The 57671-nt window shown below is 39.7% G+C and carries 49 protein-coding genes (2 of these 49 running past the window's edge); 32 read left to right on the top strand and 17 right to left on the bottom strand.

Annotated elements, in window-relative coordinates; all coding sequences use genetic code 11:
• Positions 1-1059: the 5' portion of a glutaminyl-peptide cyclotransferase gene (locus B3P16_RS22435; protein WP_204990756.1), read on the bottom strand. It extends 51 nt beyond the left edge of the window; 1059 of the gene's 1110 nt are visible here — the first part of the coding sequence; its start codon is at positions 1057-1059; its stop codon lies beyond the left edge, outside the window.
• A 199-nt stretch (positions 1060-1258) separates the two neighbouring features.
• On the opposite strand from B3P16_RS22435, the gene B3P16_RS22430 reads away from it, so the two are divergent.
• Entirely contained in the window at positions 1259-2023 is a 765-nt protein-coding gene (locus B3P16_RS22430) for a DUF72 domain-containing protein (RefSeq protein ID WP_286844399.1), read from the top strand.
• 13 nt (positions 2024-2036) lie between these two features.
• Here B3P16_RS22430 and B3P16_RS22425 read toward each other — a convergent pair whose 3' ends face one another.
• From B3P16_RS22425 to B3P16_RS22395, 7 genes are all read right to left on the bottom strand, one after another.
• Positions 2037-2369 (bottom strand): hypothetical protein, encoded by a 333-nt coding sequence (locus B3P16_RS22425; protein ID WP_112374357.1) that lies wholly within the window; start codon positions 2367-2369, stop codon positions 2037-2039.
• A gap of 11 nt (positions 2370-2380) precedes the next feature.
• Complete coding sequence (locus B3P16_RS22420) at positions 2381-2701, bottom strand: hypothetical protein (RefSeq protein WP_070569365.1); 321 nt, start codon at positions 2699-2701, stop codon at positions 2381-2383.
• 32 nt (positions 2702-2733) lie between these two features.
• The gene (locus B3P16_RS22415; RefSeq protein ID WP_286844398.1) at positions 2734-3048 is read right to left on the bottom strand and encodes a hypothetical protein; all 315 of its coding nucleotides are present in this window, start codon (positions 3046-3048) and stop codon (positions 2734-2736) included.
• A gap of 331 nt (positions 3049-3379) precedes the next feature.
• Entirely contained in the window at positions 3380-3790 is a 411-nt protein-coding gene (locus tag B3P16_RS22410; protein ID WP_286844396.1) for an L-dopachrome tautomerase-related protein, read from the bottom strand.
• A 2-nt stretch (positions 3791-3792) separates the two neighbouring features.
• Positions 3793-4437: an L-dopachrome tautomerase-related protein gene (locus tag B3P16_RS22405; protein ID WP_286844394.1), complete on the bottom strand. Its 645-nt coding sequence runs from the start codon at positions 4435-4437 to the stop codon at positions 3793-3795.
• Positions 4438-4753: 316 nt separating this feature from the next.
• Positions 4754-5407: an alpha/beta fold hydrolase gene (locus tag B3P16_RS22400; RefSeq protein ID WP_286844393.1), complete on the bottom strand. Its 654-nt coding sequence runs from the start codon at positions 5405-5407 to the stop codon at positions 4754-4756.
• A gap of 163 nt (positions 5408-5570) precedes the next feature.
• Positions 5571-6635, bottom strand: a complete 1065-nt coding sequence (locus B3P16_RS22395; protein ID WP_286844391.1) for an NADH:flavin oxidoreductase — start codon at positions 6633-6635, stop codon at positions 5571-5573.
• A 112-nt stretch (positions 6636-6747) separates the two neighbouring features.
• Between B3P16_RS22395 and B3P16_RS22390 the strand changes: the two genes are divergently transcribed.
• The 7 genes from B3P16_RS22390 (at position 6748) to B3P16_RS22360 (ending at position 16688) form a co-directional block, all read left to right on the top strand.
• Positions 6748-7095, top strand: a complete 348-nt coding sequence (locus tag B3P16_RS22390; RefSeq protein ID WP_201639446.1) for a winged helix-turn-helix transcriptional regulator — start codon at positions 6748-6750, stop codon at positions 7093-7095.
• 175 nt (positions 7096-7270) lie between these two features.
• On the top strand, positions 7271-7864 hold the full coding sequence (locus tag B3P16_RS22385; RefSeq protein WP_112374354.1) for an RNA polymerase sigma factor: 594 nt from the start codon (positions 7271-7273) through the stop codon (positions 7862-7864).
• Positions 7865-7960: 96 nt separating this feature from the next.
• Entirely contained in the window at positions 7961-9100 is a 1140-nt protein-coding gene (locus B3P16_RS22380; RefSeq protein ID WP_286844389.1) for a FecR family protein, read from the top strand.
• Between the two features lie 94 nt (positions 9101-9194).
• The gene (locus B3P16_RS22375) at positions 9195-12803 is read left to right on the top strand and encodes a SusC/RagA family TonB-linked outer membrane protein (RefSeq protein ID WP_286844387.1); all 3609 of its coding nucleotides are present in this window, start codon (positions 9195-9197) and stop codon (positions 12801-12803) included.
• A 12-nt stretch (positions 12804-12815) separates the two neighbouring features.
• The gene (locus B3P16_RS22370) at positions 12816-14264 is read left to right on the top strand and encodes a RagB/SusD family nutrient uptake outer membrane protein (RefSeq protein ID WP_070569390.1); all 1449 of its coding nucleotides are present in this window, start codon (positions 12816-12818) and stop codon (positions 14262-14264) included.
• 76 nt (positions 14265-14340) lie between these two features.
• Positions 14341-15531 (top strand): thioredoxin family protein, encoded by a 1191-nt coding sequence (locus B3P16_RS22365; protein WP_201639442.1) that lies wholly within the window; start codon positions 14341-14343, stop codon positions 15529-15531.
• Positions 15532-15539: 8 nt separating this feature from the next.
• Positions 15540-16688, top strand: coding sequence for a peroxiredoxin family protein (locus tag B3P16_RS22360; RefSeq protein ID WP_286801480.1), 1149 nt, complete (start codon positions 15540-15542; stop codon positions 16686-16688).
• A 391-nt stretch (positions 16689-17079) separates the two neighbouring features.
• Here B3P16_RS22360 and B3P16_RS22355 read toward each other — a convergent pair whose 3' ends face one another.
• From B3P16_RS22355 to B3P16_RS22335, 5 genes are all read right to left on the bottom strand, one after another.
• The gene (locus B3P16_RS22355) at positions 17080-17613 is read right to left on the bottom strand and encodes an NADPH-dependent FMN reductase (RefSeq protein ID WP_286844386.1); all 534 of its coding nucleotides are present in this window, start codon (positions 17611-17613) and stop codon (positions 17080-17082) included.
• 558 nt (positions 17614-18171) lie between these two features.
• The gene (locus B3P16_RS22350; RefSeq protein ID WP_286801481.1) at positions 18172-18705 is read right to left on the bottom strand and encodes a GNAT family N-acetyltransferase; all 534 of its coding nucleotides are present in this window, start codon (positions 18703-18705) and stop codon (positions 18172-18174) included.
• A gap of 68 nt (positions 18706-18773) precedes the next feature.
• Complete coding sequence (locus B3P16_RS22345; protein ID WP_286844384.1) at positions 18774-19343, bottom strand: hypothetical protein; 570 nt, start codon at positions 19341-19343, stop codon at positions 18774-18776.
• A 20-nt stretch (positions 19344-19363) separates the two neighbouring features.
• Entirely contained in the window at positions 19364-19762 is a 399-nt protein-coding gene (locus B3P16_RS22340) for a hypothetical protein (protein WP_286754332.1), read from the bottom strand.
• Between the two features lie 197 nt (positions 19763-19959).
• Positions 19960-20610: a hypothetical protein gene (locus B3P16_RS22335; protein WP_286844382.1), complete on the bottom strand. Its 651-nt coding sequence runs from the start codon at positions 20608-20610 to the stop codon at positions 19960-19962.
• Between the two features lie 343 nt (positions 20611-20953).
• Here B3P16_RS22335 and B3P16_RS22330 point away from each other — a divergent pair, with 343 nt between their 5' ends.
• From B3P16_RS22330 to B3P16_RS22305, 6 genes are all read left to right on the top strand, one after another.
• Positions 20954-22459 carry a sensor histidine kinase gene (locus tag B3P16_RS22330; RefSeq protein WP_286844381.1) on the top strand — a complete coding sequence of 502 codons (1506 nt, stop codon included), beginning with the start codon at positions 20954-20956 and terminating at the stop codon, positions 22457-22459.
• Positions 22460-22546: 87 nt separating this feature from the next.
• Positions 22547-24043 carry a TlpA family protein disulfide reductase gene (locus tag B3P16_RS22325; RefSeq protein WP_286844380.1) on the top strand — a complete coding sequence of 499 codons (1497 nt, stop codon included), beginning with the start codon at positions 22547-22549 and terminating at the stop codon, positions 24041-24043.
• Between the two features lie 5 nt (positions 24044-24048).
• Positions 24049-24723, top strand: a complete 675-nt coding sequence (locus B3P16_RS22320; protein WP_286844378.1) for a LytR/AlgR family response regulator transcription factor — start codon at positions 24049-24051, stop codon at positions 24721-24723.
• Between the two features lie 263 nt (positions 24724-24986).
• Positions 24987-25700, top strand: coding sequence for an RNA ligase family protein (locus tag B3P16_RS22315; protein WP_286801491.1), 714 nt, complete (start codon positions 24987-24989; stop codon positions 25698-25700).
• Positions 25643-26794, top strand: coding sequence for an AAA family ATPase (locus tag B3P16_RS22310; protein WP_286844376.1), 1152 nt, complete (start codon positions 25643-25645; stop codon positions 26792-26794). The genes B3P16_RS22315 and B3P16_RS22310 overlap by 58 nt, the downstream gene beginning before the upstream one ends.
• A gap of 394 nt (positions 26795-27188) precedes the next feature.
• Complete coding sequence (locus tag B3P16_RS22305) at positions 27189-27761, top strand: Crp/Fnr family transcriptional regulator (RefSeq protein WP_286844374.1); 573 nt, start codon at positions 27189-27191, stop codon at positions 27759-27761.
• Between the two features lie 32 nt (positions 27762-27793).
• Here the strand turns inward: B3P16_RS22305 and B3P16_RS22300 are convergent, their stop codons facing one another.
• A complete protein-coding gene (locus B3P16_RS22300) occupies positions 27794-28279 on the bottom strand; it encodes a hypothetical protein (RefSeq protein WP_070569433.1) in 486 nt (161 codons plus the stop codon).
• Positions 28280-29308: 1029 nt separating this feature from the next.
• On the opposite strand from B3P16_RS22300, the gene B3P16_RS22295 reads away from it, so the two are divergent.
• From B3P16_RS22295 to B3P16_RS22275, 5 genes are all read left to right on the top strand, one after another.
• Positions 29309-32476 (top strand): SusC/RagA family TonB-linked outer membrane protein, encoded by a 3168-nt coding sequence (locus B3P16_RS22295; protein ID WP_286844373.1) that lies wholly within the window; start codon positions 29309-29311, stop codon positions 32474-32476.
• 10 nt (positions 32477-32486) lie between these two features.
• The gene (locus B3P16_RS22290; protein ID WP_286844372.1) at positions 32487-34364 is read left to right on the top strand and encodes a RagB/SusD family nutrient uptake outer membrane protein; all 1878 of its coding nucleotides are present in this window, start codon (positions 32487-32489) and stop codon (positions 34362-34364) included.
• A 247-nt stretch (positions 34365-34611) separates the two neighbouring features.
• A complete protein-coding gene (locus B3P16_RS22285) occupies positions 34612-36003 on the top strand; it encodes a 3-keto-disaccharide hydrolase (protein ID WP_286844371.1) in 1392 nt (463 codons plus the stop codon).
• Between the two features lie 11 nt (positions 36004-36014).
• Positions 36015-37430 carry a Gfo/Idh/MocA family protein gene (locus tag B3P16_RS22280; RefSeq protein ID WP_286844370.1) on the top strand — a complete coding sequence of 472 codons (1416 nt, stop codon included), beginning with the start codon at positions 36015-36017 and terminating at the stop codon, positions 37428-37430.
• A 472-nt stretch (positions 37431-37902) separates the two neighbouring features.
• On the top strand, positions 37903-38379 hold the full coding sequence (locus B3P16_RS22275; protein ID WP_231585329.1) for a DinB family protein: 477 nt from the start codon (positions 37903-37905) through the stop codon (positions 38377-38379).
• 29 nt (positions 38380-38408) lie between these two features.
• Here B3P16_RS22275 and B3P16_RS22270 read toward each other — a convergent pair whose 3' ends face one another.
• The gene (locus B3P16_RS22270) at positions 38409-38771 is read right to left on the bottom strand and encodes a winged helix-turn-helix transcriptional regulator (RefSeq protein ID WP_046676349.1); all 363 of its coding nucleotides are present in this window, start codon (positions 38769-38771) and stop codon (positions 38409-38411) included.
• Positions 38772-38925: 154 nt separating this feature from the next.
• On the opposite strand from B3P16_RS22270, the gene B3P16_RS22265 reads away from it, so the two are divergent.
• Positions 38926-39456 (top strand): NAD(P)H-dependent oxidoreductase, encoded by a 531-nt coding sequence (locus B3P16_RS22265; protein ID WP_286844368.1) that lies wholly within the window; start codon positions 38926-38928, stop codon positions 39454-39456.
• Positions 39457-39571: 115 nt separating this feature from the next.
• Here the strand turns inward: B3P16_RS22265 and B3P16_RS22260 are convergent, their stop codons facing one another.
• Both B3P16_RS22260 and B3P16_RS22255 read right to left on the bottom strand, forming a co-directional pair.
• Positions 39572-40327 (bottom strand): SDR family oxidoreductase, encoded by a 756-nt coding sequence (locus B3P16_RS22260; RefSeq protein WP_070569450.1) that lies wholly within the window; start codon positions 40325-40327, stop codon positions 39572-39574.
• 50 nt (positions 40328-40377) lie between these two features.
• Positions 40378-40767, bottom strand: coding sequence for a helix-turn-helix domain-containing protein (locus B3P16_RS22255; protein WP_046675721.1), 390 nt, complete (start codon positions 40765-40767; stop codon positions 40378-40380).
• Positions 40768-41003: 236 nt separating this feature from the next.
• Here B3P16_RS22255 and B3P16_RS22250 point away from each other — a divergent pair, with 236 nt between their 5' ends.
• The 12 genes from B3P16_RS22250 to B3P16_RS22195 all read left to right on the top strand — a co-directional run.
• Positions 41004-41684, top strand: coding sequence for a response regulator transcription factor (locus B3P16_RS22250; RefSeq protein ID WP_046675722.1), 681 nt, complete (start codon positions 41004-41006; stop codon positions 41682-41684).
• Positions 41685-41686: 2 nt separating this feature from the next.
• The gene (locus B3P16_RS22245) at positions 41687-43033 is read left to right on the top strand and encodes a sensor histidine kinase (protein WP_286801510.1); all 1347 of its coding nucleotides are present in this window, start codon (positions 41687-41689) and stop codon (positions 43031-43033) included.
• 90 nt (positions 43034-43123) lie between these two features.
• Positions 43124-44395: a TolC family protein gene (locus B3P16_RS22240; RefSeq protein WP_286801512.1), complete on the top strand. Its 1272-nt coding sequence runs from the start codon at positions 43124-43126 to the stop codon at positions 44393-44395.
• Positions 44395-45501 (top strand): efflux RND transporter periplasmic adaptor subunit, encoded by a 1107-nt coding sequence (locus B3P16_RS22235; protein ID WP_070569459.1) that lies wholly within the window; start codon positions 44395-44397, stop codon positions 45499-45501. Before B3P16_RS22240 ends, B3P16_RS22235 begins: the two co-directional genes overlap by 1 nt.
• A gap of 1 nt (position 45502) precedes the next feature.
• On the top strand, positions 45503-48598 hold the full coding sequence (locus B3P16_RS22230; RefSeq protein WP_286844367.1) for an efflux RND transporter permease subunit: 3096 nt from the start codon (positions 45503-45505) through the stop codon (positions 48596-48598).
• A 402-nt stretch (positions 48599-49000) separates the two neighbouring features.
• Complete coding sequence (locus tag B3P16_RS22225) at positions 49001-49900, top strand: dihydrodipicolinate synthase family protein (RefSeq protein WP_070569465.1); 900 nt, start codon at positions 49001-49003, stop codon at positions 49898-49900.
• A 169-nt stretch (positions 49901-50069) separates the two neighbouring features.
• Complete coding sequence (locus B3P16_RS22220; protein ID WP_286844365.1) at positions 50070-51527, top strand: aldehyde dehydrogenase (NADP(+)); 1458 nt, start codon at positions 50070-50072, stop codon at positions 51525-51527.
• 38 nt (positions 51528-51565) lie between these two features.
• The gene (locus tag B3P16_RS22215) at positions 51566-52564 is read left to right on the top strand and encodes a 4-hydroxyproline epimerase (RefSeq protein ID WP_286844363.1); all 999 of its coding nucleotides are present in this window, start codon (positions 51566-51568) and stop codon (positions 52562-52564) included.
• Between the two features lie 23 nt (positions 52565-52587).
• A complete protein-coding gene (locus tag B3P16_RS22210) occupies positions 52588-53850 on the top strand; it encodes an NAD(P)/FAD-dependent oxidoreductase (protein ID WP_286844362.1) in 1263 nt (420 codons plus the stop codon).
• Positions 53851-53881: 31 nt separating this feature from the next.
• A complete protein-coding gene (locus B3P16_RS22205; protein WP_197084133.1) occupies positions 53882-55654 on the top strand; it encodes a DUF885 family protein in 1773 nt (590 codons plus the stop codon).
• Between the two features lie 6 nt (positions 55655-55660).
• Positions 55661-57085 (top strand): APC family permease, encoded by a 1425-nt coding sequence (locus B3P16_RS22200; RefSeq protein WP_115047950.1) that lies wholly within the window; start codon positions 55661-55663, stop codon positions 57083-57085.
• Positions 57072-57671, top strand: partial view of a S9 family peptidase gene (locus B3P16_RS22195; protein WP_286844360.1) — the beginning only. Its footprint extends 1632 nt past the window's final position; 600 of the gene's 2232 nt are visible here — the first part of the coding sequence; it begins with the start codon at positions 57072-57074; its stop codon lies off the right edge, out of view. The genes B3P16_RS22200 and B3P16_RS22195 overlap by 14 nt, the downstream gene beginning before the upstream one ends.

Genomic DNA, 57671 nt, shown 5'->3' with positions numbered 1-57671 from the left:
AAAGAAGGTGTTTGATCTTTTATTGTAAGCGATACCATTTAATACATCTAAATCCACATGCTGTGTTACATGCTCACGTAATTTGGATAGATCGACTAAAGCCTCCACTGTACCTGTTTTAGGGTCTATTCGTCCAATGACATCCTCCATAAAGAAATTTGCATAGATTTTCCCTTTTACCCATTCCATTTCATTGATTTGATCCACCATGGCCGTGTTCGTTGCTGCGCGGATATAATCCACTTTTGAGAAATCATTTGGATTAAGTGTATAGATATAATCAGAACCATTCGACATGAATAAGTTTTTACCGTCAGAAGTTAAGCCCCAACCTTCCATTGGCTGAAAGTAAGGAAGTGTCTTAATAACAGAAAGACTGTTTATATCGTAGAGGTAGGCTAGATTGTTTTTATAGGTTAATTGATATAATTTTCCATTTAGGACGGTAGCACCTTCGCCAAAAATTGAATCATCCAATTCATTTTTTTTGATGGGCTGACCCGTTTTAGGATTAACAATACGGATACTCGATTTCCCCTTATTTCCACTTGGACCAACCCCATTCCCAGTACTTTCGATCAAATTATCACCGTAAAACTCCAGTCCTTGTGTGAAAGCTTTGGCATCATGTGGATAAATATTCACAATGCTATAACTTAGCAAAAGCGGAGGGTTAGAGGCGAATAGATCGATGTTGACCGAATTTTCTTCTCGCTTTCCATTACTAAATACGACAGCTTTAATAATTTGCTTACCAAATTTCTCCTGTTTTAATGAATAATTGAAGGGCTCATTTCCGACGACCTGGCCAATCTTTTTATCGTTTATAGCGTAAATAACAGAGTCTATTTTGGATGTGTTTTTGCTATACATCTTTAATATCAGATCCTCACCCCGCGTATAGTGCTGTTTAATATTGTCAAAGGTAAATGTCGGATTTTCATCAGCATGTTCGGACTGGGAACTTAAAGTTGTATTGGTATTGTTGCTTTTATTTCCGGTACAACTGCCCAAAATGGCGCCAATAATGAAACAAATGAGGTACGATTTTTTTTGCATTGATATAGTGTGCTTGATTAATTATCCACTAATAAACTAGAAAACAAGTTGCTTAAAAATAGCTGTTGCTGTACTACTTGTTTCTCAAACTTAGATAAATTGTTTTTTATATGCAATTCAATTGCAGACCAATACAAAGGATAATTAGTCTATGAAAGAAAAAATGAACCATTGCATGCTGCTCGATTGTTATAAGGGTATGGAAAAATCATATTTTACTGGAACGAGCGGTATCCTTTTACCTTACAAGAATAAAAGTTATTATCCTGAGGAGTTACAGGATAAAAGTCGATTGGCTGTATACAGTTTACTATTTAACTCATTGGAAGTAAACAGTTCTTTTTATAAAATTCCCAGAGAAGAAACAGTCAGAAGATGGTCCGAAGAGACGACCGATGATTTTCGTTTCACCTTTAAACTATGGAAGGGAATTACGCATCAAAAAGAACTTAAGTTTGATCCACAGGATGTCGCTAGATTTCTATCTGTTATTGACGCTATCGGCCAAAAGAAAGGGTGCTTGCTCATACAATTACCACCATCTTTTAAATTTGCTTCTATTGGAATGCTTGTTGAACTGCTGGATTTTATTGCCCAGGATAAGAGAAGTGAAAAATGGCAGGTATGTGTAGAATTTAGGGACCTTTCCTGGTATAGAGAAGAAACTTTCGAACTTTTAAAATCCTATGAAATGCATCTGGTTATTCATGATAAGGATATGCAAGGTATGCGTCTTCAATATGCGGATGCAAAGATAATCTATATGCGCTTTCATGGCCCAAATGGTGACTATAAGGGAAGCTATCCGGACAGCCTATTGTTGGAATACAGTACCTATATTAACGAATGGATTGCAGCGGGAAAAGAAGTCTATACTTATTTTAATAATACAATAGGAGCGGCACTTCCTAATCTAAAGACATTAGCCTCGTATATCACTGCGAACAAAATATTTCCTGCTTAAAAGGTGTCTTTTTTTAAAGTACACTGCCACGGATATATTCATTTCCCATATAGCCGTCCCAGCCTTCATGTTCACGCATAATCCGCTGATAAGCAGTGGTCAATGCTTGAGTTTTCGTAAATAAGGGAATACCTCTCCGGATACAGTCGTGATCAGCGTAAGTCCCAGCATTATCGTGCCATTGTAGCCAAGCAAGTAATTCTTGTCTTTTCATCAGCATTAATCTATCGAATAGTGTCTTATCTTTTAAGTTCATGAGCTGATAACGCCAATCTGTGCGATGCGATTCCATAGCTAGAATTTTTGGAAGCTGATGCGCTATGATCTGTTTAATAAAAGACTCCATAATCTGAAATTTTAGTTGTTAAAGATGAGTTGTGCGTGTGTATTCGAAAAGGCATTGTATCTTCTTTTCATGTGGATGCGCAGGATTTCTTTATGGATATACGCGACAGCCTTTAATTTGGAAAGCTGCTGCACGCCATTTTCAATACATTTACGATCGGTATAGTTTCCTTTTGGATCATGCCATTGTAGCCAATCAAGGAGTATTTCTCTTTCTAGATTCTCGAGTCTCTGATGTAAGCCGATTAATTCACTTTCCCGGAGTTGTTCGCGCCAGTCAGACCAGATCGGACCTGACACCATCCCTCGCTTCTCTTTGAATTTATTTTCCATATTTTACGTCGAATTTGAAGATCTAAAATTTGTTAGATGACTAGCTTACTGATAATAGCATTGCCAAGTTTACTTTTCATAAATAACTCAATTTGTTTCAGCAATTCTGGATTTACTTCGGGGACTCTTTCTAAATCTCGTATAAACCACTTCTGAATGACAGGTGTTTGTTTGGAACGTTGGTCAAATTTAACCACTTCAGCCCGTGATGATTTTCCAGCCGGATCGTAGTATGACCATAGTACAATGAAAATCGTATTTGGATCCTCATCGGAATAGGGGGTATGAAAGCGAACGATGTCACCTACGTGTAAATCCTTATTGTCATATGCTGCGCTGTGTTCCATAAAAGCATTGTCTAAAACTGATATTCAAATATACTAAAAATATTAGTATAAAAAAGTTTTTGCTAAAAATTTTATACTTCATCTAACAGGCTGTTGTTTTTTTATAGTTGGAGGCATGTCTTAGTGATTTGTGCTTTTACTTCGATTTTATTGTTTTTATGAATCTGAATTTCAGTTCCTTTTCTTGTGGGTAGAAAAGATGGACAAATATAAAGGGGAACTATTCGAAGGGAATTTTGTGAAGGCTGCGCATAGAATAATATCTAGGTGAAAAGTAGATGTGTCAGCGCGAGTTTTATGCTTAAGAATTTCACTTGTTGTAACATTTTTTTCAAAATTTCGGTAATTTGACCTTAAAGACATAATATGGCAACTCTACCTTGTCAGCTCCCTTATTCCATTGCGGGTCTTTAAAGAGCTGTGCACAAGAGAAATAGAGGTATCCATCTCCGCTGATACCCATAGAATCGGGCCATAGTATTCGGGAGTCCCTTACCAGGGTATTCACATTTCCCTCAGGATTTAAATATTTAATACTATAATCTATTGACGATGTGAGATAAATATTTCCATCAATGTCTGCTAGTAAGCCATGCGTGATTCCGACTTCTCCTTTGTCTTCCACTTTTGCCTCCAATTCTTGATCCGTCAGCCCTGCGTCGGCTAAAAATTCTGTTGCAATACAGTACAAATGGGTCTGATTGATCGCTTTGAAATATAAATATTTAAAGTCGTGACTCAATGCTATGCCTTCACGTTGGAAGAAAAAGGCTTTCCATTTTCACTACGCATTTCAATACCATTATAGCTTAATAATACATCAGGATCAGCCAGCGTAAAACGGCTTCCAGTTAAAGCCTTTCTAGTCAGTCCAGTTTTAAGGTCTAAAATAATGATGGCCGCTTGGCCGGGATCGGAGAGATAGGCTAAATTTCGCTTGTGATCAATACGCATATCATTTAGACCTGATTTGGTTTTATCAAGGTCGTCGAAACGATAAATATGTTCAATTTGATTTGTATTTGTATTGATTTTTAATAATTTAAACTGGCCTTGATTTGATTTTTCATCTTTGCCAAAAATTGATCCAGCAGCAGATGGTTTAGAATCCAATACCCAGAGATTGTCCTCGGTATCGACAAATATATCCTGAACATTTACAAAGTGGGAATTCTCTTTTCCTTCTAAATTCCATTCTTCATTTGGATAAGGAACAGGTTTTCCATTGATGATTTCAGTAAGTGCATACTGATAATTTTTAGCTTGTTTTGGGAAGGAAACAAATAATCGATTGTTGGAGCTAGCGCTCACACCGATCGGACGGTACGGGCCTAAAGCTGCTGCGACCTCCAATTTCGGGGCTGTAGTATCATTAACTTGTGCCAGCATAGTGAGAAAAAAGATGTGACAGAATAAAAAACTTAATATGAGCCGTGTTCGCATATTCTTGTTATAATTTAACCTTACTATATTACTTTGGACTGGTCCCATTAAGCAATAAACAGCGATTTTTTAGTTACGTAGAGACCGCGCTCTCATAGAAGAACCTTCTATTCTCAATTATTGTTTGTCCTTTTCTTCAAATAATACTTTTTTGCACTGCTCAGCATATCGTGTGTTTCATGTCGATACGAATCCGCTTGGATTTAATTTTCTGAGCGACTAGAAAAGTTGGGATTGGTCTCGGTGATTAAAAGGAGGTGATTTACAAGCAGATTTCTTGCAAGAGCTTTTCAATTTCCTGGGCATGGGTGACCGTCATAAAATGTCCCGCACCCCTAATGATAAAGTTGGGCTTTACATTTTTGATGGGGATAATATGATCTCTACTACCATGTATATGAATTAAATTGTCCGGAACCGAATTGTTTTTCCATTGCAGAATTTGATGTATTGCCCAGTTCATAAAGATGGGGTCTGTATCGTATAAAATCTGTTTTAGCAAGCGGGAATCTTCTTTGTTACGTATGCCAAAAAAGTAATCTGATAGAAAACAATGGAACTTTAGTAACGGACTAGGAACCAGTTTGTTGATTTTGAGTCTGCCTGCTAAGCGATACAGTTTGGGTAATTCATGCCGTCCTTTGGCTGAAGCAAGCAGAATAATTTGTTTTGTTTCGATAATCTTGGCAATTTCTATTGCAAGCATTCCTCCAAAGGAAAGCCCAACGAGGATGGGGTTCTTTGCAGTAATTTTAGTCGATATTCTTTTTGCATAAATAGACAGTGGTTCATTGGGGCTTGGTGTAATCCAATCTAGATAGGTTAGATCAAGCGAGCCAAAGTCTATTTTGCTGAATACACGTTGATCTACACCCAATCCGCTGATGACATATATTTTGGTTGCGGTGATTTTCATTTAATCAAGTGTCTGTATCCATTTGCGGAGACAAGGTGCTGAATTATCGCTACAAAACAGGGGCAAAAATTGATTCGAAAATCAATTTTTGCCCCTGTTTATACTATTGAATAACGTAAATATTAAATAACGTAATTTTAATCCACCTAATCGCTCGAGCTTACTAAGATAAGCTCGCCAAACTCTTCGCTTCAAAAGTCGATAATTCGTTGTATTTTTCGGCTTGCACTTTTTTCACCCAATTCGGATCTTGCAAGATCGCCCTGCCTACAGCTACAAGGTCAAAATCGCCACGTTCGTAACGATGAACCAGTTCATCCAGTGAAGCGGGAGAGGACTTGAACTCCGAATTTGTAAATACATCGCCAAAATCTTTGTCAAGACCTACGGATCCAACCGTGATTGTGGGTTGTCCTGAAATTTTTTTGAGCCATCCAGCGAAATTTAAGTCGCTACCTTCAAATTCCGGCTCCCAATAACGACGTTGGCTTCCATGAAAAATGTCGACACCGGCATCTGTCAATGGTAGGATCCAGTCTTCCATCGCTGCGGGGGTGGGAGCAAGCTTGGCTGTGTAGTCTTGCTGCTTCCATTGTGATAGACGTAGAATGATTACAAAATCAGGTCCAACCGCTTTTCGCATTGCTTTGACGACCTCAACCGCAAATTTAGAGCGCTCCTTAATTGTTTTTCCACCAAATTCGTCTGTTCTGTGGTTCATTCCTTCCCAGAAAAATTGGTCGATCAGATAGCCATGGGCGCCATGGATTTCAAAAGCATCAAAACCGAGGTCTTTTGCAGATTTAGCAGCGTCAGCGTAAGCTTGTATCGTGGCCTCTATATCCGCTAATGTCATTGTATCTGGGCTTTCAAACGCAGCGGGCGGAGTCCATTGCATAGGAGTATAACCAACATGCCATAGTTGAGGGGCTATTTTTCCGCCTTTTTCGTGCACTGCATCCACGATATTTTTCCAGCCGGCCAGTGCTTGGTCACCGTAAAAGTTTGGGATATCCTTTAAATTCTTTGATGAAGGTCGTTCGATAACGGTACCTTCCGTCAAAATTAAACCGACATCTCCCGCGGCACGACGCTCGTAATATCCCGCTACAGCGCTGTCGGGAATTCCATCCGTCGAAAATGCTCTCGTCATTGGCGCCATTACAAAGCGGTTTTTGAGTGTTAGATTTTTGTACTCAAATGGATTAAAAAGTGTTTGTATGCTCATTTTTCTCGTTTTAAATCGTGAATCTTCACAAATATATTTTAAATAGTATATATTTGTAACTATTATTAGTATAAACTAGTTACCTTCGCGTAACTATTTTGAATATATTCAAATGAAAAGGACTGAATTTAAAAGTTGTTCCTGTGCCATGCAGCGTTCCATGGCAATTTTAGGTACCCGGTGGAAGCCTGTGATTATCTATACTTTGCGCGATCGAAAAGCCCGATTTGGTCAATTGGATGCGCTCATCGAACATATTTCTCGAAAGGTTTTGACCAGTTCATTAAAAGAATTGGAAGAGGATGGCGTTATTTTGAGAGAAGAGTACAAGGAGCTCCCACCACGCGTAGAGTACTCTTTGACAGAAAAGGGCAAGGCTTTAATACCTATTATGTGCCAATTGGCAAAATGGAATGAAGCCTACTATGAAGAGTCTGTATCACCAGAATTGATCGCGTAGAAATTATAATCTAAATACATCGATCTTGCTTCGCTTTTACGCTATCGCTGCCGAATGGAATAGTATTGTGTCAACCGGTTTGGCCTGTCCGTTTTCTATTGCTTGCCAGCGCGGGACTGTTGATCACAATAAATGAAATTTTCATATTTATTTAAAATTTAAGTAATATTGAATTGTGAAAAACAAGGTAAACCAAGAATTTAGCAAGCAAGATTTTTTAAAATCTTTTCGGGAGGGCAGAAGGGATGGTTTACAGTTTCTGTACAAAACTTTCTATAGTCCAATGTGCTATTTTTTAGAAAAGATGAATCTTGATAAAGGTACCATCGAAGAAATCGTGCAGGATGTATTCTTAAAGCTTTGGGAGCGCCGGATAGATTTTGATCATGTTGAATCAATCCGAGGTTTTCTCTACACAAGTTGTAGAAACGCCGCTTTAAACAGGATCCAACAAGAAAATAGAATTCAACAAAAAACCAATTTTTATACGTCACAGGTCGATCTGGTCGATTTACCGATCAGCCATCAAATGATCTATTTGGAGACGCTTCGAACGATCCATGATGCCATTGATACCCTGCCTGAGCAATGTAAGCAAGTGATGCGTAAGTTGATTGTTGAAGATTTAAGCCCACAGGAAGCAGCGATCTCCTTAGGACTAACCACTAGTACGATTTACAATCAAAAGAAAAGGGGAATTGAACTTTTGAGATTAAGACTCAAGCCTGACCAGTTTTTTTGCCTACTTTTGCTTTTACTCTATTATTAGAAAATTTATACTTCTGATACATAGGTTTTTGTGAAAATATCTACCACCTCTTTAGAGAAACGAAATCAAAATATTGTTTTAAGTATATAGAGCAATATGGAGCAAATACCCCAACATATCATTTATTTACTGAGCAAATCCAAGCTGGAAGGATTGCGCGATGACGAAAAATTACAGTTGGACTTATGGCGGTCCGAAACTGATGCAAATAAGGGGCTATGTGATCTGATTGACAACAAAGATCAAATGCAAGCGGATTTAGACGGGATAGCCCGTTATGATTGGGAGGAATCATTTGCCCTCTTTGAACAAGATTACCTCAATACCTCATACACTAAACCTTTTTATAAACGTATGTTGTCCTATGGTATCGCCGCGGCGTTGATTGGATTACTCGTGTTGTTTTTTATACATAATCTTTCGGATACGGTCTATCAGGAGACTCCGGATAAAGATATTCAACCCGCTCAAATGACAGGGGTAGTACGTCTAGGAAATGGAAATTCAATTTCGATGGCTCCAGCAGATACTTTATTATCGTTTGTATCACCCGTTAAAAATAAAGCGGCACAAGTGAATAATTTATTCGCTGCGACACCCAAGGGTGGGAAAATGACCATGCTATTACCTGATGGAACCAAAGTATGGATGAATGCCAAAACGCAGTTGGATTATTATGAAGTAGATAGTATGCGGGAGGTTCGTTTGGTGGGGGAGGCTTATTTTGAAGTTGCCAAAAAATATTTACCATGGGAAGGTGAGGTTCCAAAACTGAAACCTTTCGTGGTACAAGCAGGGAAGATCAATATCTCCGTATTGGGGACACATTTTTATGTGAAATCAACCAAGAATATAGAAGACTTTAAAACGACATTATACGAAGGTAAAGTTAGGGTTCGACAGGGCGACAGGCAGATTATACTGTTGCCAGGGGAAGAATCGTATATCAAACTCGGTCAAATTGAACGACGAATAATTGATCTTGACGCGCGCAATGCATTGAAAGACGGATATTTCGTGTTCAATTCGGAGACTTTAGGGGGTATTATGGATGAGTTAGCGTCTTGGTATAATGTAGATGTCGTCTATCTCGATAACCAAATAAAATCGGAAAAATTTGAAGCGATGTTGTCTCGTAACAGCAGTCTGAAAGATATCATCAACGTACTGGAGAGTACCGGGAAAATTAAGTTTAAATTTAAAGGAAAGACCATTTATGTAGACAAAACAACCTAAATGAAAAGACGAAACCCTAAACGCTTGCAACATTTAGGGCTTCAGATCAAGTAATTCTAACTGTAACAGAATTTTAATTCTTAACCTAAAACAAATGTATAAAAATTATGCACAACTTGGTCGTGCCCTATACGATCAAACGCAACAAATGAAAAACAGCGATCGCCCAGATATTTGGGGTAGGCCGCAATGGAGGGGAAACATTATGCGCATATCGCTTACAACCATACTAATGTCTTGTTGTCTGCTTCATGTTGGAGCTAAAACGTATGGACAGGACGTATCGATACAGGAGAAATCAGTGTCGTTGAGAAAGGTTTTTTCAGAGATCAATAAGCAGACTGGCTATTCTTATGTATGGGCGGCCACAACTATTGATCCAGATACAAAGGTTAACTTAACCGTTAAAAAAGAATCGTTGGGAAATGCTCTTGGGAAGTTATTGGACGATTTGGATCTCGATTTTGAGATCAAGGGGAAGATTATTGTCGTACACGAAAAATCTCAACAGACTCAACGATCGATCACTAATCAGTTAATGACGGTAAAAGGTTTTATTGTCGATTATAACAACAGACCACTTCAAGGTGCAACGATTCGTGTAAAAGGTGTTCCAAAAGGAACCGTTACAGATCAGCATGGTCATTTTGAAATTAATGGCGTTAGTTTAAATAGCTTTTTGGACATTACCATGGTCGGATTTGCTCCACTTACGATTGCAGCTAAGTCCGATTTGGCTACGATTACCTTAAGAGCCTTGGATGAGCAATTGCAGGAAGTGAACATTACGGTCAATACAGGATACCAAAAAATAAGCAAAGAAAGAGCAGCAGGCTCAATTGCTCAGGTGACAGCCAAAGACATGGAAGGACGGCTTCAACCTAATTTATTGGACCGGATCGATGGATTGTTGCCCGGGCTAAATTTGGTGCGAAATACTTCAAGTCCACAGAATTCGAAAAATAACCTGGGTATCGAGGTTCGTGGACGCTCCACCATCAACGCACAGGCTGCTCCGCTAATCGTTGTTGACGGTATGCCTTTTGAAGGTGACTTAACAGCTATTAATCCCAATGATATTGCTTCCATAACCGTTTTGAAAGATGCTTCGGCAGCCTCCATTTATGGCGTTCGTTCCTCTAACGGTGTTATTGTTATTGCGACAAAAATAGGCTCCACAGGCAAAACAAAGATTGATTATAGCAATACGCTTTCTTTTAGAGGACTTCCAAGCCGTAGCTACCTCAATCAGATGAGTAGCGCTGAACTGGTCAACTTTCAAAAGGAAATGTTTAATTACCGTTCGGGAGATTATGCAGTTATTGACCCGAGAAAAGCGATGAACGACGTTTATCGAATTTTGTACGATCGCAAAGGTGGAGTAATTTCGGAAGAAGAGATGGAAAAGCGGCTGGATGTATATCGAAATCGTGATCGCTTTAGTCAAATGGATAAATTTCTGAATACGACCCGATTCGATCAGCAGCATAATCTCGCTATTTCGGGCGGATCCGATCGTTATACATACCATTATTCCCTCAATTATACGCAGCCGGGAGATTACAATAAGGGACGGGCGACAAACAAGGAGCTGGGATTTAGTCTGAAAAATAATTTTAAGTTTACCGACTGGTTTAGTTTACGCGCAAATGTATTGGGGAAAAACCAAAATAGAGAGGGTGATATTGGCTTCAATTTCTACGATAACTATATGGGAGGCAAAGCATCCTATTATCTGCTTGAAAATGAGGATGGTTCTCCAGCGCAATGGTATAGTTCAAAATCTCAGTTTGAGATTGATCGCTTGAATGCGCTGGGACTGGAAGATGAGATCTACATTCCTTTAAAGCATGTAGCAGCGATCCACGAAAAGTTCTATAATAAATACCTTAACTTAAATTTTGCTGCAAATTTTAAGATTATCAAAGGACTGGACTTCGATCTGTCCTATCAAAGTGAACGGACCGAAGGGTATAATGGCACATTGAATAGGAAAAATGCCCAATCGGTTGTAGGTATGGTGAATGACGCTACCCAAATCGGAAAGGACGGGGCAATCAAGCGCAATATTCCGCAAGGGGGACAATTTGCTGAACAACGTAATGATGTCAATAGCTATACCTTACGTGGCCAATTTAATTATCAAAATAATATTCAGGGAAAACATGAAATTGTCGCAATCGCCGGTGCTGAACGTAGACAGATCAATAACCGATATACGAATATTTACAAGTATGGTTACGATGAAAATAGCCTAGTCTTCAAAGGAATTAATGAAGAGCTTTTTGGTATTCAGATCCAAAACACACAGGCGCTTTTTAATAGCTATACTATTTCGAAAAAAGAGACTGGATTTAAGGATCTAGTCGATAGATTTGTTTCCTTCTATGCCAATGGATCTTATACCTATGATCGTAAGTTGACTTTGAGTGGAAGCATCCGGATGGATCAATCTAATTTGTTTGGAACAAATATCAAAAATCAATACAAACCTCTTTGGTCCATAGGCGCTTTATATCATCTGCCAAGAATTGATTGGGAACCATTAGATCGTTGGTCGGTACGTGCGACTTATGGTGTAAATGGAAATGTCCCAAAGGATAATGGACCATATTTGATTTCGAGGGTGAATAACAATCTGAACTACTTTAACGGTGAAATGCAAGCCTACATTGATTCTCCGCCTAATCCATTGTTGCGATGGGAGCGAACAAAAGTATTCAATGTTGGTTTTGATTTCTCACTATTTAAAGATAGACTTACAGCTACTCTTGATATCTACAATAAGAAAACTTCTGATTTATTGGGGAATACGCCGTTGGATCCAACTTTGGGATGGGATATGGTGTTGCTTAATTATGCTGATATGCAGAATAGCGGGATCGAGTTGGGGCTGAATGGTAAGGTGATTCAACGTGAAAACTTCAGCTGGAACAGCACAGTGAATTTTAGTTACAACAAAAATAAGATTACCAATCTATATGTTGAACAGAATACCCCATACTATTACTATTATGCTCCCCAAAATCGGGTTGGAATCCCAATGGGTAGTTTATATAGCATAGATTATGCGGGATTAAATGATAAGGGACGACCTTTGGCACGAAAGGCTGATGGTAGTCTGGTCGAGACCACGCAAAAATTGACTGTCGATGATTTAATCTATGAAGGTACGACAGTACCTCCCTACACTGTTTCTTTCAGAAATGGATTTAAGTATAAAGATTTGACGCTTTCCTTTATGTTTATTTTCAATGGTGGCCATGTGATGCGGGGAGTTCATCCAGAGTTCTTGAGTAAATACGCGGAGCTTAACTACAATAATAACTTCGACAAATTATGGTTGAACTATTGGAAGAACCCAGGTGATGAAAGTAACCCTGATATTGCTCCCGCATTTGTTTCTGCTGCTTCAGGCAATATTTCCGATATTTTCAATGCTGCACATAAATTTGTTCAGAAGGCTGACTATATTAAATTGCGCGATATTTCATTATCCTACAACCTTCCTGCACAATGGATTGCACCGACAAATCTTTCTTATGTGCGTCTAACAGGACAGGTATTGAATGCATGGCGTTGGGTCGCTAACAAGGATAATCTTGATCCCGAGGTTTGGGCTGGGTATAGTACGGTAACGAGTTCAAGTAGAGGGATACAAGCACCAATAATTTACAATTTAGGTGTATCTGTAGGATTTTAATAAGAAAATATCATGAGAAAAATATATATAGGATTGCTATTCGGTTTATTGACATTGAATAGCTGTAACAAATACTTGGATATTAAACCAAAAGGTTTTACAATTCCAGAGAATCTGAATGATTACAAATTGCTTCTAAACGATCAATCTTTAGTAAGGGCTTCCGCTGTTTATCCGAACTATTTAGTAGATAATTTACAGTCCGGAGATCCTCAGGATGTACAATCGGCAGCAAGCTATGACTATTATGACTATGTAAAAAAACAACTCTATAGCTTTGCTCACGGTGCGATATTTGAAGATGGCCAGTATGATCCATACTGGGAATCGGCTTATAGCCACATATTCACTTACAATGTTGTTATTAACAATGTATTGGCAGCAACAGAGGGATCGGAAGCCGAAAAGAAAAGGGTTTGGGCTGAGGCTAAGGTCGGTCGTGCATTTGAATACCTTAGTCTAGTGAATATCTATGCCGCTCATTATAATCCTGCAAGTGCAACAAAAGATCTAGGGGTACCTTTGGTGCTGAAAGAGGATATCAATCAAAAATACGAACGTGTATCTGTTCAGGCGATCTATGATCAGGTAGTTAGCGATCTTAATGACGCGTTGCCAAATTTGAGTACAGTGCAGTCAAATAGATTTCAAGCAGTACGTTCCGTCGGTTTCTCTTTTCTAAGTCGGGTTTATCTCTATCAGGGAAAATACAAAGAGGCCCTTGAGAATGCAAAACAAGCACTTGCTGTGAATAAAACGCTCATTGATTATAGTTTATATACCAATAAAGACAAGACGACTTGGGGACGAGTTTGTCTTAAAACAGATAATTCGGTTCAATTTCCCGATTCCAGAACGAATATGGAGGCTGTATGGTCTCGATTGGGAACAAGTTCCCTAGGTAGCCCCAATGCCGAATTTTATGCCTCTAAAGAGCTGATAGAAACTTACGCCAAAGATTTGCCAGCAGGTGCAACCGACAAACGTTATGAATTATTTTTCTGTCGCGATCAGGCTTCTTTAGGTGCTACTATTGTAAAATTTCCAGGACGGGTTCTTTTTGCTCCCTACGTCGAATTTAGCACAGGATTTAATACGCCTGAATTGTTTTTGATTGCTGCGGAAGCAGCTGTTCGGACGGGTAATACGGCGGAGGCACTAAGCTTCTTGAATACATTAAGAAATAGCCGAATAGAGAATAATAAAGCGTTAACCTCAACGGATCCAAAAATTGTTTTACAGACGGTACTTGACGAAAGACGTCGTGAAATGCCCTTTATGGCATCCGATAGGCTGATTGATTTGAAACGACTCGCTATAGCAGACAATTTTAAGAAGTCAATCCAACATCCATTGGCAGGGAAAGTTTTCGAAATGGAATCCACGGATGCCCGGATGATACTTCCGGTTCCCCCAAAGGTACTTTCGTTGAATCCGGGAATTCCCCAATACGAACGCTAAAAAATTAGATGTAGACCACTCATTCCTAATCAATTTCTATCAACATGGAAATTGATTAGGTTCTTAATAAAAAAATATGAAAAAGATACTATTGACAGCACTGGCTTTTACACAGTCGATGCTATTGCTCGCACAAGAACATATACAGTTTCAGAAGATCACTTTTGGCCAGGCAAAGGAATTGGCCAAGCAAGAAAATAAACTGATTTTCCTGGATGGATTTACCTCCTGGTGCGCTCCCTGTAAATGGATGGAAGGAAATGTGTTTTCACAACCTGAAGTCGCTCGTTATTTTAATAGCAGGTTTATCAATACTAAATTTGACTGCGAGATAGGAGAGGGCGTAGATATTGCTAAATTATACCAAATCAGAAGTTTTCCCACGTATTTATTTTTAGATGGGCAGGGGACATTGATCTATAGAACCCAGTCTCGCATGGAAGCCGATCTTTTCCTGAAGCAGGCAGAGCAAGCTAATGATCCCAATTTTCAGATCCCCAATTTGCGTAAATCGTATGATTTGGGTATGCGGGAGTCGAATTTCCTGATCCGCTATATTAAAGTGATGGAACAAACCGATAGTCAAGCAGCAAATGCAGCGAAAAAAGCATTGGACAGCGTGGCTACCGATGAATTTTTGAAGAGCCCAAATGGATGGGAGACCATAAAAATGATGGCACAAAGCCTAGATGATCGCTACGGAAAATTTTTTGAGTCGAACAAATCTTATTTTAAAAACATAGCGGTGCCGGCAGATTTTGCGAAAAAAGAGGTACAGTTGCTACGTTATGCTATGTATGGCTATATTAGAGATCATAAAGTAGATGAATTTAATGCTGGCCTAGCCTATTTTGAAGGCCTAAAAGATCCAGAACAAAAAATAGAAGCCGCACTGTATAAAGTAGAATGGACTGCTGCACATGGTACCGATAAGGAGTTTGTTACCCTCACGAATGTATTGAGGAAAGGCCTGCTCAAAAATGAAGACGAGAGATTGAGTTTTATAGCCCGCCGCAATGCCAATGCAAAAGGAAATGTTGCGAATCCAATCGTACTAAAACAATGCTATGTGCTGGCCAAACAGGCCGTCGAATTGAATCCCTCAAGTTATTCCAATCAAGGTACATTGGCCGATATTTGTATCGCATTGAAAAAAAAGAAGGAAGCTGTTCAAGCTGCGGAAGCTGCGCGTGGCTTGGCTGAACTGGAAACTTCAAAAATTATTAAACTGGCCGATGCTCTTGTGGCACGTGCTAAAGCACTGTAATAATCAACATGAAAAAAATAGCTATATCAATATTTTTGGTTTTAAGTTGTCTTGGGACAGTATTGGCTCAAGGACAGCGTTTTCAATTAACAATAAAGGGAAAACAATTTCCCGCAAAATCTAAAGCATTTGTTCGCTACATCGTGGACAGAAAACTGACAATTGACTCTATTAATTTTGGACCCAATGATGTGATCTATAAAGGGGAAATCATGGAACCAACGCAAGTCATGTTATTTTATTCCAAAGATGGAGCTTCCTTCTTTAACCGCAAAGGTGGTCCGATGGAGCGTCTTACATTTTATGTAGATCCTGTGGAACCCAATACGCAAATCACTGTTCAACGTCCTTTCGAGTCTTCCTTGGTGAAAGGCGGTAAACTGCAGGTAGCCTATAAGCAGTATCAAGATTATTTAAACTCCTATGAGAAAAAGCTTATGGTTCAGCAGTCTAAAAGAGCTGATTTGTATCAGGAAAAAAATCGTGACGAGAATGCGCTCAACCAAATTGCGCAAGAAATAGACAAGATCGAAACAGAACGTAAGAAGGCGCAGCGAAATTTTATCGTCAATAATCCAGACAATTACTTCAGTTTGTTGGCCTTGCAGGAAGTTGCCAGCTACGATGATAATGTAGTTACCACCGAACTTTTGTTTTTCAATTTGTCATCGAGATTAAGGCAAACAGCTATCGGAAAAAAATTGAATGCAGATATTCAACTCGCAAAAAAACTAGGAATTGGACAGCCGGCTTTAGATTTTGAACAGGAAACTCCTGAAGGTAAAGCGTTAAAACTTTCGGATTTTAAAGGTAAATACGTGCTTTTGGATTTTTGGGCCTCATGGTGCGGTCCTTGTCGTGCAGAGAACCCTAATCTGGTGAAAGCCTATCAAAAATTTAAAGGATCAAAATTTGAGATACTGGGTGTTTCACTCGATAAACCTGGTAAAAAAGATAACTGGATAAAGGCAATTGAACAAGATGGGTTAACCTGGCCTCAGGTGTCTGATCTGAATGGTTGGCAAAATCAAGCGGCTCAATTGTACGGTATTCAGGCTATTCCGCAAAATTACCTCATCTCTCCCGAAGGTAAGATTGTTGGAATCAACTTAAAAGGAGTAAAGTTGATAGAGAAACTCGAAGAGCTCCTTAAATAAATTTTAAGGAGGGGTAAATCACCCCTCCTTAATTATGAACCTTTAACAGTTGCTATCGTTAGGGGTCTGTTTTCTATTATAGCACCGCTCTTTGGGGCGCTAAGGTAAGGGCTTGCAGCTTATTCGCTATTTCTCTGCTATTCCGTTGCTATTTCTTTGGGACACCTAGGGGATTGACTCGCTTCTTCTTTGGTATTCCTTTGCTGTTTCTTTGGTAAAGAAGTAACAAAATACTAGAGAAACAGTAAGCAAAAGGGTAAGAATAAGCAAAGAAAAGCCAAGCCAGTATGTAGCTTGGCCTTGCAAAATAACCTTAAAAAGCTTTTCCAGCAGGTTCACTGCATCGAAGTAATCCATACAAAGCCCAGAAAAATGACACTGGATTTTGACGTTAGGAAGAAATCTGTTCCTTAAAGCCCGCTATTTTTTCCCTCAGACTATTGAGGTGTTCTGGATTGATTACGCCATTATCCTGATCAAAATTTTCGTAAAATTTGGGAAGCGAGAATGTTTCTTTAATGATAGCGCCAAACTGCGGAAAGAATTTCTGCGCTTCGGCCATTACATTTCCACCACCGTAACCTCCCGGTGAAGTTGTCATAAGCAACATGGGTTTATCTTGGAAAACTTTAACATTAATTCTAGATGCCCAGTCGAATACATTTTTAAATGCTACGCTATAGGAACGATTATTCTCCGCCAGGGAGCAAATGATAACGTCACTGGAGGCAATATGATCTAGAAAAAGGTGCGCTTCCTGTGGGAAGCCATTCTTTTCTAGGTCAACAGAAAAGACAGGCATGTTATAGTCATTCAGGTCGATCAAATTAATCTCGTGCCCCTCGAAGCTTTTAAGTACAAATTTGACCAATTGTTTGTTAATTGATGTGGAAGAATTACTCCCAGCGAATGCAAATATTTTCATGTTTTATCCTTTATGATTATCGGTTGCTTAAATTTAGTCAATTTCACGAAACAATTGGAGATTTATACTTGACTTGTCGTTTCTGATAAGTTTTGATGATATGGTATAATTTTTTGAAATCCTCGCTCTGCATATTTCGTTCATTTATTATCATGGTTAAATTATCTGTTGCCTGAAGTTTTATGGTTCTGAATTTAAAATATTTTTCCTCCTTACTGAATAACTTTATGATATTAACCGGATTCCGAAAGTGATTCATATCAATCACTTTTTTTGTATATCTGGTTATATGACACATATTTAAATCCTTTCGATATAATCCAGCTAAGTTTACTTTGGTAAGTGTATCTCCAGATATTTCGAAGTGCTCAAATCTCCAAAGGCCTGTAAGTATGATGAGTCCGCAGCAAGTCTCCCCTATTATCCCTAACAGAGACAGGGAATACTTTGAAATTATTATTGGGGATATAGCAATACAACCAAAGAGAAGAATAAGTGTAGGAAATGTATGATCACAGTGCAACCTGATATTCTTTTTATCCATGAGAAATTGCTGTTTTATTTTTCCGTTCTAAAAATGGAATATAATGGAATATCGTAATACCGGCCATCTTTCTTTAAATGTTGTTTTAGCAGGGCTTCTTTTTTCATGCCTATTTTTTCCATGACTTTTCCAGAGGCTGGATTATGTGGGAAGTAGGTCGCAAAGATTTTATTGAAGTTTAGTTCTTTAAAACCAAACTCAATGATTGCTTTTGCAGCTTCAGTGACATAACCATTATTCCAGTAAGGAATAGCGATCCAGTATCCCAACTCGGCCTTATCCGAGCCTTCATCGTGCAGACCAATAGCTCCGATCAGCTTTTTATCTTTATTTCGAATAGCAAAAGTGAAGCCTTTACGATTGGCAAACGCTTCCTCGGCTAATTTAAGCCAATATTCAGCATCTTCTTTTCGGTATGGGTAGGGAATATTTGAGGTAAAGTCCGAATAAACCTTGTCTTGCAGATAGTCTACAATCTGTGGAATATCAGTCGTGTCAATGGCGTTGAGAATAAGTCGTTCTGTAACTAATTGTGGGAAATCTTTCATTTGATTAAGTCTTCAATATGGCTAAAATGAAATTATGGGTTACTTAGTTTTATAAATGTAGGGAAGTTTTATGGGATTCTTTTCTTTATATTTTTTCGGGTGTAATAGGTATAAATTCCGGTAACAGTGATTAAGATCAATGTTATCAATAAGGCTATATATAGATTGAAGAATTTATGGACCAGTGTAAAGGCGATAAGTCCAATCAGGATTTCTAAAAAAGCTTCCCTTATGCGAGATGGAGGATTTAAATCTTCAAGGTATTTGGTATACTCGTCTACAATTGGTCGATCACTATCGGTCCAGTCAAAATGCAATAGTTCTGCGGGGGAAACCCATAATGCTTGAACATATTTTTGAAAGGCAACTTCGCCAGAACAAAAGGTGCAGAGAATAGGATAGAGACAAGGTGCTGGACTTGTATAGTCTTGTTGCTTCATCTTTAACGGCCTTCCGACAAGAATATCTATATTAAGCTCTTCCCTGATTTTGAGCGACAAATTTGCTTTCATTGATTGGTGGGACTCGGTAATGCGACCAGGAAATTCCCACTTTAAGGCATGCGTCACCGATGCTGGACGCTGACAGATGAGTACCTTATCGTCCTCCCTTATAATCGCACAAGTCAAATAATGCATAACGGTTTAAAGAATAGATATTAAGAGCTAGATTCTTTACTTTCAATTTGATGACTTTCTAAAAGCTCGATACGGCCTTCGATAATCAGCAAATAAAAGTTTTCAAAGCAATCCTGATAGATCTTTTGCTCCAATGATTTTATTTCCTCAAAGAGACGTTCTTTCGAGACCGCAGGGTAACAAAGCTCATTTTTTGATGATACTCTCGTTTCTTGGCAAGGCGTATCGTGAAGCTGTTTGTACAGGTCGCCTAAATCTGAAATGTCTTCACTGCGATGGTAGAAGGGGTGAAACCATACCCAAAAGTCTTCTTGATTTTTATAAGGATGAGGTAATAATTGAACAGACGTATTTCTGAATAGATCTCCCGGATGCTTTTTATAACGGAAATGAGTGGCTGTGGTCTTTAAACTATTCATAAAGCTAATTTGTTTGTAGGTTTACAAAAAATAATTCAAGAATAAAGATGTCATCTTAAATATAGGTATTTTTTTTAGTATTAAAAATTTACTACTGTTAACGCTAATTGGATCGTGATAGGATACAGAATGACCACAATGACGAAGCTCCACCTATCTATTTTGCTAAAAGAATAAAAGGATTTAATATTATACTATTAGCCCCAGAGAATTCTGATGAGAACGGATATTGTGAATACAAATAATCCGATATAGAATATATTTGTCCCATGTTTTCTGTCATGATCAGAATAGGAAAATATCCGTTCGCCATTCGGTAGGCTCTTTTTGGAACTAAACAACATATACCCGATTGCAATTCCTAAAAGACCACCTAGAAGGGCTGAAATATAGCCAAAAATAATCCAATACTTCTGTTGTGGTTCCGGTTCCCTTAGCTGCATGAGCCGCTCCTTCTTCAAAAGATCAAGCTTTTCCTGATCAATATCTTTCCCTCTTTTTAATAAAATTTCTCTGGCAAGCGTATAGTCCAATTTGTTCCATTCATCGGGTTTTTGCAGGATTTCGAAGAGCTCTTCGTCTGAAAATTGATACAGGTAGTGGTCATCTCCAACCAGTGGGAGAGACTGCATTTCCTGCTCTTCTAAAATAGATTCTGCATTTGCGAAATCGGCGGGGTCTATTTGAATCTCATATTGGTGTCCTACCGTATTTCCAGAAAATGTAATATCCACAGGGGGTAGATTATCAGCCAACCGCGTTTTTACACCTCTATCCGAAAGTAGCTGATGGCATTCCTGAGCTTCTTCTAAACTAGTAAACCTTTTTAATACGATATAGTTATCCATATGATCAATTATTTTTTAAAACCTGAATTTATGACCATTCGACAGCCCAATGCCTTTGTGCAATCTTCGCTATTTGCCGTAACAGTTGCCGCAAAAATCGGACGTGAATGTTTGAAACAGTGGATTAATTATGTAGTGTTTTTTTGAATAAAGTTAATAAAGCTGGTTTGATACTTTTCTGCTTAAAGATAGTAAAATCAAATGCTATTTTATAAGAACAACAATAGAATCCCAGCTATAAGATGAAGAAACATTTGATTCATCACATTTTTGGCGGTATTCGTCACATTTTTCTGTGTTATGTTTTCATTTCAGTTAATATTGTCTTATCAAAACCAATAACATGAAATTGAAAGACGTAAGAAAAATAGAATTTTGGATGGCCACTGTCGTATTTGTCGCTGTTGTTTATGCTTTGCTTGTTGATACAAACAATCGGGATGATAGTGGTATGCATAACTATTTCATTGGTCAGAAAATAAACTACTCTTATTTTTTTAATTTTTTTGTACCCAAGTTTAGCTATTATCTGCTTCTATATTTGATGTTTCTCGCATTAAATTTTGTTCTTATTCCTGCGCTCATCAATAGAAAACGGGAGCTGTTGAATTATTCATTACTAGCTGCTCTGATCTTGATATCCGGACTGATTTTAGGTGTATGCCGGACCTATAGCCATACCTATGAGCTTATGGATTTTGATAGTATTCAAAGAGGCTACAATAGCATGTTTTTTAAGTCCTTAACACAAGCAGTTCTATGGACAATCGTAATTTCTCTATACACCTGCATGCAATTTTTGATCAGCTATCTGCTTAAAAACAGGGTTGAAAACCCGGCTATACAAAAGCAGCTAAAAATGGATTTGGCCTTTGGAATTGGCTTTTGGTTTATCGGATTGTTTTTTTTGATCATATCTCACTCGCATTACCAACTTTCGGTGTTATGGACTTTGGTCGTGTTGTCTGCGGTTGGTATCGTAATCTATTCCTTATACTATTTGTTGCCAAAATTACATGAAAAAGAAAAGAAATTCCGCGACTTCTTTTGGATTATCGCTGCGATGAGTTTGGTTTTAGTTATACCATTAAGCATATTGGCCCTATTCTTCTTTAACCAGAACGGTGAAGTGATCTTTATCGTTGCCATGTTTCATTTACCCACGCAATTATTGGTTAGCGTTCCGCTTTCCTGGTTTCTCTTTAAAAAACGTTTAATGCGTCACAACGAAATTGCCTCCTTACGTACGGAGCTCGGTCAGTCGGACGCAAATCTGACTTTTCTGAAATCCCAAATAAATCCACACTTTTTATTTAATGCCTTAAACACATTGTATGGCACGGCATTACAGGAAAAAGCCGAACGGACAGGGGAGGGAATTCAGCGATTGGGCGATATGATGCGGTTTATGCTCCATGAAAATACGCAAGATAAAATCTCGTTGACGCGTGAAATAGAATACCTGAATAATTACATCGCTTTACAGACCCTGCGGACTTCGATGTCAGACAAAATTACCATTATAACGGAAATAGAAGAGCAGTTTGAAAATTATCAAATTACCCCTATGTTGCTGATCCCTTTCGTTGAGAACGCATTTAAGCATGGTATAAGCCTTCAGAAATCGTCTTATATTAAAATATCTTTGCAAGTGCGGGACCAGGTTTTGTTTTTCGATGTGAGTAATAGCATTAATCCGAAAAGTGATCGTGATCCCGAAAAACTAAAAAGTGGTGTCGGTTTGGAGAATGTACGCCAACGTCTTTCATTGCTATATCGAGATCGACATGAACTGATGATACGTGAAAATGCCAATGAATTTTTTATCCATTTAACTTTACATATTTAAAGATGGCTAGTGTTATTTAAATCTAACTAGTTCCATTATCTTTTAATCAATTATTCACCTGATTTATTGGTTCCTTAATTAACAGCAATGAAAAAAATACTTGTTTTTTTGCTTATGACCTTGTATTGTCTAAGCAGTCATGCTCAATTTAAATTGAGCGGTAAGATTTGGAATTATGATCCAAACAAGGTCTTGGAAATCAATATTCCTCTTGTTTTTGGTTTTTATAAAGAAAATTCGCAACGGATAACCGTTGCCAGCGATGGCACATTTGAGGTCGCACTGCCAATAACAGCTCGAAAATCCGCGACTCTAAATTACAGCAGTGTATTTCAAACCTTGTTATTAAGCCCCGGTAAAGATCTTATCCTGAATTTAACCGACAGTACGATCGTATTTACAGAAGGTAGTGCTTTGACAGAAAACAAAATTATACAGCAAATAAAACACGATGAAGTGCCTTTTTTTATGAAGGCCCCGAACGTAAATAATCTTGCTCAATGCTCTTTGGCTCAGTTGAGACAGCAAGTGTTAATTCCCTGTTTAGCGGATTGCAATCAGATCAATAACGTGATCCAAACTAGCCCATTGTCTTCCTCACTAAAAAACTATCTACGTACCGAGTTTTACGCGCAACGAATGAACCATCTGAACGATTTTGCCCGTGTCGCTGAATTGCCAAAGTCTACCGCGGATAGTTTGGTTCTAGAGCTGTTTGGAAAAGCATCTATTAATTTACAGGATGAATTTGGCGGCCCCTCTTTTTATACTTTCCTTGACAATTACCTACGTTATCTGGAAACGAAAGCATTTGTTAAGATTCGGGCCGAGAAAATTCCGTCTAGTGAACCAATCCCTTATTTCGGGATAAGCTTAGACAGTGCAAATAGATTAATGAACATCTATAGTAAAGATTATTGGCGGTTTATCGGTGCTTTAAATAATTTTTCCAAGCCTATCGTAGAAAAATACAATTTTCAACAATTGGTCAATCTATATCATGACAAGGATTTAACGCATTTAAAAGCATTGGCAGGAGCACATTGGAAGATATTTCCAAAAGATAAGCATACGCCGCTTGTTGAAAGCTATATTGCCGATCTTGACGCTCTTTTGGTGGCGAATAAACACAACAAACAGATTCGGTTGATTGAAGATGATCAACCTATCTCATCGATCGACGACCTGATTGCTGAATTGAAAGGAAAAGTGGTCTATTTGGATGTTTGGGGAACCTGGTGTGGTCCCTGCAAGTTTGAATTGAAGTATACACCTGAACTGAAGAAAAGATACATGGATAAAGATATTGCCTTCGTTTATTTGGATATGGATGAAGACCATCGCGATCAGGACTGGAAAGACTTTATACGCGTCAACAATTTAACCGGAATCCATTTACGTAAAAATAGGAAACAGATTGAGCCCTTTTGGAAGGAATTACTGCTAAATGCAAAAGACAAAGCCGAATATTATCCGCAATATTTTATATTTGATAAAACAGGAAAATTAGTTGTGGAAAAGGCTCTTCGACCAAGTAATGGAAAACAACTGTATGACCAAATAGATCAGATTTTAAATCAATAATTGTTATGATAGCCATCGCGATAGATGATGAACCTGTGGCACTGCAGGTTATTGAACACCATATAGCTAAAGTCCCTTTTATTGAATTAAAAAGTACATTTACGGATGCGTTTATGGCGATTGATTATCTCCAGAAGGAGCAGGTGGACCTTATCTTTTTAGATATAAAAATGCCCGATATTTCAGGAATAGAGTTTCTGCGCAGTTTGAATACTTCGCCAATGGTGATTTTTACGACGGCTTATTCTGAGCATGCGCTATTGAGTTTCGAGCTTGACGCCATCGATTACTTGCTTAAACCATTTTCTATGAGCAGGTTTTTGAAAGCCTGCAACAAGGCGAGCGAATTGTATAGCCTTCGGGCAAAAAAGCTACAGCATAACAAAGACTATCTGTTCGTCAAAGATGGTTATGAACATGTTAAAGTTGAATTCGACCGTATCCTGTATATTGAAGCATCAGGCAATTACACCCAAATACATTTGAACGATAAATGCGTTAGTTCTAGAATTACCATTAGCGAGCTGCTGGAACTGCTCCCGAAGGGCGAATTTGTTCGTTGTCACAGAGCATTCATCGTCGCACGAAGTAAAATGATGAAGTTCGACAAAACCCAAATTTGGGTAGCAGACAGGGTTATTCCCATTGGAACGACATACACTGAATTGAAATTATATTAATTGACGCGTTTTTTGACTAATCAAGGCTGATTAGAAAGTAGGGAAGGGGCGGCGCTGTCAAAAGGTTAAGGGAGCGTATTTATGTTTTTAAAATAAATTGTATACTTTTGTAGCAACAGATCATTTGTGTTGTCAATTTTTAAAATTTAAAGTCATGTAATGCATTGTCGATATTTAGGAAGAAAGTAAACAACGGGATTTACCCGATTTGTTTACCCAATGCCTATGTCTTCAATTTTTTAGTATGGATTTAAATTTTAAAAATGGAATCAACAAAATATGGTCGTACCTATCATTTCCCATTTTCGCCAGGGACAAGCAGCGACGATCGTTTTAATCAATATTATTGGAAGGATATGCAATCTTTCCATCAACTGTTATTTACAGAAAAATTAGATGGCGAGAATAATTGCCTTTCACGGCGTGGAGTATTTGCACGATCTCATGCAGCTCCAACCACGTCGCCATGGACGGCCCAGCTTCGGGAGCATTGGTCCAGATTAAAAAACGATCTGGGTGATTTGGAGTTTTTTGGTGAAAATCTTTATGCTGTGCATTCGATCGAGTATATGCAACTTGAGCACTATTATTATGTTTTTGCTGCTCGAATTAAAGATCAGTGGCTTTCATGGGAAGAAGTTACTTTTTATGCCAGTTTATTTGATTTGCCTACTGTACCTGTTTTAAAACTCGACATGGTAAAGGATTTGACTGAGTTAGAACTTCGGCGTTCAGTCGAAAATTTGGCCATGCAGTCTTCTATATTTGGATCGGTTGATCCTAAAACTGAAGAAGCATGTACGATGGAGGGGTTAGTCTGCAGGAATGCTGATGCATATGCCGTCAGCGAATTTCAGCACAATGTTTTTAAATACGTTAGAAAAGGACATGTGCAGACCGACGAACATTGGACAAAATCATGGCGAAGAGCAAAAATGATTTGGGAAAGGAGGGATTATTCATGGAATGGACAATAGCAACAAATAAGGATTGGTCGGCTTTAGCGAAACAATTTTCTTGGGTCAGGGATATGGAACAGGTACAACAGGATCCTTTACATCATGCCGAAGGGAATGTCGCGATTCATACCCAAATGGTATTACAGCAGCTGGAAGCATTGCCTGAATATCGGAATCTGGATGAACAAAAGCAGGAGCTCCTCTGGGCTTCCGCTTTATTGCATGATGTCGAGAAGAGATCGACGACAGTTGTCGCTGCCAATGGTCGTATCAGTTCACCAAATCATGCCAAAAAAGGAGCACAGACCACACGGGAGATTTTATTTCGTGATGTGGAGACCCCTTTTGCATTACGGGAGGAAATTGTTGCATTGGTACGCTATCATGGGTTGCCATTATGGTTGATGGAAAAAGCCGATCCGATGAAGAGCGCCTTGGAAGCGTCACTATGTGTCAATATGAGTCAACTTAAGTTGTTGGCCGAAGCTGATGCTAAAGGAAGGTATTGTGGCGATTTGGATAATTTGCTCTATGCATTGGATATGTTCGAACTGTATAGTAAAGAGATTGGCTGCTGGGATGCCACGCGTTCTTTTTTGTCTGAAAATGCACGATTTACATATTTTAATGGAAACGATAGTTATGTTGGTTATGTGCCTTTTGATATATTCAAATCCACGGTGACTGTACTTTCAGGTTTGCCGGGAATGGGCAAAGATTATCAGATTTTAGCAATGAATACCGACCTCCCCGTTATTAGTCTGGACGACATCAGACGCAAGTATCGCATTGATCCGACCGATAAAAAGAGAAACGGATGGGTTGTACAGGAAGCAAAAGAGCAGGCAAAAAAATACTTACGCTGCGGACAGGATTTTATCTGGAATGCCACTAATATAACTTCCCAGATGCGAAAACAATTGATCGATCTTTTTGTCAGCTATCAAGCCTACGTGAAATTGTTGTACGTTGAAAAACCCTACAAGATTTGGCGCACGCAGAATAACGATCGGGAATATCCACTGCCAGATGTTGTATTGGATAAAATGCTTCATAATTTGGAAGTTCCGCAGTTGACAGAGGCGCATGAGGTTCACTACATTACGGAATAGATGGCGCTTTTTAGCAGGAGATTGCGGCTTTGTAGATTGGTTTTACGGATTAAGTAAATAAAGTACGAAAAGTTCGAATTTTACGTTAGTATAGTAAGGTTGTTTTCTGATAAACCGTATTGGATACCATAAATGCGAATCAGCCCGCCTATTTTAATGGCGGGCTGATTTTCTGTTAGAATCCTTTTTAGGAACACTAGTCACAATGTGCTGTCATTCCTTCAATTTTGGTGTTAACATGGACATGAGGTCCTTTTCTTTGATATCGATGACATCCATTACTTGAATTTATTTTCCCAGCCTTGCTCTTCGAGCTTATTTGAAATGGTGCCGCATGTATTTTTTATGATAAAATGAATGAGTAGCTTTGTCTGTACAAAAAATTGACAGACTGTTGGAAAAACTGAAAGAACACATAAAGAAATTTGTCGCTATCGATCCGGTCGAATTAGAAGAAATATTGCATTACTTTAAGACCAAAACGGTCGCGAAAAAAGAAAATATACTGGAGGAGGGCCAAGTGTGTAGATACCATTTTTTTGTATTGAAAGGTATTCTCCGTAAATTCTTTGTTAATGAAAAGGGAGTCGAACAAACGACTGAATTTGCCATAGAAAATTGGTGGATTACGGACAATATGGCTTTCGAACATAAGCTTGTTACGTCATTTTACATTCAGGCCGTAGAGACCTCAGATTTAGTTTATATCAGTCAAGAAAATCAAGAAAAATTGGTAGCTGCATTTCCGATCATGGAGCGTTATTTTCGATTTGTCTACCAAAGGGCTTATGCTGCTGCGCAAATGCGGGTTAAATATCTATTCTCTAAATCTAAAGAAGAATTCTACCATGATATGCTCCGTAAATATCCGCAGTTTCTACAACGTGTTCCGCAATACCTGATTGCTTCGTATCTGGGATTTACGCCAGAATATTTAAGTGAAATCCGTAAAAAAATACTTCCCTGAATCTCCTGCTATAATTTCGTTGCAATTGAAGGCTAGTAGCATTGGTCCGAATCTGCAATGCGAAAAGGGCTAATTTGAAATTGAAGCTTGTGTTCTTTTGCATAGTCTTGTGCTAATTTTTCGAATTTTTCCATTGCCTTTTCCTCAGAAGCAGCAAAACAGTGCAGGTTTAATTCCAAGGGTTTCTCTGAGGTGGCCGGATCGATACGCAATTGTTCAACTTCGGAGAGGACAACAGCAAAAGAAGTTTTACAGATCTCAACTTCTAAATGCGGCCCTATTAATTGAGATGATATGCTATAATAAGAATCATTATTTTGGATTTCTTCCTGAAAGGGGTCTAAATAGGTCGTAACAATAGATCGATAACCATATTTAGCATTACCAAAGAAGTGATCAATATATTCCTGTGCTTTTTCATATGTTGAGAAGACACCTTCCAGATTGGTGAATAAATCTGGATCTTCTTTTACTTCTTTTGAAACTACTGTATATACCTTAATGGGGTTGGTTGTCATATTTTGTATGCTACTGTTTGTACATTAAGTAAAAGTAAGTTTTTCTGCAAAAAAACTATTTTAGACTTTTATCTATGAGCGATTCTAAGATAAAATCCTCGTTTTAAAATAAAAAATTTCCTTTGTTAACTTGTAGCCTGTTTAGAGCAGGTGTTTGTGCTTTAAAGTTGTATATAATTTTCGTATTCTCCAAATTTTTTACTGATTGTTTTTATTTACTTTTCTAAAATAATACGAATTGCGTACACGACTCTGTCGTTGAGCCCTTTTTATGACCATCGTATCATCAAGTTCCTCCTACAAATAACGTGAGTCTATGTTGAGGCTAACTTTTTTAGTTGTTTTCACTGTGAAGTTACCTAGATTATACGGCCTAGGTGGGGCAATGTTAAAAGTAAGCTAATGAGAAGGGCGGGCATGTAGAATTGGAGATTAATCTAATTACTTCTAATGTCCAATGATGGAGACCTGTTTTGGCTAACTCATCAACGATATGGTTTTGTCCCAAACTTCGATCCTTTCATTTGACCTGACGTACATAATGTATGTGACTTTTGTTTCCCTGACCATAAAAAAAATTCTAGGTCATGTCGGTTTTGTATTTAGTAAAGTTTGTATTATTTATTTCGTTAAATTTAATTTATTTTAAATTTGTTTTAATTTAAAATATAGTGAAATTATAGTTTAAAAAGATGTCATTTTTTATCAAAACTATGCTCTTTTGTCTCAATTTATTTTTAAATTTTATTTGTTTTAAAGCCTATGAAGGGCTTTTTATTTGCTGTATATTATTTTTTAGCCTGAGGTTTGATCTATCCTCTTTATTTTGTTGGGATGCCGTGATTTGATTTTTATAGGCATTCAAACGTTTTCGTAAATAAATGAATTAAAAAGATTTGATTGTATTTTCTTAATTAATACTATTGTTTTGTGTTGATTAAATAATAACCAATTGATATGAACGACTAAAAGGTCTTGTTGTTAGCCTTTTTATAGTTTTATTTATTACTAACCAATAAATCTTAATCTATGAGAAAATTTAATCATTTAATTTTCGTTAGTTTTTCTTTTTTGTGTATGCTATTGCTGTCGACAGGAACCGTTCATTCACAAGGAACTGGAAGAGAATTAACGGGCGTCGTCAAAACTAATGATGGACGTTTTTTGGAAAAAGTCACCGTTTTGGTGAAGGGAACTTCAACAGGTACTGCAACAGATAGCTACGGTCGCTTTAGTGTAAAATTGCAGCGTAGTACTGCTAAAGTTACTTTAAGTTTTACCCATACAGGGTACTTGTCCAAAGAACTTGAGGTAGAAGTAGGTAAGGAAATAGAGATTACTCTTTCTGAATCTACAGAGAATCTAGATGAAGTTGTCGTTATTGGCTACGGAACCGCCAAGCGGAAAGATGTGACCGGCGCAATCGTTTCTGTTCAGACCGAAAAGCTTGAGAAGGAGGCGCCCAGGTCAGTTCAGGATCTCCTGCGGGGAAATGCAGCTGGATTGGTGATTGGACAGGGAAATTCGGCAAAGGGGGATGCAAGCTTACAGGTAAGGGGAAAGGGAACATTGAAAGCTGGTAGTAGCCCCTTAAATGTTGTGGATGGTGTTATTTTTGACGGAACATTTGCTGATATTAATCCCAATGATATTCAGTCAATAGATATTTTAAAAGATGCCAGTGCAACTGCTGTATACGGTGCAAAAGCTGCCAACGGCGTTATCTTAATTACGACAAAAAGAGGTAAAAAAGGAAAACCGTCCATTACTTTCAATGGAAATTTTGGTATAGTGGAAAGTGCAGGTATGCCTGCAGTGATGAATGCTGGTGAGTTTTTGAAATATCGCTATGACTTTGAAGTAGGTCGTCGGACAGCCGACTATCTTAAAGCTCACCCCGAAATGTTCGTGGACCCAAGATTGCTCAATGGAACCAATCAATTGGACTGGTATAATTACGATCAAAAGACCCCCGTTACAAATGTAACAGAGGATCAGTTGATCAGGTCTTGGCTTTCTCGATTAGAGCTTAAGACGCCGGAGATTGAAAATTACATGAACAATAAGATTACGGATTGGCAGGATTTGATTTTTCAAAAGGGGATCCAGCAGGATTATGCTGTTGCTGTATCGAATAGTAATGAGAACACTAACTACTATTTTTCCTTAAACCATGTTGATCGGGAGGGAGTAGTGGTTGGAAGTCGGTTTAAAAATTTCAGAACACGACTAAATCTCGAAACTAGAATTACATCCTATCTAAAAGTCGGGGCGAATACAAATTTCGCCGTTCGAAATGAGGGCTTTCTAAAATCCGATTGGAAACAATCAGCAGTGATTTCTCCCTTCGGATCTAATAATCTTGATGATCCTTCTAGTATTTATCAAAGACTGCCGACAGGCGATGTCACTCCCGTAAACCCATTCTTTGACAATCAATTTAGAGATCGAAAAAATAATTATAATACATTGAATTCCAGTTTGTACGGTGTGATTACTTTGCCGTTTGGGATAGAATTGCAATCCAATTTTACCCCTTCATTTATCTGGCACGAGTATTATAACCACGATTCTTCAAAAAATCCCGAGTGGAAGGCAAAAGGTGGAAGTAGCGAACGCTCATTTGAAAAAACATACAATTGGCAGTTAGATAATGTATTGCGTTGGAAGCGGCGTTTTGATGTACATAATTTTGAAGTAACATTGCTTCAAAATGCAGAGAAAGGGCAGTTTTGGCGAACCAAGGCCACAGCTTCTCAGTTTGTACCTTCTGATATTCTGGGCTGGCATCGATTACAGGCCGGTACAATTCCATTGAACGAAAGCGAAGACAAATATCAAACCGGAGATGCCTTAATGGCTCGCTTGTTTTATTCCTTTAAAGATCGCTATATGCTGACTGCTTCTGTACGACGCGACGGATATTCAGCCTTTGGCGCTCAAAATCCAAGGGCAACCTTTCCAGCCCTGGCTTTTGCCTGGGATTTTACAGCGGAAGGTTTTATGAAAAATACCAAATCCTGGTTGGATTATGGTAAGCTGCGACTTTCTTGGGGAAGAAATGGTAATCGTGATATTGAGCTTTACGAAGCGCTTTCCGACATGACCTCTGGGTTACATCCCTATATTGATGCGAGTGGAAACCTCTATCTTTCGTCTCAGTTATACGTAAATAGAATGGCCAATTTGGGCTTGAAATGGGAGAGTAAAAGTTCGTATAATGCCGGTTTGGACTTTTCAGTCTTCCATGGCCGTCTGAGTGGTGCACTGGATTTTTATACGGCAACAACCCAGGATTTATTGGTAGATCGCGCATTGCCAGAAATTATCGGATTTAGCAGTGTTGCTGCCAATCTTGGTGAGCTCTCCAATAAAGGTTTTGATATTACCTTAAATAGTAACATCATGAATAGGGGCGATTTTAGTTGGAATGCGACGGCGATCTTTATGTTGAACCGGAGAAAAATTGTGAAGTTGTATGGCGATATGGTGGATGTAAAAGATAGTGAAGGAAATGTCGGCGGCCAAAAGGAAGCGGACGATGTTAAAAATAGATGGTTTATTGGACAGGATCCCGACCGGATATGGGCCTACCAACGAAATGGAATCTGGCAACTAGGGGAAGAGGAAATGGCTGCAAAATATGGTAACCAACCTGGCGATTTTAAATATGTAGATCAAAATGGAGATGGGGTCTTAACGGATGCCGACCGTGTATTTCAGGGGTATACAACACCGCGTTTTAGGTGGTCGTTTCGAAATGAATTGCGTTATAAAGAGCTGAGTTTTTCATTTTTAATTTATTCCAATTGGGGGCATTATGGAGACTTTAATCAGGCTGCAAACAACAGTAATTTTGCAGATCGGAGTACCGACTATGCGCTACAGCGTTGGACGCCAGAAAATCCGATCAACGATTACGCGCGTATCGGATCAAAAAATAATGGTACAAACTACGTCAACATGTCCTTTATGCGTTTGGACAATATGGTGCTTTCTTACAGTCTGCCAAAATTTATCTTGCAATCCTTAAAAATCCAACAGCTTCGTATTTCAGCTTCGATTAGAAATGTAGCGTACTTGACAAAAGATTTTAAATTTGGAGACCCCGAAAGAAGCTGGAAAAGCGATGCATTGGCAGATGTTGGCGACCCAGCCCCCCGCACATATAATTTAAGTTTAAACTTTACCCTTTAATCACTAGATCATGAAGTTGAAAAAAAATATATTATATAGTTTATGTATTGGTTCAATGGCTGTTTTTACATTTTCGTGCAGTAAGGATTGGCTTAAACCAAAACCCTTGTCTTTCTATGAACCAGATGTTGCGCTAGCCGATGCGCAAGGGATGTACTCCGCTTTAACGGCCTGTGAAAGAAATATGCGGCATGAGTTTTTTGGCGATGCTGCGCCCATTCTGACCGAGATTATCCAATCTGAAGTAGCCGTAGAGGGGACAACAGATAAAGCTGGTCCACAAATGGATATGGATATTGCACTGCTCCCCGATGCAGATCTCAATCACAACGATAGAACTAAAGTGGGGTGGTATTGGTACGAAGGATTTAAGGGAATAAAATATGCCAATCTTATTATTTCAAGAATAGATGCCGGAACTTTTAAAGACGAAAATGAAAAAAACGCGATTTTAGGAGCAGCTTATTTTCAACGTGCCTACCGTTATTTCAAATTAGTGCATCAGTTTGGTGATGTGCCCTTCATTGATAAAGAAATAAATGAACCGAAATATGATTTCTATAGCTACGATCGTTGGAGTATTCTCGAGAAATTACGAAAAGACCTGGAATTTGCCTATCAATGGGTGCCCGAAAGAGTAGACCGTGGACGTACCTCCAAATCTGCCTGCGGTGTATTGTTGATGAAGGTCTGTATGGCTTTGGCAGATTTTGATCGGGCAATCGCCATCGGCAAAGAAATTGTTGCTATTCATCCACTTATGAAAAGTAGATTTACGGTGAATAAAAGTAGACCAAATACCAATCTTATGTTTGACCTTCATAGTGTTGAAGCAAAATTAGATGGTGCCAATACCGAAGGTTTAATGTATGTAGTTTCTTATCCTGGAGTTGATGGCTCTGATCGTATCAGAACAATGCGTAATGGCGTTCCTTTTTGGAACAACGGCGGTATAAAAACACCAGACGGAAAAACGGGGGCAGGATTATCATTGGCAGCGGATGAAACTGATCTTTCATTGGATTTAAATAAGAACTATGGTCGTGGTATAGGACGATTGCGTCCAACCTGGTATTTTACAAATCAGATTTGGAGGCCTGGCAAAGAAGATAATGACTTGCGGGGGATCTTTAACCGGGATAGTTGGCGAAAGATGGAAGATTTGAAATACAATGAGCCCAACTTAAAAAAGACGGGCAATCCCTGGTATGGAAAAAATCTGGTTAAACCGGTGGGAATGAGTGTGGAGGATTCCATTCGGCTATGGTTCTCTTGGCCGCATTACAAATTATTTGTGCCGGATCCATTGCAGACACAATGGGAAGGCGGGGAGACCCCGTGGTATATTTACCGTTCTGCAGAAGTCTATTTATTGTTGGCCGAAAGTTACTATTGGAAAAATGATCTTGGTCAGGCCGCGATGGCTATTAACGAAGTCCGTCAACGCGCCGGTGCATCACAGCTAACAGCAGACGAAATCAATATCGGTGAGCTATTAGATGAGCGCGCACGTGAGTTGTATTACGAAGAAAACAGACATATTGAGCTCGTAAGGATTGCCTATACCTATGCAAAGACCCGAAAACCATGCGAAATTTTTGGTGGTCGTGTCTATGATTTAAAACAGATTAGCGGCCCAGGCGGAACGAATGCGAACATTAAACAAACTGGAGTTAATTTCTGGTACGATAGAGTGGTTGCTAAAAGTAATTTCTATAATAAAGGGGTAAAACATAAGTGGGCCGAATATAAAATTAGTGTGCACCATATCTTATGGCCTGTGCCCGCTAATGCGATTAATACCAATATTAAAGGTGTTATCAATCAAAATATAGGTTACCCAGGTGCAGAGAAAAATAAAACGCCGTTATTGGTTGAAGGTAAGTAATAGGTATTTTCAAACGTTTTCGTAAATAAATCAGATCATTTGATTCATTTCGCTTATATTAATTGATATATTGTTTTACTAAGTCAATTGAATCAATAACCGATAAGTAAATATGGTCTGTCTGGTTAGAAAGTTACATGTAGTATCGTCTCCTGGCTTTCGCTAGTATAGTCTCTAACTTGTTATAATTGACGAACCAATGATGAATAAATAAACCGGGTCAATAGACTCAAGATTAAATTTTACAATGAAAAGAAATACACTATTTAAATCTGTTTTAATGGCAGCGATGGTTGGCAATGCTATTATGTCGTATGCCCAGACAGATAAGAGTAATGAGAAAGGTTGGACGAACCTTTTTGATGGAAAAACGCTAAATGGCTGGAAGTCTGTCGGCGGAAAAGCACCTTATTCTATTGAAGGTGATGCTATCGTAGGTCGAATGACAAAAGGTACACCCAATTCTTTTTTGATCACTGAAAAAGAATATGGTGATTTCATATTGGAGCTGGATGTTAAACTTGAAGGCAATGAAACAAACTCAGGTATTCAGACACGGAGCCATCTTGATCCAAAGGCTAATGATGGACGCGGACGTGTATATGGAAGGCAAGTAGAAATAGACCCCTCTGCCCGTGCTTGGACAGGTGGAATCTATGATGAGGCGCGTCGTGGATGGATTTATCCACTCGATTTAAATGAAAATGCTAAAAAAGCCTATAAAGTAGAGGAATTCAATCATATTCGAATCGAAGCCATTGGTGATGAGCTGCGCACTTGGATCAATGATATTCCTGTTGCTTATGTCGTTGATACGATCGATAGATCTGGCTTTATCGGGTTGCAGGTGCATGGTATTCCACCTAAATTGGATGGAAAGAAAGTGTACTTTAAGAATATTAAAATAAAAACAACCGACCTTAAATCAAAAGGTTTTCCAAAAGATCTTTATATCGTGAACTTGAAGCCAAACGACTTGGCTGACGCCGAAAAGAAGAAGGGTGTTAAGCTTTTGTTTGACGGTAAAACCAATAAGGGCTGGCGGAGTATACATGGCGATAAATTTCCGGAACGCGGTTGGGAAGTTAAGGATGGCCAAATGACTGTGCTAAAATCTGACGGTGGTGAATCGACCAATGGTGGCGATATCGTCACAAAAGATAAATACGCGGTGTTTGATCTTTCATTTGAATTTAAGCTTAGTCCGGGAGCCAATAGTGGTGTTAAGTATTTTGTGACTTTAAAAGAAAAATCAAAAGGATCGGCTATTGGTTTGGAATATCAAGTGCTGGATGATGCTTTACACCCTGACGCGAAGTTGGGACGTGACGGAAATCGTACCTTGGCATCGCTTTACGATCTCATTACATCCAATCGTGATGATCGCGCGCGCAGACCGATCGGCGAGTGGAATAGAGGTCGAGTTGTTGTTACAGCAGATAACAAAGTTGAACACTATTTAAATGGCATTAAGATGTTGTCTTATGAGCGGGGATCCAAAGCGTTTAAAGATTTAGTTCAGATCAGTAAATACAAAGATTGGGAAAACTTTGGCGAAGCGAAAGAAGGTTTTATTCTTCTCCAGGACCATGGTGATCGTGTTTCATTTCGCAGCATAAAAATTAATACACCGAATTAAGCCTATCTCTTATGAATCATTATTTATCGCGCAGAAGCTTTGTTAAACAGTCCGTCATCGCTGCAGGAGCGGTTATGCTGTCCAATAGTGTATTGGGGAATGTCAATTTGGCCAAACCAAATGAACGTGTCAACTTAGCCTGTGTAGGCTTGGGAAACAGGGCTGCCGACATCATTAAAGAACTCTATAAAACAGGACTCTGTAATATTGTTGCGCTATGTGATGTCGATCTTGGTGCGAAACATACGCAGGAAATTTTGGGTTTGTTTCCCGATGCACCGAAGTTTAAGGATTTTAGGGTAATGTTTGACAAAATGGGAAATCAGATTGATGCTGTAAGTGTCGGAACTCCTGATTTTTCGCATTTTGCTATAACGATGCTTGCACTGGATTTAGGTAAACATGTCTACGTGGAAAAACCAATGGCGAGAACATTCCTTGAAGTCGAACTAATGGCAAATAAAGCTCGGAAAAACCCTAAGCTTGCTACCCAAATGGGAAATCAAGGGCACTCCGAAGCAAATTACTTTCAGTTTAAAGCCTGGAAGGATGCCGGCATTATTAAGGATGTGACACGCATCGATGCGCACATGAATATGCCGCGTAGATGGCATAGCTGGGATGTAAATATAAAGGGTTTTCCTGCCGCAGAAATGATCCCCGAAACATTAGATTGGGATCTTTGGCAAATGCAGACTATTGGCCATAATTATAATAAGGATTTTGTGAATGGTCAGTGGCGCTGTTGGTATGATTTTGGAATGGGAGCGTTGGGCGATTGGGGGGCACATATATTAGATACAGCGCATGAATTTTTAGATTTGGGGCTGCCTACAGAAGTGTCCGCTGTGAAGCTCGACGGGTATAATTCCTATTTTTTTCCCATGTCTTCAACCTTGAAATTTCATTTCCCAAAAAGGAAAAAGATGCCAGCAGTCGATATCAATTGGTATGATGGACTGGATAATTTGCCACCTATACCCGAAGGCTATGGTGTATCCGGATTGGATCCCAATATTCCTGCACCTAGTACAGGGAAATTGGAACCCGCCAAACTAAATCCTGGGAAAATTATTTATAGCAAGGATTTGATATTTAAAGGTGGCTCACATGCCAGTACCTTGCAGATTATTCCAGCAGCGAAAGCTAAGGAAATGGAATCTAGGATGCCGGAAGTGCCAAAATCACCGTCAAACCACTTTGCTAATTTCTTAAAAGGTTGTAAAGGTGAAGAAAAGACCCGCTCGGCTTTTGAAATTGCAGGTCCTCTGAGCCAAGTATTTTGCTTGGGTGTAATTGCACAACGCTTGAATAGTAAGTTGATATTAAACACACAGACAAAAGAAGTGACCAATGATAAGTTTGCCAACGCACTCTTAGCCGGACCTCCACCAGCAAGAGGTTGGGAGCAATATTATAAGATGTAAAGGCCATTAAATGGGTATATAAAAGAAAGGGCAATGTTTACATTGCCCTTTTTATGTTTGAAATGAAAAGCCTTTATAACCTATCCTACTATTATTGGGAAGATGGGCCTGCTTTTTTCTCGATTCCATGAGATGATAAAGGATGATGGAAGATTATAATTTTTTCAGTCATTTATAAAAAAAAGGTTTTCAAACGGGGAGAATGAAAACCTTAAATAACCAATTATAAACCTAAATTATGATGATACAAATGTAAGTGTATTTACTACACTATGCAAATTTATTTTAAAAAATAATTGAATCGATTTTAAACAAGCTATAGGAAGTAGCTATTTTTATAGGAGTAAACTGTATTTTTGACGAAACGGACTGCTATCTGCATTCTTTTTAAACGCTGTAGCTTTATGGATTTTAAAAAGCATCCGCGTAGACTTTTAGCTATTTTAAAAGCATGGAAAATTTAGAAGTATGGATGCGTGGACCTATTGAAGGAGTTCCCGCTCTTCTCCAACCTGTTGCGCATGCACTTTTACAAGTTGAAGAAGATGTTTTGAAGTATACCGCACAAATATCCTCAGCGCAGCTTTGGACAAAACCGGGTGGCAACGCCAGTATAGGTTTTCACCTGCAACATATTCGTGGAGTAATCGATCGCATGTTTACTTATGCCGAAAATAAATCCTTAACGGATAAACAATTTGACGACCTCCGTCAGGAAGGTCTAGAAGATAGTGCTTTGAGCGTGATATCGCTTGTAGAAAACTTACATCGGCAGATTCAGCAATCTTTGCAAAAACTGGCGTTAATTGATCCGGACACCCTGACTGAAGTGCGTTTTTTGGGTAGAAAACGGATCCCTACGACGTTGATTGGTTTGTTGTTCCACGCTGCAGAGCATGCACAGCGTCATGTCGGCCAATTACTGGTAACAGCACGATGTATGAACTAAAAACAACCTTTAGTTCTGTCAGCTAAAGTCTAAGATTTTTGAACCTGTTGTAACTTCTCTCCCCATTTCCCTAGTTCTCGAATAATTGGTTTGAGTTCATATCCCAGTGCAGTCAGCTCATAAAGTACACGTGCCGGGACTTCTGCATATACAGTACGTTTAATAATGTTATCATCTTCTAGCTTGCGCAATTGTAAGGTGAGCATACGTTCAGTGATACCCGGTAAACATTTTTTGATTTCAGAATAACGTAGCGCGCCATTGATGAGATAGCAGCATATGGCTAGAGCCCATTGACCACCAATCACATTAGCGGCAAAAACTTCGGGGCAATTATGCTCAAGTTGCTTTTTATTTGAAAAGTTAGTGGAGCTCGTCTTGATTTTAGTCATACGCACATTTTTTATAGTACCTAACATTGGGTTACAGATAAGCCAAAATAGGAATTATGTCGCTATTTTTAAATCATAGTCCTGTCGTTTATTAAAACTGCCGCTACGAATCGGCTAAATGTGGTGACTTGTGCATATATAGATACATAATAAAATGAAAACATTAATAGTCGTTATTCACCCCAATTTTGCTGCTTCCGTCGTAAATAAAAGTTGGGTTAAGGCCTTGGAAAATCAACCTGAGTTGTATGACATCCATCAATTGCACCAAGTCTATGCTGATGGTAAAATTGATGTCTTGGCCGAGCAGCAGATGATAGAGAAATATGATAAAATTGTCTTTCAATTTCCCTTTTATTGGTTTAATTGTCCGCCGTTTTTCAAGCAATGGCTGGATGAAGTGCTTACCTATGGATGGGCTTATGGTAAGAACAGTGGCTACAAATTGGAAGGAAAGAAAATTGCATTAGCAATTTCTGCTGGGATAGACGAGCAGGAGTATAGGGAGACAGGAAAGTATAAATATAGCATGGATCAATTAACAAGTCCTTTTGAAATTACTTTTGATTATGTTAAAGCGGATTATCAAAAACCTTTCGTCTTTTATGGAGTTGAAAAAGAGTCATCTACCGCATGGGTAGAAGAGGGCGTCACGCGCTATCTCCGTTTTTTGGAGCAACTCTAGTTAATAAATATCATGGCTTGTTTATTGTTGCTTAGCTTTTGTGATATACGAATCAATCCAAAGAAATAGGCTTATCAAGAAAGCATCTTTCTCAAGATGCTTTCTCTTTGTTGTTTTACCGTGTTGTATAACCACCATTGGCAAAAATGGTCTGCCCCGTTATCCACCAACCATCGGTGACCAAGAATTCCACCAAAGGCGCAATGTCTTTTATATCGGTTAGCCCACCTAATGCTGAAGCAGATTTATGGTAAGCAACAGCGTCTTCGCTTTCCTGTCCATAGAAAAATGGCGTATCCATTGGCCCCGGGGCTACAGCAGTAACCGAAATTCCCCGTTCTCCAAATTCTTTTGAAGCAGCTCGCGTAAAATGCTCTACTGGAGCTTTCAGTCCTTCATAAGTAGAGTATAATCCCGTATAGGCCGCCAATAATGAGGTAACAATCGTACAGATTTTGCCATTTGCATTCAGTTTTTTACCCGCCTCCCGAATAAAGAAATAAGCAACTTTTGAATTGATGTCACTCATGCTGTCATATTCTTCGACCGTGGTATCCACAATTGGCTTTTTCAATACTTTACCGACCGTATTAATGGCGATATCTACGCCACCAAACTGCTCAATTGCGACATCAAAAAGTTTCGTGATATGCTCAATTTTTGTCAGGTCCGCCTGCACTAATATTGCTTCTGCCCCCGCGGATTTGACAGCTTCCAGAGTTTGTTCAGCGTCTGCTTTGGTATTTTCACTATTGTAATGGATCACCAGCTTTGCCCCTTGAGCCGCAAAATCCCGACTTAACAATCCGCCAAGGTTTTTTGCACCACCAGCGATAAGGACAACTTTTCCTTTTACATCATTTCTTGCCATAATAATTTAAATTTTGATTATAGCAAATCTCACAAATGTTAAGGAACCTCTTATGGTGAACTTTTCGCTTTTTTCAATTGACGAAATTGTGATGGCGACATGCCTTCATATTTTTTAAAAAATTTGGTGAAGTTGGACGGGTCGTATGTCAGCATCTGTGCAATTTTCGCAATGGTCAGATCGCTATTAATGAGTAGGTCTTTGATACAAGCTAATATTTTTTGTACATAAAAATAGCAGGGGTGATTTCCGGAAGTTTCCTGTATAATCTTGATAAGATGCTTTTGTGAAACACAGAGTATGTTGGCGATATCCTGAAGCTCCATCATATCTATGCTGTCTCCACGAACCAATTCCGCTAAATGACGATCTAAAAAGTTAAAATATTGAATCGTAATCTCTTCACTTCTTTTTCTATTGGAGAGCAATGCTGTGTTCATTTTAATTCCTTTCCGAATTGTTAGGTTAAATATAAACAAATAATACTGGACGTAATATTTTTTACCTGAATAATCGAGAATTCCGCATAATGGACTCGTCAACGTTATAGACAAAGATTTTTATCCTCGACACTGCTCTTGATCACCCGAACGATTAATTTGTAAATTCGTATACTTGTAGAATTCTAAGAGAAATTCGTAATTTTTATAATCCCGCATAAAAATAAACTGAGTATATGCAGATACTTTTAGTAGAAGACGATCGCCGTATTAGCAGCTTTGTTGTTAAAGGTCTAGAAGAGATGGGCCACAAGGTCATTTTGGTTGAATCTGCGGAAGCGGCACGTGAATGGATCAATGCGGATTCATTGGACATTGTCGTACTTGATATTATGTTGCCCGGAATAGATGGTATACAATTTACGAAGATGATCCGATATCGAAAAAATCATATTCCAATATTGATTTTAAGTGCCTTAGGAGAAGTTGAAGATAAAGTCGAGGCCTTGGAAAGTGGTGCTGATGATTTTCTTGTCAAACCCTTTTCCTTTAAGGAATTGGTTAGCCGTATCAAAGCCTTGGTACGCCGCGACAATTATAAAAACGTACCAAAGGATAGCTGCGTAGAAATTCATGATTTAAAAGTGGATCTTGAACGGTATGAAGTCCATAAGAATGGTAAAAATATCGATCTATCACCTAAAGAATTTAAACTGTTGAAGTATCTGATCGAAAATCGCAATAAAACCCTTTCAAGAACAGCGATCTTACAGGCCGTCTGGGGAATTGATTTTGATAATAATACCAATGTTGTCGATGTATACGTTTCTTATTTAAGAGGTAAGATTGATGCGGGGAGTGATACCTCCATTATCAAAACGGTGAAAGGGGTAGGTTATATGCTCACAACGGACTGACCATGAATTTAAAGATTCGACTCACACTCTTTTCTACCTTGGTATTCACCATCATTTTTGGGCTTGCAACGCTAGTCATCTACTGGATATTTTATAATTCTTCTGAACGACATCTGATAAGCTCGCTGGAAAAAAATGCGAAGATAGCCGGTATTTATTACCTTGAAGCGGACGAACAGAGCCCGCTAAAGCACATGGAATCCAAAAATCAATATGAAAGTCTGGTCAAGCGCGCGATGGTAGCCGTTTATAACGCAGCGGGGAAGGTGAGTTATGGTGGTATGCGGTTTGATAATCAAATTAATACAGATTTGCTGAACCAGCTGAAAACAGACAAAACGGTTTATTTTAAAACAGCCGATAGCTTTTATTTTGGTTTGTATTATCCCGATAATCAGGGCGATTTCTTTGTGTTTGTCAAAGAGTCCAGCGCAGATTTTGATCATCAGTTGAACCGTTTACTCATTACGCTTGTCTTTGTTTTTCTCATTGCATTGATTAGTATTGCCTTGTTGTCGGTCTGGCTGAGTAAGTATGCTTATCTGCCCATTCGTAAAGTGATCCAAGAAATTCAGCATAAAGATTTAAGTACCATTCAGGAGCCCTTGACCGCCATAAAAACCAAGGATGAACTCCAGGATCTGATTGAAAGTTATAATGCACTCCTACGTCGGATCAGTGAAAATATGATTATCAGAAAGAACTTTGTAAGTTATGTTTCCCACGAGTTCCGAACGCCTTTAGCGGGTATCCTGGGCTCAATGGAGGTCTTCGGCGCAAAAGTTAGAACGGAGGAAGAATACCGTGAACTGGCCGAAACCATTACCGAGCATGTGAATTTTCTGAATCAGCTTATTGGTAATTTTCTATTACTGACCGAAGATCAGGCCCTGAAACGTTCCCTGGAAACCTTTCGTATCGATGAGATCGTGTGGGACCTTGTACCTAAATTTTCGAGATCATTTGCCGTACCCCTGAAAGTCGATATAGAGGTCGACGAGCCACAATACTTTAATTTTCGGGGCAACAAGATGCTCGTCTCCCTTTCGATCTCTAATTTAATCGAAAACGCACTGAAATATGCAAATGGGCAAGAAGTGCTTATCCGAATGACCAGTGCAGCTGGCAGACTGTCTTTACAAATTATAGATCACGGCATCGGTATCCCAAAGGCCGAACTGGAGTCAGTGAAACAGACTTTTTATCGTGGATCAAATGTCGGTCAGGTGAAGGGTAGCGGCATCGGTCTCTCATTTGCGCAAATCGTTTTTAAGGATCAGGGCGTAGACTTTGATATTCGCTCGAACCATCTGGGAACTACCGTATCACTGCTATTCCCTAAATTCTAATCCTTTTCTAATCTCTTCTAATTAAACTTTAATTTAACCTAAAGTTGCCTGTAATCTCTGTCCGTTAGTTTTGTGGAAATTCAAAATTAAGTGAGAAAGCTACGTATTACATTATTTTTACTTCTTGGCCTGAGTAGCAAACTATTTTCGCAGGAAGCGGTTGAAAGCCGTTTACGAAAATCGGAGATTGAACAGGTGTTCCTTGCGCATAACCTGAGCTTAATGGCACAACGTTTTCATATACAACAGGCTGATGCAGCAGTACTTCAGGCAAAGCTCTGGCCCAATCCAACGATCTCAATCTCAGAGGTCAATCTTTGGAAAAATTCCAGCAGCGAATCCTTTCCTGCGCTGATCGGTCATTATGGTAAATATCAGCAGCTGGCTGTTGAGCTGGAACAGACGATCGAAATGGCCGGGAAACGGAAAAAAAGGGTGCAATTGCAGCTTTTGGAAAAAGAGAATGCCCGGCTTCAATTTGAAGAATTATTGCGGAATTTGAAATATGATCTCCGGAGCCAATGCCTCGAACTACAGATCTTACAGGAAAAAGAACAATTATACAGTAGTCAGGTCGATATTTTTCAGACCCTAGCGAAGTCCTTTCAAAATCAATGGAAAGAAGGCAATGTGAGTGAAATGGACTATCTCAGGATTGAAAGTGAGTCGATAGCATTTGGGAATAAACTCAATGAAATCCAGCAGGAAAAAATTGCAAAAATGAATGCAGTTGCAAGCTATCTAGGAGATAAGGGGGCTGCACTTTACATTTCGGATACGATAGGTATGCCGCTTTTTCTCCTGGGGACGAAACAGGAATGGAAAATGATGGCCCTGGAAAGCCGAAGCGACTATAAAATCATCCACAATAACTGGAAGAAAAGTAATGCGCAGTTGGAAATCGAAAAAGCAGAACGTACACCAGATCTCAAAGTATCGATGAATTATGACCGGGGCGGAAATATCATGCGCGATTTTATAGGCCTGGGTGTTGCTATGGATCTTCCTTTATTTAATCGAAACCAGGGCAATATCAAAGTTGCTCAACTGGAACTTGAGAAAAACAAAGTTGAAATCGCACAATTTCGTATCGATATTGAACGAGAGATCGAGTTCCTTTCGGCGCGTTTGAGCAATCTCGAATCGAGCTTGAAAACGATGGATACAGGCTTTGATCGTAAACTGGATGTCGCGCTTGAACGCTATGTCCGCAATTTTCAAGAACGACGGTTGACCATCGTTGAATTTATAGACTTTATCAATAATTACATGGAAAACAAAGAATCAATATTGGAGCGCAGGGCAAAATACCTTCAGTATAAGGAAGAATTGACGTATTTAATCGGAAAGGACATTGTCTAATGAAAGGGAACTTTTTAATGCCACTGACACTCCTGTCCATATGTTTATTGTGGAGCTGTCAATCAACGAAAAATGAAGAGCAGGTTACGCCGCCAACTAAAGGTTTTTGCCTTAGCGCAGATTTCAAAAACCAAATTAAAATTGATTCGATTCAGAAGCGGGCGGTATTTGAACAGATCGCTTTAAATGGGGTCATTCAATACGATCAGGATGAGCTTGCTGCACTAAAGAGCCCGATACCCGGTATCGTGCAGTCTGTCTCCGTCAAGATGGGTGATTATGTGGAGAAGGGACAGATTCTCGTATCGCTTAAAGGGACCTCGGTCAATGATTTAGGAAAGGAGCTGCGTGAGCTGGAGAATAGCAAGCGCTTGGTGGAGAGTAAATTGGCAAGTCTTCGCAGTCTACTGAAAGATGGTATGGCTTCCCAACGGGAACTAGAAGAGATGGAAAGCGAATTGAAAGCCACACAAATCGGAATACGTCATGTAAAGGCCAATATGAACCTGCTCAATGGATCATCAGAAAATGGTCTATTTTACATCCGTGCACCCAAAGCGGGTTATATAGTTGATAAAAAGGTGAGCCCTGGTATGACAGTGGGTGATGATGCCGAATTACTTTCAGTAAGTAAACTGAATGAAGTATGGGTTTCGGTCAATATTTATGCAAATAATTTACCTTTTGTGAAAAATGGTGCGCCTGTCAAAATCACCACGTTAGCCTATAAAGGGGAATCTTTTGATGGCTATATTGATCAGGTAGCCAATTTCTTCGATCCTGAAGAACGTGTCGTCAAGGCGCGTGTAAAGTTGTTGAACAAAGACCTGAGGTTAAAGCCGGGCATGAGTGTGGATGTATTGGTGGAAAAAGCTGTTTCAGGACAAGAACAGCAGATGCTGGCTATTCCCAAAGATGCCATCATTCTGCATAATAACCAGAATTTCGTGGTGCTGTACAAAAATGACTGTGATCTGTCCGTAAAGCCTGTGGATATTGTTGCTGAGAATGAAACCTATGCTTTTGTCAAAACAGGAATAGCCGAGGGAGATCAGGTGCTGACAGAGAATGAGCTGATTGTATTTGATGAATTGATAAATAGATAGGATGAAGAAAGTTGTACAAAATATTGTTTCGTTTTCATTGAAACACTCCTTGGTCGTCCTATTTTTTACGTTGGCATTATTATTCGGCGGGATATACGCCTACCTGCATACACCGATTGAAGCTTTCCCCGACGTCACCAATACACGGGTCAGGATTATCACACAATGGCCGGGACGTAGTGCTGAAGAAATCGAGAAGTTCGTCACATTACCGGTAACCAAAGAGATGAATACCATCCCAAAGAAAACGGATGTTCGTTCGATCTCCTTGTTTGGCTTATCCGTTGTAACGATCCAATTTGAGGATGGTGTAGAGGACTTTTATGCCCAGCAGTATGCGGGTAATAAGATGCGTTCCATCGATTTGCCGGACGGCGCGGAAAGCTCCATCGAACCACCTTCGGGTGCTACCGGAGAAATTTTTCGCTATGTACTGAAGAGCAATCTTCCGATTAAAGAAGTTTCTGCCATTCAAGATTGGGTGATCGAAAGGGAACTTGTGGGGGTGCCAGGTGTGGCGGACGTCGTGAGTTTTGGGGGGGAGGAAAAGATCTATGAAATAAAGATCAACCCAACAGAGCTGGCGAATTATAACTTGTCGCCACTGGACGTATATGAAGCCGTATCGCGTTCGAATATCAACGTCGGTGGGGATGTGATCCAGAAAGGAAATCAAGCCTATGTCGTTCGTGGGGTAGGTTTATTGGATAAGATCGACGATATTGGTAATATTTTGATCAAGGTGGTCGGCAATACACCGATTCTAGTCAAACATGTAGCCGAAATAGAACTGGGCGCAAAGCCACGACTTGGCCAAGTGGGACTCAATCAGGAAGATGATCTTGTACAGGGAATAGTCATTATGCTGCGGGGAGAAAATCCTTCGGCTGTCGTCACAAGGCTAAAGGCAAAAATCGAAGAGCTAAACCAACGTATTTTACCCGAAAATGTCAAGATTGAACCCGTTATAGATCGTACTAAACTGGTGAATAATACCGTGCATACGGTTTCCAAAAACCTGATAGAAGGGGTTATTCTGGTTTCGATTATTGTCTTTATCTTTTTGAACAACTGGAAGACAACCTTTATTGTTGCCTCGGTCATTCCACTGGCTTTCCTCTTTGCGATTATATTATTGAAAATACAAGGTTTGCCGGCCAATCTGATTTCAATGGGGGCGTTGGACTTTGGACTCTTGCTCGAAGGAACATTGGTAATCGTCGAGACTGTTTTTGTCTCTTTGGAAAAAGAGGCCCATCGGCTTGGGACGGAACGCTTTAATAAAATCTCCAAGCTAGGGATCATAAAAAAAAGTGCAGGTTCTGTTGCAGGGTATATCTTTTTTGCACTATTGATTTTAATTGTCGCACTGACTCCTATTTTCTCTTTTCAAAAGGTGGAAGGAAAAATGTTCTCACCATTAGCCTTTACGCTCGGTTACGCCTTGTTGGGGTCCTTGATCCTGAGTTTGACCTATGTGCCTGCGATGTGTAAATACTTATTAAAAAAGAACATCAAAGAAGATGAAAATAAGATCACTAAAGTCAGCCGTAATGCCATTTTTAAAGGTTTTAAAAAGGCTTTTGACCATCCAAAATGGACATTGTCTATTTTTATGGTTGTCTTGTTCGTCTGTATGTTCCGGTTTAGCCATTATGGTTCCGAGTTTCTTCCAAAATTGAATGAGGGTGCAATCTATGTTCGCGCAACCTTACCCAATAGTGTCAACCTGGAAGAATCGGTGAAGCTGACCAAAACAATGAAAACAAAACTGATGAAGCAGTTTGACGAGATCGACTTTATAATGACACAGACAGGCCGTCCCAATGATGGCACGGATCCAACAGGCTTTTTTAATATTGAATTTAATATTGAATTGAAGCCCGAGGGGGAGTGGAAACGTAAACTTTCCAAAGAGAAATTGATCAGTCAGATGCGGGATAGCCTGCAGACTTTTCCTGGAATCAACTTTGGCTTTAGCCAGCCGATTCAGGATAATGTGGAGGAGTATGTGGCCGGGGTAAAAAGTCCACTAGTTATCAAAATCTTTGGTGAAAACTTACAAGATTTAGAGAATAAGGCCAATAAGTTTGCAGAGTCACTAAAAAAGGTCAATGGCATTACGGATGTCAATGTTTTTAAAAATATAGGTTTGCCAGAACTCCGCATTCAACTGCATGATTCAAAAATGGCTAAATATGGCGTTTCAACCAAAGATGTGCAGTCCGTGATCGAAATGACTATCGGGGGGCAATCTGTGACACATTTCTACGAAAATGAGCGGATCTTTGATGTTCGCCTGCGCTTCCAAAAATCATACCGCGACAACCCCGAGAAGATCGGAAATATCATTATTCCGACGATGAATGATCAGAAAGTACCCCTACGGGAGATCGCAACAATAGATTATCATACCGGGCCGGCATTTATTTACAGAGAAGGGAATTCCCGCTATATTGGTGTTGGCTTCAATATTGAAGGTCGAGATTTGGGAAGCACAATTGCCGATGCGAAAAAACAGATAGAAAGAGATGTGAAACTGTCCAAATCCTATAAGGTCGTCTGGGCTGGTGAATTCGAAAGCAAGGAACGGGCAACAAAACAACTGATGAATGTTGTGCCAATTTCGTTGATTTTGATCTTACTCTTGCTGTATGCCAATTTTGGTAATGTCAAAGATACGCTGATTTCTTCACTGACCCTCGCCTTTGCTTTTATTGGTGGATTCATTTCCTTGTGGATTACTGGAACGACATTTGGAATTTCGGCCGGTATCGGATTTATTATTCTCTTTGGCGTAGCCACGATTGATGGTATTGTCTTAATCGGGATTATGAAAGAAAATCTGTTGAATAAAATGCGCTTGAAACCTGCTATTTATGAAGCTGTCAAAAGCCGGATCAGACCCATCTTAATGATTGCATTAATGGGGGCGATGGGCTTATTGCCAGCTGCACTTTCAAACGGTATGGGGTCTGAAATTCAAAAACCCCTGGCGATTATGATTGTTGGTGGATTGATTATTTGTATGATTCTCTCGTTTTCAGTACTACCTATTGTTTTTTACTTCGCTTATAAGAAGGAGAACCGCGATTAGTTACCCATTTTTAATTATTATATACGATACAAAGGTTGCCTGTCCGACAGTGCAACCTTTGTTATTTTTAACATGCAGCTGTACGTTTCGTAATAGCGATCCAAAGTTGAAGCGAATAGCGATATATCGTTTACATGCTATTTTGTGTAAATCTTGTTATAAATGTTGAATTTACATTTAAGTTCCTTAAATTAAGCCTCAACATAAAAAGCACTTCGTTGAAGTTTTGCCGAGATAATTTATAAAGCTGTATTTAAAATTAGAAAAAACATTCTTTTGAATCCTCGTGAGTTGTATTTACGAGAAAAGGTCAATATTAGGTCAGTGTTGATTAATTCATAAGAAGACTGAACGTACTATTCCAGATAGATTTGTGATAAAGAAATATTAAAATAATACGCTATGGCACAATTTAAATGGGAAGGAATATATCCTGCAATGTTATCACCATTTGATGAAAATGGAAATTTGGATTTTGATATGTTTGGTAAAAACATTGAAGCACAATTGGATGGAGGTGTTCACGGTTTGATTATCGCTGGATCATTGGGGGAAGCAAGTGTTTTGACTACAGAAGAAAAGTATGATTTATTGACCTATGCGTTGAAACTTGTTGGTGGTCGTGTACCCGTATTGCTAAATATTGCAGAAAATACAACTGCTGCTGCGATCAAAGTGGCGCAGACCAGTGAGGAATTGGGAGCCGATGGTTTGATGTTATTGCCACCAATGCGCTATAGAGCCGATGATAGAGAAGCTGTCGCTTATTTTCGTGCTGTTGCACAAAGTACCAAACTGCCAATTTTAATCTATAATAACCCAGTTGACTATAGTACTTATGTATCGTTGGATATGTTTGAAGAACTATTGTTGGAACCAAATATCCAGGCAGTGAAAGAATCTACACGAGATTTAACCAATATCACGCGTTTGAAAAATCGTTTTGGTGATCGATTAAAGATTATGGCCGGTGTAGATACCTTGGGGCTCGAGTCTTTAATGTTAGGGGCTGATGGGTTAGTCGCTGGATTGGTGGACGCATTCCCAAGAGAAACAGTGGTTATGTATGATCTTGTGAAAGCTGGTGAATATAAAAAAGCGGTAGAAATATACCGTTGGTTTATGCCTTTGTTGGAATTGGATATTCATCCTAAATTGGTCCAATACATTAAATTGGCCGCTACAGCTGAAGGAATTTCAACACCTTATACACGCGCGCCGAGATTACCGTTGATCGGTGAGGAAGAACAACGTGTGAAAAAAATTATTGCAGATTCAATCGCAACGAGACCACAATTATAGGAATGCTTCTGAACTCTCTGGATGAGAGTTCAGGAAATTTTCTTTTTAGAACCAAGTAAAAATACGCGAAAAGGACCTTCTTATTATATTGAGTAACCGCAAGGAATGAAAATATAGGGAAGGTTTTTATTGATTTTTGAAGATACTAGTTACCATAAAAACAAAAGGAATGGATAGAAACGAAAATGAGATTGATTACGTCGTAAAACAGGCGGAGGCTGGATTTCAGTTTCTTCAACAAACGGATGTCATCGAACGAGCGGAATTGATGTATGCCATTGCCGCTGAAATTGAGGAATTGGGCGAAATATTGATTGAAACGGCTCATCTGGAAACGGCACTACCTTTGGGAAGACTGCAGGGTGAAAAGGCGAGAACAGTCAATCAATGGCGTCGATATGCCGATGCCGTTCGTACTGGTTTATACAGTGAAGCTCGGATAGATCGGGATCCAAATGGCCAATTTGATTTAAGGAAATATAATAAAGGACTTGGTCCAGTGGTCGTCTTTGGCGCGAGTAATTTTCCTTTCGCCTTTTCAACTGCTGGCGGAGATACTGCAAGTGCCATTGGTGCCGGCTGTTCAGTCATCGTAAAGGCTCATCCTGCGCATCTTAAAACCTCCCAATTAATGGCTGACGCCATTGATCGTGCGGTTTCAAAACAGGGCGTTCCGACTGGTGTTTTTAATCATGTGCTGTCAGATTCATTTGCTGTTGGGCAACAGTTGGTTAGCCATAAACAGGTAAAGGCTGTGGCATTCACAGGTTCATTTCGTGGCGGAAAAGCCTTGTTTGATTTAGGGCAGTCGAGACCTGAACCTATTCCGGTATTTGCTGAAATGGGAAGCGTAAATCCGGTTTTTATTTTGCAAGACTACCTCGCTAATCATCTGGAAGCATTTGCAAAGCAGTATATTGGATCATTACTCCTCGGTGTAGGGCAGTTTTGTACTAATCCGGGTGTATTGGTAGGCTTGGCGGGCGAACCGTTCGATCGGCTCAAACTGACCCTAAAGAGCGAACTAAAATCTGCTGCTACAGGGAAAATGTTACATGCGGGTATTCTGGATAGCTACAATCGCCTAAAAGGCGAAATGGTTCAATCGGAAGGGATCAGCGTATTGGGGGAAGGCGAAGGTAATACACCACATGATTTTGCCCGGGCTGTACTTGTCGAAACTGAAGCCAGTCAGGTATTAAACAATCCCAACTTGCTGGAAGAGGTTTTTGGACCTTTTGGGCTGATTGTATCCTGTAACGACCAAAATGAGATGAATCTTGTCATGCAACAGCTTGATGGGCAGATTACCCTGACTTTCGCTGCCACGGCGCAGGACATACATGAATGCCCGGCTCTTTTTGCAATGGCTCAGGACAAATGCGGAAGACTGCTGTTCCAAGGTATGCCAACAGGCGTAGAGGTTCAGTATGCCACGCAGCATGGCGGACCTTATCCAGCAACCACAGATGCTCGTTTTACTTCAGTAGGGCCAGATGCGGTAAAACGGTTCGTCCGACCTTTTAGCTTCCAGAATTGGCCGAATGAGTTTTTACCTAAAGAGCTACAAGACGGAAACCCATTACAAATTGATCGTCTGGTCAATCAACAATGGACGAAAGCATAATATAGATAAATGACCATATAAACAACAAGGACTCAGAAATGAAGAAGACTTTTTTTTGTATTGATTCGCATACCTGTGGTTGTCCCGTACGATTGGTTGCAGGGGGAACCCCATTGCTAGCGGGTAATTCCATGATGGAGCGCAGATTGCATTTTATACGTGAGTACGACTGGATTCGCAAAGGATTGATGTTTGAACCAAGGGGACATGACATGATGAGTGGAAGTATGCTTTATCCACCATTTGATCCGCAAAACGATATCGGCGTTCTTTATATTGAGACCAGTGGTTGTCTGCCTATGTGCGGACACGGAACGATCGGTACCGTAACGATTGCCATCGAGGAGGGGCTCGTTCAACCTAAAATTCCCGGAAAATTAAGGTTGGAAACTCCGGCAGGACTTGTACATATCGATTATGTTCAAGAGGGTCCTAAGGTGAAAAACGTAAAGCTTACTAACGTCAAGTCTTTTTTATATGCTGAAGGGCTAACGGTAGACTGTCCAGATTTAGGAATTATCAGCGTAGATGTTGCCTACGGTGGCAATTTCTATGGTATTATTGATCCCCAGGCTAATTTTGACGATATCAGTTCTTATTCTGCGAGCCAATTGATCCATTATGGGAAAATAATTCGTCAACTGCTCAACGAAAAATATGCTTTTGTTCATCCCGAAGATGCGAATATTCATGGGTTGACACATATCCAATGGACAGGTAATCCAACGCTTCCCAACTCGTCCGGACGCAACGCCGTACTGGTTGGCGATAATGCCTTGGATCGTTCTCCTTGTGGTACAGGTACTTCGGCGCGTATGGCACAGTGGTACGCGAAAGGGAAGCTTAAAAAAGGAACGGAATTTATACATGAAAGTTATATTGGTTCACAATTTACCGGCAAAATTGAAGCGGAAACAACCGTGGATGGTAAGCCTGCTATTGTGCCGTCCATCGAAGGCTGGGCACGGATAACAGGATATAATACCATTTTTTTGGATGATGAAGATCCTTATTTTGGCGGTTTTCAGGTGATTTAATACATTAATAAGAAAAGAGCAACGTGAAAGAAAATAATAGAGGTACAGTTGTTGTAATAGGTGCTGGAATTGCTGGTCTTGCTTCGGCCTATTACCTGGTGAGAGATGGTTGGGATGTGAAAATCCTGGAAAAAAATACTTTGGACAATAATTGTTCTTATGGCAATGCAGGCATGATCGTCCCCAGTCATTTTACGCCCTTGGCAGCCCCCGGGATAGTCGCGCAAGGAATAAAGTGGATGTTCAATAGTAAAAGCCCCTTTTATGTACGGCCTTCGCTCAATCCGCGGTTGATCAATTGGGGTCTGAAATTCCTAAAACATGCCAACCGCACGCATGTGGAGCAACATGCTTCCGCCATACGTGACCTGAATCTCTATAGCAGCCGCTTGTATGACGAACTGGCCCAAGAAGATAATTTTGATTTTGAACTGAAGCAGAATGGTATCCTGATGATGTATAAATCGAAAGAAATGCAACATGAGGAGATTGAGCTGGCGCATCGTGCACAGGACCTCGGACTCGATGTCGATATCCTCGAAGGAAATACCGTTCAAGAACTGGAACCTAATCTGAAGCTAGATGTATTGGGTGCTATACTTTATCGCTGCGATGGAAAACTATATCCACCCAAGTTAATGCAGCAATTGATTCAATACCTGAAAGCCGCAGGTGTTGCTTTTTTCGAAGAAACTGAAGTCCATAAATTTATGACGACCGGAAATAAGATTAAAGAGGCAATCAGCAATAAAGGAAGTTTTCAGGCAGACGCTTTTGTCTTGACTGGCGGTGCTTATTTGCCGCAGCTGACTTCAAAGTTGCATTTAAATACACCGCTTATGCCTGGAAAAGGATATTCTTTTATGTATCAGCCCCAGGGCGAGCAGACCTTGAATCATGCGGCATTATTACTGGAAGCTCGTGTTGCTGTAACCCCCATGAATGGCCAGATCAGATTCAGTGGTACGATGGAATTGGGACCTGCAAATGACCGGATTTATGAAAACCGCGTCCGTGGAATTGTAGAATCTATTCCTAAATATTATCCAGAATTGAAGGTCGATTACCCAAGCGAAAAAATATGGTACGGTTACAGACCCTGCTCACCTGATGGATTGCCTTATCTGGGACGCTTGAAAAAATTTGATAATGCTATTGTTGCCGGTGGCGGTGGGATGATGGGCTTGAGCCTGGGCCCAGCTTATGGGAAAGTTGTTGCAGATTTATTGGCAGGACAGAAAATAGAGTCTGAAATCGCTGGTTTTAGGCCGGATCGTTTCGACTGATAAAATTATGATATAAACCAACACCTAAATTATGAATCGTTCTTTTTCTTTTAAAGCCCCCAAAACATTGTTTTATGGACTACTCTTTCTATTCCCGGTATCCACACATGCACAAAAGATGAAATTATACGACCATACAACTCCTTTAGAACCTTATATCGTGCAATACGGGCACGATGTTGAGGCAATCAACTATTTCTATGGTCCGATGCCCAAAGGCTGGGGCAATCAACAGGCTGCAGCATCGCCCGAACAGCTGGCTCGTCTTCAACGTTTGGATAACGAATATTTGAACAAATTGGACAAATTTCCCTATGAAGAACTTGAAACATCTGGGCAGGTGGATTTTATCTTACTGAAGCGCAAACTAAAAAGTGATCTCCTTGCACTGAAAGAACATGAGTCGAATTACAACAGGTTATCCCTGTATTTACCTTTTGCACAACGAATATTTAAACTCGAAAAGGAACGTCGTCGAGGAAAACGTTTGGCGGGAGAAGATGTCGCGAAAGAGCTGACGCGGGTTGTCGATGAAATCGATCGATCGATAACCGCTTTGCAAGAAAAGACCAATATTCCTGATGCAGATGTGAACTTTTTGGTTGGCCTATTAAATTCTTTGGATTTAAGGATAACAAGCACCTTCGATTTCTATAATGGATACGACCCTGAATTTACCTGGTGGGTACCCGCCATATTTCAACAGGTGAAAAGTAAATTGTCGGATTATAAGGAGAAATTAGCCGCAAAAAGCGACCGGAAAGTTTTTGATGATGGTAGCCAGATTGCGGGTGTGCCGATTGGCGAAAAAGAAATAAACCGAAGACTCAAAGCTGAAATGATCAGTTATACAGCTGCCGATCTGCTAAAATTGGCTGATCAAGAGTTTAAATGGTGTGAAGCAGAGTTATTGAAAGCGAGTCGTGAAATGGGGTTTGGCGACGACTGGCGGGCAGCACAGGAGCAGGTTAAAAACTCCTACGTTCCCATTGGGAAACAGCCGGAACTCATCCTGAAATTGTATAACGATGCACAGCAGTTTATTCAAAAAAATAAACTCATGGATATTCCTGAACTGGCAGATGAAACTTGGGGAATGATCATGATGACCCCAGAACGTCAGCGTGTCAACCCTTTTTTTACGGGTGGTCGGGAAATTAGTATATCATATCCAACCAACACGATGGATCAACAGGCAAAATTGATGAGTATGCGTGGTAATAATCCTTATTTCTCCCGCGGTACTGTGCAGCATGAATTGGTCCCCGGTCATCATTTGCAATATTTTATGAATAGGCGCTACAAGCCTTATCGCGAGGAAGCGTTTAATACACCCTTTTGGACAGAAGGATGGACACTTTATTGGGAATTATTATTGTATAGTAAAGGATTTGCCAAAACTCCCGAAGAGCGTATAGGAATGTTATTTTGGCGTATGCACCGCTGTGCGCGAATAACCTTTAGTATTAAATTTCATTTGGGTGAATGGACGCCGCAGCAATGCATAGATTACTTGGTAAACAGGGTGGGATTTGAGTCTGCTAATGCCCATGGTGAAGTAAAGAGGTCTTTTGAAGGTTCATATGATCCCTTATACCAGTTGGCTTATCTGGTCGGCGGATTACAACTGATGCGGATCAAAGAGGAGGTGGTTGATCAGGGTAAAATGTCATTTGCTGATTTTCATGATCGTGTGATTAAAGAAAATTACCTGCCCATGGAAATGCTAAGAGCGATTATCAAAGGCGAGCAATTAAAACCAGACCATGAGACAAATTGGAAATTCTATCATTTTAACAACTAGGTGTTTATGAGTGAGTCAAAACAAACTTTTCAAAAGTCGCTGGGATTGCTCGATGCAACGATGCTTGTTGTTGGAAGTATGATTGGTTCTGGGATTTTCATCGTTTCTGCAGATATCGCACGTAATACCGGTTCTGCGGGTTGGATGATGGTTGTCTGGCTAATCTGTGGATTTATGACTTTAACAGCAGCATTGAGTTATGGTGAACTCAGCGCGATGTTTCCCAAGGCCGGTGGCCAATATATTTATCTTCGGGAGGCTTATGGTCCCGTATTGAGTTTTGTATTTGGCTGGACATTTTTTGCTGTGATACAAACCGCGACAATCGCCGCCGTCGGCGTTGCGTTTGCTAAATTCACTGCCTACCTTTTCCCCTTTATGGACGAAGATGTCTATCTGCTTGAATGGTCAGATTACCGCGTCTCGGCAGCACAGGTGCTGGCCATTGCGGTCATTATGGTATTAACCTACATTAATTCAAGGGGTGTAAATAGCGGAAAGCGTGTGCAGACATCCATTACATTGATCAAAATTGGGAGCCTGTTGCTTTTGTTGCTCTTTGGCTTCCTGGCTTTGAAACATGAAGTTTGGGCTTTGAACTGGGACAATATTTCGCTTTGGTCCATGCGCCGCTTAAATGTGGATGGAACCTACACATCTTATGATGGGTTTTCAGCAATGGGTGCTTTTTCTGCGGCTATGGTCGGAGCCCTCTTCAGTAGCGATTCTTGGCACTCATCCTCAGCTGTAGCGGGCGAAATTAAGAATCCGCAACGCAATATCGGATTGAGTCTGGCATTGGGGACTTTGCTGGTCACCGTCATTTATCTCTTAACCAATTTAATGTATACCGGTATATTGCCTCTGGAGGCTATGGTCAATGCGCCAAAAGATCGGGTAGCGATGAGTGTCGCTCAAGAGGTTTTTGGCCCCTTTGGAATCACTATTATAGCGATTATGATCATGATTAGTACCTTCGGTTGCAATAATGGAATTATCCTAGCAGGAGCGAGGGTATATTACTCCATGGCCAAAGATGGTTTGTTTTTTAAAAGGGCGGGAAAGCTAAATGCACATGCGGTACCAGCTTGGGCACTCTGGATACAATGTGTCGCTGCGTCAATATGGTGTTTAAGCGGAAAATATGGTGACTTATTGGATATGATTACCTGTGTGGTGGTTATATTTTATGTCCTCGCAATTGCCGGTATTATTCGCCTCCGTATCACGCGTCCGGATTTGAACAGACCCTATAAAGCATTTGGATATCCTTTTCTCCCCATTCTTTATATTCTCATGGGGCTAGCCTTTATCGGCTTGATGGTAATTTTTAAACCAAATTATACCTGGCCAGGAATTATCATTGCACTCTTGGGTATCCCTATCTATTATTTAATTAATCCTAAGCGAAGAAAGTATGAAGCTTCTTAGTACAGTGGTTTTGTTGTTGTCTGCGCAGTTTCTGTTTGGTCAAGGAACTTTGGTAGATTATACACGTGCACAAAACTTAAAAAAACAATTGACCAACAAAATCGAAAATCTGCCGGGTCAGTTTTATTGGAATGATCGGGGGGATCTGTTTTGGTATGATCGAAATACGGCGCAGGGAAAAGAGTACATTTTGGTCAATCCCCAGGCAAAAACAAAAGAACAGCTGTTTGATCTGACGAAGGTATTTTCCTTGGTGGATGAAAAGCTGGGACGAAAAGTCGAAAATCGTGTTATTTCCAATGATCAGATAAAATTGATGGACCAGGATCAGGTTTCGCTCGATATCGCGGGATACTTTTGGATTTGGAACCGCCGTTCCGCGCAATTGAGCCAGGGCGCTGCAAGTGGAAATAGAGATCGTAATCCGCGATATTGGGGACAACGTGAACAAGGAAATACGTATAGGGAAGTTGAATCTCCAGATAAAATACATGTTGCTTTTATCCGAAACAGCAATGTCTTCCTAGCAAAGAAGGGTAATTTAAATCAGGCGCGACAAATTACGTTTGATGGCAATACAGCAAAC

The organism is Sphingobacterium sp. UBA7631 (genome assembly GCF_002483935.1).
Classification (GTDB): domain Bacteria; phylum Bacteroidota; class Bacteroidia; order Sphingobacteriales; family Sphingobacteriaceae; genus Sphingobacterium; species Sphingobacterium multivorum.
The sequence above is the reverse complement of the archived record's forward strand: the minus strand, read 5'-3'. Positions and strand labels throughout refer to the sequence as shown.

What these genes read in the sequence shown, in the direction of transcription:
- B3P16_RS22430 (WP_286844399.1), top strand. Translation starts at nt 1,259, where the DNA reads ATGGAAAAATCATATTTTACTGGAACGAGCGGTATCCTTTTACCTTAC.
- B3P16_RS22425 (WP_112374357.1), bottom strand. Translation starts at nt 2,369, where the DNA reads ATGGAGTCTTTTATTAAACAGATCATAGCGCATCAGCTTCCAAAAATT.
- B3P16_RS22420 (WP_070569365.1), bottom strand. Translation starts at nt 2,701, where the DNA reads ATGGAAAATAAATTCAAAGAGAAGCGAGGGATGGTGTCAGGTCCGATC.
- B3P16_RS22415 (WP_286844398.1), bottom strand. Translation starts at nt 3,048, where the DNA reads ATGGAACACAGCGCAGCATATGACAATAAGGATTTACACGTAGGTGAC.
- B3P16_RS22405 (WP_286844394.1), bottom strand. Translation starts at nt 4,437, where the DNA reads ATGCTGGCACAAGTTAATGATACTACAGCCCCGAAATTGGAGGTCGCA.
- B3P16_RS22400 (WP_286844393.1), bottom strand. Translation starts at nt 5,407, where the DNA reads ATGAAAATCACCGCAACCAAAATATATGTCATCAGCGGATTGGGTGTA.
- B3P16_RS22395 (WP_286844391.1), bottom strand. Translation starts at nt 6,635, where the DNA reads ATGAGCATACAAACACTTTTTAATCCATTTGAGTACAAAAATCTAACA.
- B3P16_RS22390 (WP_201639446.1), top strand. Translation starts at nt 6,748, where the DNA reads ATGAAAAGGACTGAATTTAAAAGTTGTTCCTGTGCCATGCAGCGTTCC.
- B3P16_RS22380 (WP_286844389.1), top strand. Translation starts at nt 7,961, where the DNA reads ATGGAGCAAATACCCCAACATATCATTTATTTACTGAGCAAATCCAAG.
- B3P16_RS22375 (WP_286844387.1), top strand. Translation starts at nt 9,195, where the DNA reads ATGTATAAAAATTATGCACAACTTGGTCGTGCCCTATACGATCAAACG.
- B3P16_RS22370 (WP_070569390.1), top strand. Translation starts at nt 12,816, where the DNA reads ATGAGAAAAATATATATAGGATTGCTATTCGGTTTATTGACATTGAAT.
- B3P16_RS22365 (WP_201639442.1), top strand. Translation starts at nt 14,341, where the DNA reads ATGAAAAAGATACTATTGACAGCACTGGCTTTTACACAGTCGATGCTA.
- B3P16_RS22360 (WP_286801480.1), top strand. Translation starts at nt 15,540, where the DNA reads ATGAAAAAAATAGCTATATCAATATTTTTGGTTTTAAGTTGTCTTGGG.
- B3P16_RS22355 (WP_286844386.1), bottom strand. Translation starts at nt 17,613, where the DNA reads ATGAAAATATTTGCATTCGCTGGGAGTAATTCTTCCACATCAATTAAC.
- B3P16_RS22350 (WP_286801481.1), bottom strand. Translation starts at nt 18,705, where the DNA reads ATGAAAGATTTCCCACAATTAGTTACAGAACGACTTATTCTCAACGCC.
- B3P16_RS22345 (WP_286844384.1), bottom strand. Translation starts at nt 19,343, where the DNA reads ATGCATTATTTGACTTGTGCGATTATAAGGGAGGACGATAAGGTACTC.
- B3P16_RS22340 (WP_286754332.1), bottom strand. Translation starts at nt 19,762, where the DNA reads ATGAATAGTTTAAAGACCACAGCCACTCATTTCCGTTATAAAAAGCAT.
- B3P16_RS22335 (WP_286844382.1), bottom strand. Translation starts at nt 20,610, where the DNA reads ATGGATAACTATATCGTATTAAAAAGGTTTACTAGTTTAGAAGAAGCT.
- B3P16_RS22330 (WP_286844381.1), top strand. Translation starts at nt 20,954, where the DNA reads ATGAAATTGAAAGACGTAAGAAAAATAGAATTTTGGATGGCCACTGTC.
- B3P16_RS22325 (WP_286844380.1), top strand. Translation starts at nt 22,547, where the DNA reads ATGAAAAAAATACTTGTTTTTTTGCTTATGACCTTGTATTGTCTAAGC.
- B3P16_RS22320 (WP_286844378.1), top strand. Translation starts at nt 24,049, where the DNA reads ATGATAGCCATCGCGATAGATGATGAACCTGTGGCACTGCAGGTTATT.
- B3P16_RS22315 (WP_286801491.1), top strand. Translation starts at nt 24,987, where the DNA reads ATGGAATCAACAAAATATGGTCGTACCTATCATTTCCCATTTTCGCCA.
- B3P16_RS22310 (WP_286844376.1), top strand. Translation starts at nt 25,643, where the DNA reads ATGGCGAAGAGCAAAAATGATTTGGGAAAGGAGGGATTATTCATGGAA.
- B3P16_RS22300 (WP_070569433.1), bottom strand. Translation starts at nt 28,279, where the DNA reads ATGACAACCAACCCCATTAAGGTATATACAGTAGTTTCAAAAGAAGTA.
- B3P16_RS22295 (WP_286844373.1), top strand. Translation starts at nt 29,309, where the DNA reads ATGAGAAAATTTAATCATTTAATTTTCGTTAGTTTTTCTTTTTTGTGT.
- B3P16_RS22290 (WP_286844372.1), top strand. Translation starts at nt 32,487, where the DNA reads ATGAAGTTGAAAAAAAATATATTATATAGTTTATGTATTGGTTCAATG.
- B3P16_RS22285 (WP_286844371.1), top strand. Translation starts at nt 34,612, where the DNA reads ATGAAAAGAAATACACTATTTAAATCTGTTTTAATGGCAGCGATGGTT.
- B3P16_RS22280 (WP_286844370.1), top strand. Translation starts at nt 36,015, where the DNA reads ATGAATCATTATTTATCGCGCAGAAGCTTTGTTAAACAGTCCGTCATC.
- B3P16_RS22275 (WP_231585329.1), top strand. Translation starts at nt 37,903, where the DNA reads ATGCGTGGACCTATTGAAGGAGTTCCCGCTCTTCTCCAACCTGTTGCG.
- B3P16_RS22270 (WP_046676349.1), bottom strand. Translation starts at nt 38,771, where the DNA reads ATGACTAAAATCAAGACGAGCTCCACTAACTTTTCAAATAAAAAGCAA.
- B3P16_RS22265 (WP_286844368.1), top strand. Translation starts at nt 38,926, where the DNA reads ATGAAAACATTAATAGTCGTTATTCACCCCAATTTTGCTGCTTCCGTC.
- B3P16_RS22260 (WP_070569450.1), bottom strand. Translation starts at nt 40,327, where the DNA reads ATGGCAAGAAATGATGTAAAAGGAAAAGTTGTCCTTATCGCTGGTGGT.
- B3P16_RS22255 (WP_046675721.1), bottom strand. Translation starts at nt 40,767, where the DNA reads ATGAACACAGCATTGCTCTCCAATAGAAAAAGAAGTGAAGAGATTACG.
- B3P16_RS22250 (WP_046675722.1), top strand. Translation starts at nt 41,004, where the DNA reads ATGCAGATACTTTTAGTAGAAGACGATCGCCGTATTAGCAGCTTTGTT.
- B3P16_RS22245 (WP_286801510.1), top strand. Translation starts at nt 41,687, where the DNA reads ATGAATTTAAAGATTCGACTCACACTCTTTTCTACCTTGGTATTCACC.
- B3P16_RS22235 (WP_070569459.1), top strand. Translation starts at nt 44,395, where the DNA reads ATGAAAGGGAACTTTTTAATGCCACTGACACTCCTGTCCATATGTTTA.
- B3P16_RS22230 (WP_286844367.1), top strand. Translation starts at nt 45,503, where the DNA reads ATGAAGAAAGTTGTACAAAATATTGTTTCGTTTTCATTGAAACACTCC.
- B3P16_RS22225 (WP_070569465.1), top strand. Translation starts at nt 49,001, where the DNA reads ATGGCACAATTTAAATGGGAAGGAATATATCCTGCAATGTTATCACCA.
- B3P16_RS22220 (WP_286844365.1), top strand. Translation starts at nt 50,070, where the DNA reads ATGGATAGAAACGAAAATGAGATTGATTACGTCGTAAAACAGGCGGAG.
- B3P16_RS22215 (WP_286844363.1), top strand. Translation starts at nt 51,566, where the DNA reads ATGAAGAAGACTTTTTTTTGTATTGATTCGCATACCTGTGGTTGTCCC.
- B3P16_RS22205 (WP_197084133.1), top strand. Translation starts at nt 53,882, where the DNA reads ATGAATCGTTCTTTTTCTTTTAAAGCCCCCAAAACATTGTTTTATGGA.
- B3P16_RS22200 (WP_115047950.1), top strand. Translation starts at nt 55,661, where the DNA reads ATGAGTGAGTCAAAACAAACTTTTCAAAAGTCGCTGGGATTGCTCGAT.